We start from the raw sequence: 57,671 nt of genomic DNA on the forward strand, positions 1-57,671 counted from the left end.
TAGGTGGTGTCGGGCAGCACCAGGTCGGCAAACGCCACAGTCTCGGAATAGTAGGCGTCGGAATAGATGATGAAGGGGATCTTGTACGCGCCCGACTCGTCCTTGTCGGTAAGCATGGCGATGGTCTCGACCGTGTTCATGGACGAATTCCAGGCCATGTTCGACATGTACATCATCAGCGTGTCGATCGGATAAGGATCGCCGGCCCAGGCATTGCGGATGACGCTGTGCATCAGGCCGTGCGCGGCTAGCGGCGCTTCCCATGAATAGGCCTTGTCGATGCGGGTGGGCCGGCCGGCCTCGTCGACGAGCAGGTCGTCAGGCCCGCAGACGAAGCCGAGCGGCATGCCTTCCAGCGGCGTCATAGGCCGGATAGTCTTGCCGGCGGGCTTTGGTCCCGGCGGCGCGCAGCGGGGATAGGGCGGCTTGAAGCGGAAGCCGCCGGGAACGTCGATGGTTCCGAGCAGAACCTGCAGCAGGTGGATGGCGCGGCAAGTGTGAAAACCGTTGGAATGGGCCGAGATGCCGCGCATGGCATGCATCGAGACCGGCCGCCCCTTGATCGTCTCGTGCCGCCGGCCCGCCGGATCGGTCCAGGCGACGGGCAGTTCGATCGCCTGCTCAAAGGCGACATGCGCCAGCTCCGCCGCGATCCGGCGGATCGTCCCGGCGCTGACGCCGCAGCGGCCGGCGACTGCATCGGGCGAATAGCTCTCGTCCAGGTATCGGTCGGCGATCAGCTGGAACACCGGCTTGCAGCGCCGGCCGTTGACCACGTGGTTGCCAGTCAATGCTGGTTTGGCATCCGGGTCGGTCGCGTTGACAGGGACCTTCGCCACCCTGTCCCAAGCCAGCGGGTTGCCGGCATCGTCGCGCACGAACAGTCCGTCATCGGCGGACCCGGGCTCCTGCACGACAAGCACCGGCGCGTTGGTGTAGCGCAACAGATAGTCGAGATCGATGCGGCCGGCCTTGAGCAGTTCGTGGACGAGGGCGAGCACGAACAATCCGTCCGTGCCGGGCCGGATGCCGATCCAGTCGTCGGCAATGGCGTTGTAGCCGGTGCGGCACGGATTGATCGACACCACCTTGGCGCCGCGCGCCTTGAGCTTGCCGAGGCCGATCTTGATCGGGTTGGAATCATGGTCCTCGGCGACGCCGAACAGCATGAAGTATTTGGTGTTCTCCCAGTCGGGCTCGCCGAACTCCCAGAACGAGCCGCCGATCGTGTAAAGGCCGCCGGCCGCCATGTTGACCGAGCAGAAGCCGCCATGGGCGGCGAAATTCGGGGTGCCGAACTGGCTCGCCCACCAGCCGGTCAGCGATTGCGACTGGTCACGCCCTGTGAAGAAGGCGAGTTTCTTCGGATCGGTCCGCCGGATCGCCGACAGCCGCTCGCTGGCTATGGTGAGCGCTTCCTCCCATTCGATCTCGCGGAACTCGCCCGAGCCGCGCGGACCGGTGCGCTTGAGCGGCTTCCTCAGCCGCGCCGGGCTGTAGTGCTGCATGATGCCGGCGCTTCCCTTGCCGCAGATCACGCCGCGGTTCACCGGGTGATCCTTGTTGCCGTTGATGTAGCGCACCTTGCCGTCCTTGATGTGGACGTCGATACCGCAGCGGCAGGCGCACATATAGCAGGTGGTCTTGGCGATGCGGTCGGAAACGCTTGGCGAGGTGTCGACGCCGTCGCCTTCCTCCGGCGCGCGCGTGTCGGCCAGCGGCTGCTGCGAGGGTGCGGAATTGGCGCCGCGCGGCTCAGCCGAGCTCATGATCCGCGAACGCTCTTGTTGACCGCCATCTTGGCTTTCGTCTTCGGCCCCGGACCGCGCATATAGTGGAGCTCGGGATGGTAGCGCTCGCCGGCCAGCTGCCGTCTCAGCCGGCGGCCCCAATGCGCGAAAAGGGATTTGAAGCGCCCGATCATTTCCAACCTTGGCGGCGGAGCAGCTAATTTTTTCCAAGCCTGGGCAAAAAGTTAGAACAAAGCAATTGATCTGTCCAACAAGCGGCTCTTGTAATTCCGATCGATTTTGCTTCTTAGTTGGCCATGACCCTCGATCAGTTGCGCATCTTCGTCGCCGTCGCCGAGCACGGCCACATGACCAAGGCGGCCGAGCTTCTCGGCATCTCGCAATCCGCCGCCTCGGCCGCCATTCGCGCGCTCGAAAGCCAGCATGGCGTGCGCCTGTTCAACCGTGTCGGCCGCAACATCGAGCTCGCGCAGACAGGCCATCGCTTCCTGCCCGAGGCCAAGGCGGTGCTGGAGCGGGCAGCGGCCGCTCACGACGTGCTGGAACATGTCTCGCAGACCGTCACCGGCAGCCTGTCGATATCGGCGAGCCAGACCATCGCTAGCTATTGGCTGCCGCGGCGCCTGGCTTCGTTCCACGAAGCCTATCCGGCGGTGCGGCTCAGCGTGACGATCGGCAATACAAGGCAGGTGGAGACCAATGTGCTGGACGGCCGGGCCGATTTCGGACTCGTCGAAGGGCGCACCGAGTCCGACATTCTGCGGCGCGCCACGGTCGACGAGGATCGCCCCATGCTGGTGGTGGCGCGCTCGCATCCCGAAATTCCGATGACGCCAGCGGGAAACCTCGACATCCGGGCATTGCGCTGGATCATCAGGGAAGGCGGGTCTGGCACGCGCGAGGCGCTGGAGGATTTCGCGCGCAGCGAAGGCGTCTCGCCGGCGGAGCTGCAGATTTTCCTGGTCCTGCCCAGCAACGAGGCCGTGCGCCAGGCGGTGGAGGCCGGCGCCGGCGCCACCATCATCTCCGAACTCGTCGTAGCGCGCTCCCTGGCGGAGGGCAGCCTGAGGTCCGTGCCGGTCGATTTGCCGAAGCGCGATTTCGCCATGATCACCCACCGTGACCGGCAGGCGAGTCTCGCCCAGATGGCGCTTAAGGCGCACCTGACGGGCAAGGCGGATGCGACGCTGGCGGACAGAGGTTAGATAACAGAAGCCTCAGGCGAACTTACGCCGCGCATCCAGCGCCAGGCCGAGCCCTACCGAGCCGAACATGTCGCCCTCGATGACGGAGGCCTGCGGCACCAGCGAGAGGATCCGCCGCTTTGCCAGCGGGATCGCGGTCGAACCGCCGGTGAGGAACACGGCGGTGATGTCGGCGGCATTGATGCCCGCGTCGGCGATCGTCTGTCTGACCGTCGCGGTCACCCGTTCGATGTCTGCGCCGATCGTCTGTTCGAGGCCGGTGCGCGTGATCTCGGCCGCGAAGCGTGCGCCGGGCAGCGGCACCTTCACCTCGGCCGAAGACTGGTCGGTCAGCGCGATCTTGCCCCGTTCGACCAGGCCGGCCATCGCATGCCCGTATCGGTGCTCGACGATGTGGACGAAGCGGTCGACGAGGTCGGCGCGCTCGGCCTCGAAGCGGATCTGCTTAAGGTCCGACATCGCCTTGGCGGTGTAGACGAGGTTGATGCGCTGCCAGGTCGCGAGGTCGACGAAATAGCTCGCCGGCAGATTGCGCTTGCCGTCCTTGGTCGGCGTCAGATAGCCGAGCTCGGGCATGACATGGGCGATGCTGAGCAGCCGGTCGAAATCCGTGCCGCCGATATGGATGCCGCGATTGGCGAGGATGTCGCACTTGCGGTCATCCGAGCGGGCGCGCTCCGGCGACACGCGCACGACCGAGAAGTCGGAGGTGCCGCCGCCCATGTCGACGATCAGCGCCAGCTCTTCCCGGGCGACATTCTGTTCGTAATCGAGCGCCGCCGCGATCGGCTCGAACTGGAAGGCGATTTGCTTGAAGCCTTGCGCGCGCGCCGCCCTTTCGAGCTCGCTTTGCGCCTTCGCGTCGGCTTCGGCATCATCGTCGACGAACTGCACGGGACGGCCAAGCACGACGCGTTCGACCGGGCCGCCGGCATCCTCTTCCAGCCGCTTCTTCAGATGGCTGATGAAGAACCCGATGATGTCGGTAAAGCCGATCAGGCGCGCCTTGATGCGCGTCTTCTCGTTGGCGAGCGAGCTGCCGAGCACGCTTTTCAGCGAGCGCATCAGCCGACCCTCGACGCTGTCGGTGTAGTCGGCGATCGCACGACGGCCGAAATAGGTATGGCCGTCCTCGAAGTTGAAGAAGACGGCGCTTGGCAAAGTGGGCTGCTCGCCCTCCAACGCCACCAGTCGAGCGCGGCCGTTGCGGATCACGCCCACCGTGGAATTGGACGTGCCGAAATCGATGCCGCCGAATGCCGATTGCATCGCAGCCTCCTGTCATTGCTTTGCGGCAGCGGATCGCCGGCGTCGGAAAACGCGCCGTCATCCGGATGGCCGGACCGCTCTGCCGAAATGAATGTGTGTGCTTGCCCCTGAACTGGGAGGCGGCGATTTATCGCAAAACCGGGAAAAGGGAAACCCTCGTTCCGGGAAAAAAATCAATCCTTGCGGAAGACGATGCGTCCAAGCCAGCCGGTGAGCATGGCGAGCGACACGGCGAAGACGCCGTAGAGGAAGGAATAGTCGTGCGCGACGCGGAAGATCGACTGTTCGAAACCGGACTTGCGGATCTCGAGCTGGGCCGAGCTTTCCTTCACGAACATGCCGCTCTTGAACAGGAAGGCACGCGCCTTGTGCGTGCCGACCGGGATGTTGGGCGCGAGCCGGACGGTGGCGCGGAAAAGGTTCTGCGACAGGAACTGCACGCCGCCGACATTCTCGCTGTAGAGGCCGGTCGCCGCCTTGCGCGAGCGGAGTGCCGAGGTGAATTCCTCGATCGTCGCCAGGCTGTCGCTGGGCTCGGCCGGTTGCATGTAGAGGTTGGAAGCGCCGAGCGACAGTTGCTTGTAGCTGTTCGGCTCGGTGATGTCCTGCAGCGGGCGGGTCGTCGCCACCGAATAGGACACCGGCACGTTCTCGAACGTTTCCGATTCCAGATTGACCCAGACGCCGAGCACCCTGTCCTTGCGGCGCACGACGACGGGGCGAGCGGGACCCTCCAGCACGACGATGACATCGTAGCGTCCCTGGCGCGCAATCAGCGGATCGGGATTTTCCAACGAGCCGAAAATGGTGAGGTCAGCGCCGGAAAAACCGGCAGTGATCGAAATGGCGTCGGTCGACAGGCCGATCTGGATGCTTTCGGCCGCCGGCGTCTGTGCCGCCGCCGGCAGTGCAGCGGCAGCAAGCGACAGGAAGGAGGCGGCTGCGAGCGCTCTCAATCCCGCCATCAGGTCAGGCCCGCGAGCGAATAGCGATTGGGCGGGGTGACAAAAAGGTCGATGGCCAGGCGGATGGCGACGGCGAGCACCAGCAGCGCAAGCAGGGCCCGCAACTGCTCGCCGCGCAGCCTCTGGCCGGCCTTGGCGCCGTATTGCGCGCCGGCGACACCGCCGGCCATCAGCAGGAAGGCAAGGATCACGTCGACGGTCTGGTTGGTCGTGGCATGCACCAGCGTGGTGTAGGCCGACGTGAAGATGATCTGGAACAGCGAGGTGCCGATGACGACATTGGTCGGCACCTTGAGCAGGTAGATCAGGGCCGGCACCATGATGAAGCCGCCGCCGACGCCCATGATCGAGGATAGGAAGCCGATGGCAGCGCCGAGGCCGAGCACCGGGATGACGCTGACGAACAGCTTCGAGGCGCGGAAGCGCATCTTGAACGGCAGCCGATGGATCCAGTTGTGCTGGCCGGATTTCTTCAGCACCGGTGCCGCGCCGCTGCGGCTGGCGCGCAGCGCGTTGACGCTCTCGACCAGCATCAGCCCGCCGACGGTGCCGAGCAGCGCGACGTAGAGCAGCGAGATGAACAGGTCCAACTGGCCGAGCCGGCGCAGCAGCGCAAAGACATAGATGCCGGCGGTCGAGCCGACGATGCCGCCGGCCAGAAGCACGCCGCCCAGCTTGAAGTCGAGCGTGCCGCGCTTGAAGTGCGACAGCGCGCCGGAGAAGGAGGAGGCAATCACCTGGTTGGCCCCGGTGGCCACCGCGATTGCCGGCGGGATGTTGTAGAAGATCAAGAGCGGCGTGATCAGGAAGCCGCCGCCGACCCCGAACATGCCCGACAGGAAGCCCACCGCCGCGCCCATCGCCAGCAGCACGAAGACGTTGACGGAAATTTCCGCGATCGGGAGATAGATGCCCACCCGTCTGTCTCGATCAGTTTGCCAATCGGCGAATGCCGCCGTCCCCAGCAGTTTCGCACCGAAAAGCCAATTTTTTCTTGCGCCGACGCGGCGACGGGGGTCAAACCCCGCCGCCGCGCCGAAACAAAAACCATCTCAATCAGTTAACAGGCAAATCTGTGGCAAGCCGTCGCGGAAGCGACGCGCCTGCCGTTATTTGCGCGCCAGCAGTGCCTTGACGAGCGGCGCGTCGATCTCGCCGGTCGGCTTCATCTTGTTGTCGGTCTGGAAGGCCATGATGGCGTTCTTGGTCTTGTCGCCCATCACACCGTCGGCGCCGCCGGCGTCATAGCCGTTCTTGTTGAGGATCAGCTGGATGTTCTTCACCGCCTTCTTCATGTCGATGCTGGCGGTGGTCTGGGGCGTGCTGTCCTGCCAGGATTCCGGAATGTCGGCTGAGTTGGCGGTCGCGTTGAGCGGCTTTGGCTTCCACAGTTCCGTGGCGGCGCGGGCGCGCTCGAGCTGCTCGGGCCTGAGCGCATTGGCGATCTCGTCGCGCTTGGCCGCGGCGTCCTTGTCGCCGGTCTTGGCGACGAGGGCGAACCATTTGTAGGATTCCTCCAGGTTCTGCTTCATGCCGACGCCCTTGGCCGAAAGAATGCCGAGATTGAACTGGCTGTCCTTCACGCCGAGATCGGCCGCCTCCTGGAACCAGTGCGCCGCCGATTCATTGTCGGTCACCCCGTCCGCCGCCATGGCGAACAGCACCGCCAGATTGTGCATGGCGCTGGCGTTGCCCTGTTCCGCCGCGAGCTGGTAGTAGGTCTTGGCCTTCTTGACGTCGCGCGCGACGCCGATGCCCTTCTCGTAGAAATTGCCGATGCGGTATTCGGCCGGCGCGAAGCCCAGTTCGGCGGATTTCTCGTACCATTTGGCCGCCGCCGCCATGTCTTCCTTGACGCCGCGCGATTCCGCGTAGCGCGAGCCGATCTCGAACAGCGCCTTGACATCGCCGCCCGCGGCCGCGTCGCGCAGCGCCACCGGGCCGATGTCGGTCGGGATATCGATCTTGGCGACCGATGCTGCGGTCTGGCCGCCTGCCGGCGGGACGGCGCCCGTGGTGTCGGCGGACGTGGTTTCCGGCGTGCTGGCTGAAGAAGCGCCGGCGGCCGGGGTGCTGGCCGCCGGTGCGCTGGTCATGGGCTGCACATCCGCATCCGTGTCCATGGCCGGCGCGTTCACCGCCGGACCTGTCGGTTCGGACGGCATGGTTGAAGCCAGCGGGACCGGCGCCGGCTGGGCCGGCGCCGACAGAGCCGTCGGAGTAGGCGCCGATTCGGCTGGCGCGGCGGCGGCGGGAATCTCGGAACCGGACGGCTGAGCCGCGGCTTGTGGCGCCGGATCGTCCTTCACTGGCTCGGCCGACCTGACGACACGCTCCGGCGCGCTTTCGGGCTTCGCCGCGTTCGCGCCAGCCTTGGGCGCGCCGACCTTGGGCGCGCTTGCATTGAGCGATGCGGTATCGACCGTCTGCGTGGAGACTATCGGCGCGACGTCGTTGCTGGCGACCGGCGCCGGATCGGAGAAGAAGGCCTTGCCGAGTTGCAGGCCGGCCAGCGCCATCATGATCGCGGCGGCCGCCATCAGGATCGGCTTGCGCCGCGCCTTGAGCAGGTCGCCGATTCTGAGCGCCTTCACCGGACCGGTCATGGTCGACTGCCGCTTCAGCGCGTCGGCTTCCGCCGCGGCGGCCTGCGCCGCGCGGCGGGCGGCCGCGATGAAATCGGATTTGGCGGCGTCCGTCTCGCTGCGCTTGGCCGGCTGGCCACCGCGCTCGTCGCGCACGCGCTTCATGATGGCGTTGAGGTCCGGCGCGCCGGAGCCTGGCTCCAGCGGCCGGTTGGCCGCTCTGGGGTCGAGCGGTTCGTCGATATCGACGGTCGGAACGTCGCCGGCCGGCGCCGAGCTGGCAAGCGGTGGCGTGTCCTCGTTCTTCTTGCCCTTGAAGGCGCGCGCCAGCCCGCTGAACATCGACTTCTTGCCGCCGGTCTTCTCAGCCTTCTCGCCAATCGCGTCCGATCCGAGCGCGGCCATGGCGGCCGCCGCCGCGGCCTCGGCGGGCGTGCGAGAGGCAGGTTCGCCACGCGTAACAGGTTCGCCCGGTGCAGTCGGTTCGCTTCGCGTAGCCGGCTCGTTGCGCAGGATGGAGGCGGCCCGCGCGTCGAGATCGGCGATGTCTCCAGTCAGTGGCAGCGGCTGGTCGATATCCATCGACGGCGCGCCCTGCACAGCGATCTTGCCGGAGCGGGCGGCCCGTTTGCCGCCCGGCTGCGGGTCGAGCAGTTCGCTGATCGCTTCGCTTGGCTCGCTGGTCTCGAGCGAGCCCAGCCGGTCGACGATCTTGAGCAGCGTGTCGTGGATGGCCTCGAAGGTTCGCGAATTGCGCTCGTCGGAGCGGCGGGTGAGCGCTTCGAGGGTCTTCAGGTCCTGCGCCAGGCCGCTCACGGCGGCCGCGTTGGAAGCAGCCGTGTCGGAGCTCGACTCGGCCAGCGACCGGACGGCGTTCTCCGCCGCTTCGCGCGCGACGCTGAGGATGGAATCGCGCGTGCCGGCCAGCGACCTCTCGATCTCGTTGAGGCGCGGGCTGATGTCCTCGAAGTCGGGCAGCGGCGCGCTCGGCTTCGAAAGATGCGCCGAAAGGGCGGTCACCTGCGACTCCAGGCTGCGGATCAGCGCCGGATCGATGCCGGCGACTTGCGCCGCGGACGATTCCAGCCGGCTGGAAATGTCCTCGAGCCGGCTTTCCAGGCCGCGGATCGCCATCTCGTTGGCGGGATCGGGCGCGCGCGTCTCGATGCGTTTGGCAAGTGCGGTGAAGCGGGCGTCGATCGCCTCCATGATGCCGGCGCCGTCGTCCTGTCGCATGCGCTGGTCGAGCCTGTCTGCGACTTCGTCCAGCCGCCGCTCGAGGTCGCGGAACAGCATGTTGCCCTGCTCGATCGCATCGCCCTGGCGGCGCTCGAGCAGCGTGGACAGCGCGTCGAAACGCTGCTCCAGGCCTTGGAAGATATGGTCGGCGTCGGGCATCGCCGGCGCGCGGTCCATTCTGTCGGTGATTAAGGCGATCTGCTTGCCCAGACGCTCCATCGCCTGCTCCGGCAGGTTGGTGCGTCCGGCGAGCTCGTCCACCCGGCTGGACAGAAGGTTGAGGCGGTCGATGACCTCGGCGCCGGGGCGCGACTGCGCGACCTCCTCGATCTGCTGCGCTAGCGAGGCGATCCGCTTCTCGATGCGGCCGAAGGCTTCCGGATCGAAGGCATTGGCCTGCGCGGCCACCGTCGAGGCGACGATGGCGCGCGAGATCTCGTCCAGCCGCTCGTCGATCATGGCAAGCGTCTCGCCGCCGCGCATCGTCTGCTGGCCGGCGAAACGGTCGACCGCGCCGGCAAGGATGCGTACTTTTTCCTCCAATGAACTTAGCGACAGCGACTGCGGCAGGTTGTTGACCGCGCTGCTGATCTGTTCGAGCCGGTCGGTGAGCACCGAAAGGCTGGGACCTTCGGCGCGCTGGCGCTGGTCGGCGTCGACGCGATCCTCGAAGGCGCTCCAGCGACGGTCGAAATCGTCCCAGCGGCGGTCGACGGCCCGCACGCTTTTATCGACGGCTTGCACGCTTTCCTCGCGCGCCAGCGTGTCGAGCGCCGCCTTGACCTGCTCCAGCTCGAGCCGCAGCAGGTTGACGCTGCGGTCGTCGCTCTTTTCGGCAAGCGTGTGGATGGCGCCGGAAAGCCGTTCGAACTCGAGGCCGAGCTCGGCGCTGCTCTTGTCGGCGGGGATGCCATGCTGACTGCTCGCCTGCATGGCTCGATCGATATCCTGGCGCAGCGCGTCGAATTCGCGTTGCAGGCCGGCGGTCATCTGGTGGCGCAGCTCCTCGCGCAGGCCGCGCAGTTCGACAGCGATCTTGCCCACCATCGCGACGCCGTCTTCCTGTCCGCGCACCCGGTCGATGTCGCGGGCAATAGCCTGATAGTTGGGACCGAAGTCGGAAGCGGTAGGCGTCGGGTTTTGCGGCCCCCGGTTTTGCGGCCCTAAGTTTTGCGATCCCCGATTTTGCTCCCTCTGCGTGGTGTAGGGGTCCTCGTACCACCGGGGCGAACCGTAAGGCTGCGCGGCGGCATAGCGTGGCTCGGCGGCCGGTCGCCGCGGATCGGGGCGCTCGGGTGTGTCGACGCGGGTCCGTTCCAGCCGCTGCTCCAGCGTTTCGAGCGAGCGGTTCAGCTCCTCCAGCGAGGTGTGCGGCCGGCGTTGCCTGCCGGCGTTGAGTGTATCGAGATAGGACCGCTTGCTGTTCATCGATGCGCCCGTGTTCAGAATGACCGGCCGTGGCCGGTTTCCCAAAGTCCTGCCGGGAACGAAGACGTCCGCGCGGTTTTGCTGCGGAGGAAGACGGGCTTCCCGGGTTCTTCACCCACGCTTCGAAAAACCGTGAAAAATTCGCTACAGGATAAACACGGGTGACCGACATGCGCACATTTCGCCCAACGTGGTAAACAACGCGTTAACCAAGCTTAAGAAGTCGCGCATAAATCCTGAGCTGCTTGCAAGGTGCGGCATAAAGTTCGGTTCCGACAACGCCCTTGCGTCAGGTGCCGGCTGTCGGTATAGGATTGACGTAAACGTAAAAGGTGCGAAGCCGTGCCTCTTGCGATTGATTTGTCGAAACCACGATTGGAAGCACGCCCCCGCTTCCACTCAGGCGACGCTTGGTCCGTGACCGCGACGCCATTAGGGGAAAGCCAGTGACCATGAAACTTGTTTCGCCCGGCGAAGCCGCGGCCAATAGCAATGACATACCGGCCGAGGCCGGCGAAGAATTCGTCCGCATCGGCGAGATGGCCAAGAAATACGGCGTGACCTTGCGCACGCTGCGTTTCTATGAGGACAAGGGCCTGCTCAATCCCAAGCGCGACGGCTCGACCCGTCTCTACACGCGCCGCGACAAGGCCCGGCTCAAGCTGATCCTGCTCGGCCGCAAGGTCGGGTTCTCGCTGCGCGACGTCAAGCAGATGATGGATCTCTACGATCCGACCGGCTCCAATACCAAGCAGTTGCGGCTGGCGCTCGACAAGTCGGAGAAGCAGCTTGCCCGCCTGCAGAAGCAGCGGGCGCTGATCGAAGACGCCATCAATGAGCTGAGCAATTCGATGACGGTCGTTCGCCATATGCTGACCGAGCGGGCCGCGCCGCAGGCAAGCGCCGCCGGCTGATTGCCTCTCGCGCTTAAGGCGAGCCCAAGATAGAAAAAGCCGCGCGGCCATGGCCGCGCGGCTTTTTGTTGCCTTCCATTCCGCGCTCACCAAAAATTTTTTGGCTGCGACGAAGTTGACGTTTACGCAAACGTCAATATTTGCTATCGGGGCATCGACATTGGCTCGGCCTCCCATCCGGACCTGGATCGGGAACTTGCTGGCTGGCCAGGACCGCAAGGGTGGAGGAAGGCATGACGATCTACAGGGCGCCCGTCCAGGACACGCTGTTCGTGCTCAACGACGTGCTTGGCTATCAGCGCTATTCTAATCTTCCAGGCTTCTCGGACGCCACGCCCGACGTCGTCGAGGCGATCCTCGCCGAAGGCGCCAAGCTTGCCGAAAACGTTATGCATCCGCTGAACCGCGTCGGCGACATGGAAGGCTGCGTGCGCCATGACGACGGATCGGTGACCACGCCCAAGGGCTTCAGGGATGCCTTCGACCAGTATCGCGAAGGCGGCTGGATGGGGCTGGCCGCGCCCGCCGAGTTCGGCGGCCAAGGCCTGCCCTACACGGTCCACACCGCGGTCTCCGAATACATGGTCTCCGCCAACATGGCGCTGATGATGTATCCCGGCCTGACGCAAGGCGCGATCGCGGCAATCGTCAGCCATGGCACGGACGAGCAGAAGGCCACCTGGCTGCCCAGGCTGATCGAGGGTGCCTGGACCGGCACCATGAACCTCACCGAGCCGCATTGCGGCACGGACCTCGGCCTGCTGCGCACCAAGGCGGTGCCGAACGGCGACGGCTCCTACAAGATCTCCGGCCAGAAGATATTCATATCCGCCGGCGAGCACGACATGTCGGGCAACATCGTCCATCTGGTGCTGGCCCGCGTCGAGGGCGCGCCGGAAGGCGTGAAGGGCATCTCGCTGTTCATCGTGCCGAAGTTCAAGCTCGACGGCTCGGGCAATGTCGGCGAGCGCAACGCGCTCTCCTGCGGCTCGATCGAGGAGAAGATGGGCATCCACGGCAACTCGACCTGCGTCATGAATTACGACGAGGCCGAGGGCACTTTGCTCGGCGAGTTGAACGGCGGCCTGAAGGCCATGTTCACGATGATGAACGAGGCCCGCCTTGGCGTCGGGCTGCAAGGGCTTTCGGTCTCGGAGATCGCCTACCAGAACGCGGTCTCCTACGCCAAGGATCGCCTCCAGGGCCGTTCGCTGTCGGGCGTCAAGGCGCCGGACAAGAAGGCCGACCCGATCATCGTCCATCCCGATATCCGCCGCTCGCTGATGACCATGAGGGCGTTCAACGAGGGCGGCCGCGCGCTGGCACTGTGGACGGCGATGAAGTCCGACGTCGCGCATCGAGCCAGTGATGACAAGGATCGCCAGGCGGCCGACGACTACACCGGCCTGATGACGCCGGTAGTCAAGGGCGTGCTCACCGACAAGGGCTTCGACCACGCGGTGATGGCGCAGCAGGTGTTCGGCGGCCACGGCTATATCGAAGAGCATGGCATGAGCCAATTCGTGCGCGATGCCCGCATCGCCATGATCTATGAGGGCGCCAACGGCATCCAGGCGCTCGACCTCGTCGGCCGCAAGCTGGCGCAGAATGGCGGCCGCGCCGTGCAGGCCTTTTTCAAGGAAGTCGGCGAGTTCTGCGAGGAAAACCGCGCCGACGAGAAGATGGCGCCCTTCACCAAGGCGCTGAAGAAGGGCCTCAACGACCTGCAGGCGGCGACCATGTGGCTGGTGCAGAACGGCATGGCCAAGCCAGACAATGCCGGTGCTGCCTCGACCGACTATATGCATCTCTTCGGCCTGGTGGCGCTTGGCTACATGTGGGGCCAGATGGCCAAGGCCGCCCAAATCAAGCTCGCCGAAGGCGCCAATGGCGCCGCGCCGTTTTACGACAACAAGCTGGTGACCGCGCGCTTCTACATGGAGCGTATCATGCCGGAGACGGCGACGCGGCTCGCCCGCATTTCCAGTGGCGCGGACGCGCTAATGGCGCTGCCGGCGGAAGCGTTCTAGAAATGCTCGGCGTCACCCTCCCCCTCGAGGGGTAGGGTGTCCTGAAGGGCCGGGAGAGGTCGCCCGCGGCAGCGCGCCGACCTCGTTTCTGGCGACGTGCCTTGTGAGGAGAAGTGCATGACCAACCCAGCCGACGTCCTTGGTCTTCCAAAACCCGCCTGGGCGGCGGACGAAGTTGGCATGCTCTACGACATGGCGCAGCGCTTCATGTCGGAGGAGATCGCGCCGCGCTACGTTGAGTTCGAGAAGAACGAGATGTTCGACCGCGAGAGCTGGCTGAAGGCGGGCGCTGCCGGACTGCTCTGCGCCTCGATGCCGGAAAAATACGGCGGCTCCGGCGGCACCTTCGCGCATGAGAGCGCCATCATCGAGGCGATCGGCCATGTCGGCGTCGACGGCTTCGGCATCGGCCTGCACAATTCGATCGTCGCCCCTTACATCCTGCATTACAGCTCCGAGGAGCAGAAACAGAAGTGGCTGCCGAAGCTGGCGACCGGCGAGTTGATCGGCGCCATCGCCATGACCGAGCCTGGCGCTGGCTCCGACCTGCAGGGCGTCAAGACACGCGCCGAGAAGGACGGCAACCACTACAAGATCAGCGGCTCCAAGACCTTTATCACCAACGGCCAGCTTGCCAACCTGATCATCGTCGTCACCAAGACCGATCCGGACAAGGGCGCCAAGGGCACCTCGCTGATCGTCGTCGAGACCGACGAGGTCGAGGGCTTCGAGCGCGGCCGCAACCTCGACAAGATAGGGCTGAAGGCCAACGACACGTCCGAGCTGTTTTTCAACGACGTGCGCGTGCCGACCTCGAACCTGCTCGGCCACGAGGAAGGCAAGGGCTTCGTCCAGCTGATGCAGCAGTTGCCGCAGGAGCGGCTGCAGATCGGCACCGGCGCGATCGCCATGATCGAGCGGGCGCTGGCGATCACCATCGACTATGTCAAGGAGCGCAAGGCCTTCGGCAAGGCGATCATCGATTTCCAAAACACCCAGTTCAAGCTGGCCGAGCTGAAGACCGAGGCGACCATCGGCCGCGTCTTCTACAACGACTGCGTTGCCCGCCATATCGCTGGCGGCCTCGACCCGGTCACAGCCTCGATGGCCAAATACTGGCTGTCCGACCTGCAGGGCAAAGTCGTCGACGAATGCCTTCAACTGCATGGCGGCTATGGCTACATGAATGAATATCCGATCGCCCGCATGTACCGCGACGCTCGCGTCCAGCGCATCTATGGCGGCACCAACGAGATCATGAAATTGCTGATCGGGCGCTCTCTCTGAGCGCCGCGACCGGCAAACCCAAGGAGCAGAAAAATGGCCGAAGCTTACGTCTATGACGCCGTGCGCACGCCGCGCGGCAGGGGCAAGAAGGATGGCTCGCTGCATGAGGTGCCGGCGGTGCGGCTCGCCGCCAGGACCCTTGAGGCGCTGCGCGACCGCAACGGGCTCGACACCGGCAATGTCGATGACATCATCTTCGGCTGTGTCGACCCGGTCGGCGAGGCGGGCTCGGTCATTCCGCGCGCCGCCGCCTTCGAGGCCGGCTATGACACCAAGGCACCGGGCATGCAGATCTCGCGCTTCTGCGCCTCTGGTCTCGACGCCATCAATTTCGGCGCCGCCAAGATCGCTCAAGGCGCGGACGAGATCGTCATTGCCGGAGGCGTCGAATCTATGTCGCGCGTCGGCATGGGCATGTCCGGCGGTTCATGGTTCATGGATCCGTCCGTCGGCCTGCCCGGCTGGTTCGTGCCGCAAGGCATCTCGGCCGACCTAATCGCCACGAAATACGGCTTCAGCCGCGACGACGTCGATGCCTACGCGGTCGAGAGCCAGAAGCGTGCCGCCAAGGCCTGGGGCGAGGGCCGCTTCAAGAATTCGGTGATCCCGATTAAGGACCAGAACGGCCTCACCATCCTCGACCATGACGAGCACATGCGGCCCTCGACCGATATGCAGTCGCTGGCCTCGCTCAACCCGTCCTTCGTCATGCCCGGCGAGATGGGTGGCTTCGATGCCGTCGCCGTGCAGAAGCATCCGGAAGTCGAGGAGGTCAACCACGTCCACCATGCCGGCAACTCCTCCGGCATTGTCGACGGCGCCGCGGCTGTGCTGCTCGGTTCGAAGAAGGCCGGCAAGGCGATGGGCCTCAAGCCACGCGCGCGCATCCGCGCCTTTGCCAATATCGGCTCCGAGCCGGTGCTGATGCTGACCGGCCCGGTCGACGTCACCGAGAAGCTTTTGAAGCGCGCCAAGATGAAGCTGTCGGACATCGACCTGTTCGAGCTCAACGAGGCCTTCGCCTCGGTGGTGCTGCGCTATATGCAGGCCTTCGACATCCCGCACGACCGGATCAACGTCAACGGCGGGGCGATCGCCATGGGACATCCGCTCGGCGCTACCGGCGCGATGATCCTGGGCACGGTGCTGGACGAGCTGGAGCGCCGCGACCTGAACACCGCGCTGGTCACGCTCTGCATCGGCGCCGGCATGGGCACCGCCACCATCATCGAACGCGTCTGACGGGGAGAGAAAAGATGAGCTACACCAATTTCACCCTCGACATCGACGCCGACGGCATCGTGCTCATCACCTGGGACATGCCCGGACGCTCGATGAACGTCTTCACCGAAGAGGCGATGCGCGAGCTCAATGCCATCGTCGATCATGTGACCGGCGACGCCGCCATCAAGGGCGCAGTCATCACGTCCGGCAAGGACAGTTTCTCCGGCGGCGCCGACATCACCATGCTGCAGAAGATGCTCGCCACCTTCGCCGCGGAAAAGGAGAAGGACCTCGAAAGGGCGACCAAGGCACTGTTCGACAATGCCGGCTATATGACCGGCCTGTTCCGCAAGATCGAGACGTGCGGAAAGCCGTGGGTGTCGGCGATCAACGGCACCTGCATGGGCGGCGCCTTCGAGATGTCGCTCGCCTGCCACGGCCGCGTCGCTGCCGATTCCGACAAGGTGAGGATGGCGCTTCCCGAGGTGAAGATCGGCATCTTCCCGGGCGCCGGCGGTACCCAGCGCGTGCCGCGGCTGACCGACCAGCAGCAGGCGCTGCAGATGCTGACCACCGGCCAGAATCTCACGCCGCAGAAAGCGAAGTCGATGGGCCTGATCCACGACATCGCCGAACCGAAGAAGCTTGTCGAGACCGCCAAGGCGATGATCAGGAACGGCCTGAAGCCAGTGGCGCCCTGGGACGAGAAGGGCTTCAAGCTGCCCGGCGGCCCGATCTATTCGGCGGCTGGCGCCAATCTCTGGCCGCCGGCCATCGCCATCCTGCGCCGCGAGACCTATGGCAATTATCCGGCCGCTGCCGCGATCCTGAAATGCGTCTATGAAGGCCTGTTGGTGCCCTTCGACACGGCGCTCAGGATCGAGCAGCGCTACTTCACCGAAATCATGCAGACCAAGGAAGCGGCGGCGATGATCCGTTCGCTGTTCGTGTCGCTGCAGGAACTGAACAAGGGCGCGCGCCGCCCGGCCGGCGTGCCGGACACCAGGTTCAAGAAAATCGGCATCCTCGGCGCCGGCTTCATGGGCGCGGGCATTGCCTATGTCACGGCCAAGGCCGGCATTCCGGTGGTGCTGCTCGACCGCGACATGGAATCGGCCGAGAAGGGCAAGGCGCATTCCGACGGCCTGATGGCGGACCAGGTGAAGAAGGGCCGCGCCAAGCCCGACGAGAAGGACAAGCTCTTGTCGCTGATCACGCCGACGGCCGACTATGCCGACCTCGCCGGCTGCGACCTCGTCGTCGAGGCCGTCTTCGAGGATTCGGCGGTCAAGAAGCTCGCCACCGAGCAAGCGGAGGCGGTGCTGAAGTCCTCGGCGATCTTTGCCTCCAACACCTCGACCATCCCGATCACGTCGCTGGCGAAGAACTCGGCGCGGCCGAAGAATTTTGTCGGCATCCACTTCTTCTCGCCGGTCGACAAGATGATGCTGGTCGAGATCATCCTCGGCAAGAAGACCGGCGACAAGACGCTGGCAGTCGCGATCGACTTCGTGCGCGCCATCAAGAAGACGCCGATCGTGGTCAACGACACGCGCGGCTTCTACGTCAATCGCTGCGTGCTCCGCTATATGTCGGAAGCCTACAAGATGCTGATCGAAGGCGTGCCGGCGGCGATGATCGAGAACGCCGCCAAGGCCGCCGGCATGCCGGTCGGACCGCTGGCGCTGACCGACGAGACGGCGATCGATCTTGCCCAGAAGATCATGAAGCAGACCATCAAGGATCTCGGCGAGAAGGCCGTCGATCCGAAGCAGATGGCGCTGATCAACACCATGGTCGACACGCATGGCCGCTTCGGCCGCAAGAACGGCAAGGGCTTCTATGACTATCCCGCCAAGCCGGCGAAGAAGAAGCTTTGGCCGGGCCTCAATGATCTCTATCCGCAGCTCAAGCCGGAGAAGGTCGACTATGAGGAGTTGAAGGAGCGCCTGCTGGTCACCATCGCGCTTGAGGCGGTTCGCGTGATGGAAGAAGGGATCGTCACCGATCCGCGCGAGGCGGATGTCGGCTCGATCCTCGCCTTCGGCTTCGCCCCCTTCACCGGCGGCGCGCTCTCCTACATCGACGGCATCGGCGCCAAGCGCTTCGTCAAGATCGCCAAGGGCCTGCAGAAAAAATACGGTGCCGAGTTCAGGGCGCCCAAGCTTTTGCTCGACATGGCCGAGAAGGGCGAGACCTTCTACCAGCGCTTCGACCCTTACCAGAAGGGCGAGGTCAGGAAGGCAGCCTAACGCACCAGCCATGTACGTGTAGGCGCGCATGATGGCCGCGGCGGCTCGCCGTGGCCCTAAAGCATGTCTCCCGAAAGTGGGACCGGTTTCGGGAACATGCTTGAAATCAAGAACTTAAAGCATGTCGCCGGACGACAAGATTCAATGCGCAAGCCCGCGTTCAGCCGACCTTAAGCAAATCCAGCTAATCCAAAAATGCCGGGCTGGGCTCGCAAATCGGTCGCGCCCGCTCTCCGGCGTGGCTTAGGGGCAGGGGCGTGGGCAACATCGTCGATTTCATCACCGGCCTTTTCGAGGTCTGGCGCGGCCAGGGGAGCGATCCTGACAAGCAGTGCGTCTTTTCGTTCCTGCTCCTGCTCCTGGCAATCGATATCGCTCGCAAGGGTTGGCTGCTTTCCTGGTCGCGTCGCGCCGTCGAAAGCGCCGCGGCGACGCTGGCCATTTTCCACATCAACATCGTGCTCGTCCCCGCAGTCTGGCTGCTGTCGGAACGGCTCAAGGCACTTTACGACCTGCTCGGCATTCCGAGTGTGCCGAGCACGGTCTGGGCTGGTCTGCCAGTCTGGATGCTCGGTCTGCTCGCCATACTGGCGCACGACTTCGCCAACTATTGGAACCATCGCGTCATGCACATGAAATGGCTTTGGCCGGTGCATGCGATCCACCATTCCGATCCGGTGGTCAACGGGTTGACGACGTACCGTGTCCACGCGCTCGAAATGCTGGTAATGTGGGGTTCATACACAATCCTGCTGACCTGGCTTGGACTGCCCGCCGATGCCATGGGCATTGGCGCGGTGATCCTCGTGCTCCACAACGTCTATGTCCATGTCGATGTCGATTGGGGCCATGGCCCGCTGCGGATGCTCATCGCCTCGCCGCGCTTCCATCGCTGGCACCATGCCAATGAGCCGGCGGCGTACGGCAAAAACCTCGCTAACGTGTTCCCGTTCTTCGACTGGATATTCGGCACCTATCGTGTACCGGGGTCGTGCGGTGTCGCCATGGGAGCGGACGGGGTACCGTCCAACGACGTCGTGCGGCTGACGTTATGGCCGTTGCTGGAATGGGCGCGGCTGGGGAGGCAGCGGCTGAAAGTGCTGCGCACCTCGATCGGCGGGCTGGGGCAAGACACCGGCCTGGCCGAGCTCGGCACTCTCGACACCAACGCCGACTGACACGGAAAACGCCATTGGTCGGCGCGAAGGCGAGCCAGGCCGCCGGCCCATTCTGGCACGTTCGCGTATGGCCCGCTATCGAGGCCGGACCGGAGCAGAAAGTCGTTCTGCCGCCATGGTCAACCGGCCGACGCCGGGCCGAGAGGATCGAGCCTGATCAATCCTGCGGGAGTGGACGACTTTCTCTTCAATCTGCGGTTCGCGCCGATGGACAATCGGATGGCCGCGCGCTAGACAGCGCTGAGGCATTTTTTCCTGTTTCGAAGGAGAGCGGACTTGCTCTCGCACGATCGCGTATGGGCCGCAATCGACGCTCTTGCCGAGCGCTATTCGCTGTCGGCTTCCGGTCTCGCCAGGCGCGCGGGCCTCGATTCGACCGCCTTCAACAAGTCCAAGCGCCTGTCTTCCGACGGCCGGCCACGCTGGCCCTCGACCGAATCGCTGGCCAAGATCATCGAGGCCACCGGCGCCTCGCTGCAAGAATTCACCGTGCTGGTCGAAGGTCGCGGCGGCCCTGCCGCGCCGCAGCCGCGCATAGCCGTGCCGCTGCTTGGCTTTGCCCAGGCCGGCGCCGGCGGCTTCTTCGACGATGCCGGCTATCCCTCGGGACAGGGCTGGGATCTGGTCGAACTTCCGACGCGGGCGGCGGAAACCTCCTATGCGCTGAAGGTCCAGGGCGATTCCATGCTGCCGCTCTACCGCAACGGCGACGTGCTGATCGTCGAGCCGGGCGCGCCGACGCGCAAGGGCGACCGCGTCGTCGTCAAGACCACTGAAGGCGAGGTGATGGCCAAGGTGCTCGATCGACAGACCGCGAAGTCGATCGTGCTGGTCTCGCTCAATCCCGCTCACCCGGACCGCGACATCCCGATGCGTGATGTCGAATGGGTGGCGCGGATCGTCTGGGCAAGCCAGTAGGTCCGGGCTGGTGCGGGTTCTCTATCTTGCCCTCGCGCTTCTCGCGGTTCCGGCGATGGCGGCGCTGGTTATCGCCGGAGGCCGCTCGCTGAAAGGCAGCGAAAGCGTCGTCACGGTCGACCAGATCGACCCCACCGCCGATATGATTCCGGGGCAAGACGCCGGCGCGGCGCCTCAGGAACCGACGACTGCGGAGCCGGCGACCTCCGCCATTCTGGAGCCGGCTGCTCCTCAGCCACCGAGGCCGGCGGCTCATTCGCGGGCGATCGATCCCGAAGTGGTGGCGCCGCCCGAGCTTTCCGAGGAACTACTGGAACGGGTCGAACCGCGCGCGCCGCTCAGCGATCTGGCGCTGGCCGGCCCGCTTAAGCCGCCCAAACTGAAAATGCCCGACGACTGGAACGGCACCAAGCTGTTCCAGCCGGTAGCCACCGCCGCCGGCTTCATCGAGGCGAAAGGCTACGCGGTTGCCATCACCGGCATCGACGTCGTCAAAGCGGACGAAACCTGCAGCGACGAAGGCAAATCCTGGGCTTGCGGCGCGCGCGCCAGGACGGCGTTCCGCGCCTTCCTGCGCGGGCGCACCGTGGTCTGCACGGTGCCGCCGGAGGGCAGTCGCGACACCATCTCGGCCGAATGCCGCGTCGGCAACAAGGATATCGGTGAGTGGCTGGTGGAAAACGGCTGGGCGCGCGCCGCGCGGGGCGGCCCCTATGTCGAGGCGGGCTCCAAGGCGCGCACGGCGAAGAAGGGTATCTTCGGGCCGGCGCCGGACGTTTCCGGCCTGCCGCCGGTTCCGGCAGCCTCTCGCCCGGCGCCTGCCGCACCGAGCTCAATCCTCGAAGAGGTCGATGGCGTGCTCAGGCCGCCAGCTGACCAGCCAGCGCCCGCTCAATGAGCGCGCGCGTCTCCGTGATGCCGTAGAGCGCCGCGAAGGAGCCGAAGCGCGGCCCGCGTTCCTGCCCGATCAGCACCTGGTAGATCATTTGGAAGAAGGCGACCGACACGCCGGGGCCGCCTTCCGGGCTCTGCTTGGAATGGTCCTGGTAGCGCTCGATCCGCCGCGCAACGTTGAGCGCCGCGTTCTGGATCGCCTCGCCGTCGGCGCCTTGATGCAAAGAGCCGAGCGCTTCCGAGAGCTTCGCCAGCGCCTCGCGCTCCACCTCGTCGGCGGCGCGATAGACCTTGGTGGGCTTCACGAAATCGTCGAAATAGCGGATCGCATAGCCGGTCAGCCGGTCGAGCTCGGGATGCGTCTTCGGCGTCACGCCCGGCGCATGACGCGAGATGAAGCCCCACAGCACCGCCTTGTCATGCGCGTTGGAAGCGCTGACCAGATTGAGCAGCAGCGCGAACGGCACCGGCAGGTCGATCGCCGGCGGATTGCCGTCATGCATGTGCCAGACCGGGTTGCCGAGCCGCTCCTTCAAGTCCTGCCGGAGATAGGCTGAGAGGAAAGCGTAGTATTCGTCGACCGCCTTCGGGATGACGTCGAAATAAAGCTTCTTGGCCTGCCGCGGCCGCTGGTACATGTAGAGGCCGAGGCTCTCGGTCGGTGCATAGGTCAGCCACTCGTCGATGGTGAGGCCATTGCCCTTCGACTTCGAGATCTTCTGGCCGTTCTCGTCGAGGAACAGCTCGTAGACGAAATGCTCCGGCGCGCGGCCGCCAAGGATGTTGCAGATGCGGTCGTAGATCGCCGCATTGGTCTGGTGGTCCTTGCCGAACATCTCGAAATCGACGCCGAGCGCTGCCCAGCGCATTCCGAAATCCGGCTTCCACTGCAGCTTCACCTTGCCGCCGGTGACGGGCAGCGTGGTCTCGGTGCCTTCGTCGTCGAAGGTGATGGTGCCGGCCTTGGCGTCGACATGCTTCATCGGCACGTAGAGCACGCGGCCGCTCTTCGGCGAGATCGGCAGGAACGGACTGTAGGTCGCCTGGCGCTCCTCGCCGAGGGTCGGCAGCATCACCGCCATGATCTCGTCGTAGCGCTCGGCGGCGCGCAGCAGCACTTCGTCGAAGCGGCCCGACTTATAGTACTGGGTCGCGCTGGCGAACTCGTAGTCGAAGCCGAACGTGTCGAGGAAGCGGCAGAGCATCGCGTTGTTGTGGTCGGCAAAGCTCGCATAGTCGCCGTCGAAGGGATTGGGCACCGCCGTTAGTGGCTTGTGCAGATAGGGCTCGAGTGCCGCGCGATCCGGCACGTTGTCCGGAATCTTGCGCATGCCGTCCATGTCGTCGGAAAAGCACAGCAGCTTCGTCTTGACCTTGTCCCCGGTCAGCACCCGGAAGGCGTGCCGCACCATCGTGGTGCGCGCCACCTCGCCGAAGGTGCCGATATGCGGCAGGCCGGACGGGCCATAGCCGGTCTCGAACAGGACGGTCTCGGGAAAATCCTTGTCCTTGTAGCGGGCAATGATCTTCTTGGCTTCCTCGAACGGCCATGCCTTGCTTTCGGCTGCCGCCGCAAGCATCTCGGGATTGAGATCGATGATGTTTGATCCCGTCATGTCACTTTCCAGGGCATGTGCCGGCCAAGTCATGTGTCGGCTTGGCGGCAGGCGAAGATTTTTCACCCGGTCTCTAGGCGCGACTGGCCGGAGCGTCAACGATTTGCGGCGGTTTTCCTTGCGGCGCCACAATGACGCTCTTACGTTGGGCGCCAACTTCGGTGCATGTCGCCAAAAAGTATGCAGCAGTTTTTTGCGAAGACGACATGCAGTTTCAAGGAGTTTTGAATGCCTTCACTGACGCCGCACGAAGCCCTGATCTACCTGATGGTCATCACGTCGGCCTCCGATCGCGACATGACCGATGTCGAGCTGGCGCGGATCGGGGACGTCGTCCGCTCCTGGCCGGTGTTCGTCGATTTCAACCAGAACAGGCTGGTTGCGGTGTCGCAGGAGTGCCAGAAGGCGCTGCATGACAAGGACGGGCTGGAAGGCGTCCTTGCGCATGTCGCGGCGGCGCTGCCGGAGCGGTTGCGCGACACCGCCTATGCCGCTGCTTTCGAGGTTGCGGCCGTCGATCTCGAAATGCGCATGGAGGAGGTGCGGGTGCTGCAGCTCATCCGCCTCAAGCTCGATCTCGACACGCTGACCGTCGCCGCGATCGCCCGCGCGGCGAAGGCGCGCCTGCGCACGCTGACCTAGGCTTTGTCGATATTCAGGTGATGCCGGCCTGCGAATGGCGGCTTCCTGCGCTTCCGGCCTTCGCCGGCCGAAGCACTCATAAGTGGCGTGGCAGTTAAATTAAGGCTACGGCCGGCGCAGGCCGGTGCTCACGTACGTTAAGTACGCTCCGCTCCGGTTCTCGGAATCCACCATTTTCGGCTCGGCCTGACCTGAAGCCCGACAAGCCTTGGCCTGTCGCTTCGGTATCAGAAGAAACTCACCGGGAAGTAGCGTAGGTAGAACTCGGCGAACGTGCCCTTGATCGAGATTTCCTGCAGCGCGTAGTCGAAGGCGGCCGCCAGCGCCGGGTCGCGCGCCCTGGTCGCGATCGCCATGCCCGAGCCCAGATATTCGGGCGCCAGATACGGGCCGCCGGCGAAGCGGCAGCAGCTGGCGGCATCCGAGCCGCCGAGCCAGAAGGCAAAACGCATGCCGTCGCCGAAGGCGACATCGATCTTGCCGGCCTTGAGGTCGGCGTAGAGGTCCTCGGGCTTGTCGAAGGGCACGACCTGCACCGTGCTGAAATAATCGCGCAGCATCTTCTCATGCGCCGAGCCGGCGATGACGCCCACCCTTTTGCTGCGCAGCTTGTCGAGGATCGGCTCGGTGAAGGCCTTGGCCTTCGGCATGATGAAGCGCGCCGGGAACTGCAGGTAGGAACGCGAGAAGGCGTATTTCTCGCGGCTTTCCGGCGTCGCCGCGATGCCGGCGATGATCGCCTCGCCTTCGCCTTTCTGCAGCGCGTCGTCGAGCTCGTTCCAGGGCAGCGCCTGGATCTGGCATTTCTCGACGATGCCGAGTTCGGCGCAGATCGCCCGCGCCAGGTCGATGTGGAAACCCGACAGCCGGCCTGAGCCGTCGAGGAAGTTGAAAGGCGGAAAATCGGTGGTGGTGAGGAACCTCAACCTCGGCAGCGCGGAAAGATCGGGCTTCGGCAGCCGCTCCTTGGCATCCCACAGCACCGGAACCTGCGGCTCCGCGGCCTGAGTCGCGCCGGCAAGCAGCAACGCCCCGATCAGCGCCGACAGCAGGGCCAGAAATATCCACCGGAAAGTCACGATAAGGCTCCGCCCAGTCATGTTCTAGGCTTTTCGTATGAAAATGGCGCAGGGACAACGGTTTTTGATTCCAAACGGGCGAATTAGGCGTATGGTTTAGCACATCTGCAAGTGGTAGCGCGCGCCGGCAACGGGGGAGGTCACCGGCGTCACGAAGAAGCTTGCGATGCGGGGGTTGATGGCGAATGGTGGTTCGGGCATCTACCATCGGTGATCAAAGCAGAAGCAACATGGGGTAGATGTTGCGATGAGCATGTTCGATAGAACTCTGGAATACATAGATCAATTGCAGCACGCCAACACTGCTGCGGCGGTGTGCGAGCGCCTGCTTGGCGTCACCTCGAATTTCGGGCTGACGGCGCTGATGGCCGGAACCGTGCCGCAACCCGGCACGCCGCGCGGCCGGCAGAAGGACCATGTGCTGCTCTGCGACTGGCCGGGCGAGTGGCTGGAGCGCTACGTGGCGCGCAATTATGTCGACCATGATCCGGTCGTCAGCCACATGAAGCAATTGCAGGCCCCGTTCCAGTGGCGCGAGGCCTCGCAGGCCATCGTCATCGACAAGAGCAGCGACGAGGTCATGGGCGATGCCCGCGAGTTCAAGCTGCGCGACGGCCTCGCCTTTCCGCTGGTCACGCTCGACGGCCAGATCGTCATGGTCTCGCTGGGCGGCGAGTCCGTCGAACTGTCGGACGTCGAATTCGGAATGGTCTCGTTGGTATCCACCTACGCCATCGGCCGCGCCATGCAGCTCCACACGATGGCCGGCAAGGTCGTCGATCACATTGAGTTGACGCCGCGCGAGCGCGAATGCCTGCAATGGGCGGCTGTCGGCAAATCCGAGTGGGAGATTTCGCAGATTCTCGGCATCTCGGAGCACACCTCCGAGAAACACCTTCTTAACGCCAAGAGCAAACTGGGCGCCGCCAATCGGGTGCAAGCTGTCGCGGAAGCGATTAGACGCGGCTATATTAGCTAGGTCGGGCGTGCCGACCTAGAAATTCTTGCCCACGCGATCGTGCAAATTTTCGGAAAATCCGCCTTATCTTCTTAGGCATTCGAGACGGCTAATGCTTTCTTAACGCCAAAAGCAAACTGGGCGTTGCCAACCATGTGCAGCAGTCGCGGAGCCGATTAGGCGTCGCTATATTAGCGAGGTCGGCCGTGCTGGCCTAGAAATTCTTGCCTACGCGATCGCGTAATATTTTCGGGAAAGCCCGGCCGTATCTTCCTCTTAAGCCCAGGAGACGGCTAATGCTTTTTTCCCTCACCACCCAAGAATTGATGGAGCGCCCCGACCTCTGGGAAGCGGTTCATCGTCTGCGCTACAAGATCTTCGTCGAGGAGATGGGGTGGACCGATCTCGAACGCCCGGACGGCCTCGAGATCGATCAGTTCGATCATGAGGAGGCCGAACATCATCTCGTCATCCGCAACGGCGAGCTCGCCGGCTATCAGCGCATGCTGCCGACGACGCGGGCGCACCTTCTGACCGATGTGCTGACGGACCTTTACGAGGGGACGCCTCCCTCGGGGCCGCATGTCTGGGAGCTGACCCGCTATGCGGTGGCGCCGGGCTTCCGTGACGGCAAGCGCGGCGTCTCGACGGTCGGCACCGAGCTGATTGCCGGTTTCGTCGAATGGGGCCTCAAGCGCAACGTCAACCAGGTCATCATCGAGTTCGAACCGATGTGGGTGCTGCGGGCGCTGCAGCTGCACTTCCTGGCGACGCCGCTCGGTTACCAGCGCACCTATGGCAACCAGCAGGTCGTGGCGACGCTGCTCACCTTTACCGAGCACACGCTGAATGTGGTGCGCCAGCGCCGCAATCACTTCCTGCCGGTGCTTAACCGGGGTTATCCCGGTCAGCTCGGTCTGAGGCAGGCTTCGTGATGGAGGTGGTCATGAGCTTCCATCCCGAACCGGAACTGCGCGGCCACACGCTGGTCGTCACGGTGTCCTCGCATGACGGCCGGCCTGTGCTGGACAGGCACGCCTATGCGAGCCTCGCCAGAACCTTCCACGAGGCCGCCGTCAATGACGACGTCCGCGTGATCGTGCTGCGCGGCCTCGCCGGCTGCTTCTGCCTCGGCGGCGACTTCTCGGAGTTCCTCGACGCCACCAAGCACCAGCAGCTGATCGCCGCTGTCACCGATATGTTCCGCATGCTTGCGACCTTCCCCAAGCCGGTCCTTGCCTGCGTGGACGGGGATGCCGTCGGCGTCGGCTGCACCATCCTGTTCCACTGCGACATGGTGATCGCTTCCAGAGGGAGCACCTTCAGGGTGCCGTTCGTCGATTTCGGTCTGGTGCCGGACGCCGCGACCAGCATCCTGGCACCACAGAAGCTCGGCTATGCCGGCGCCTTCCGCTTCTTCTGCCTCGGTGACACGCTGGGCGTCGACGACGCCAAGGCGCTCGGCCTGGTCGGCGAGATCGTGGAAGGCAGCGCCGAGGAGACAGCCTTGGCGCGGGCAAGGCAGCTCGCCAAGAAGCCGGTTGCCGCGCTGCTGCAGACACGTGGTCTGCTCAAGGGCGATACGGACGTTCTGTGCGACCGCATCGACCATGAGATATCGCTGTTCCAGCAGGCGCTTCAGGACGACGCCACGCTGAAGCGGCTGCAGCGGATCGCCCGCTTGGCCGCTTGAACCTGAAAGTCTCAGCGCCGCGCGCCTTGTTGGGCGCGCGGCGCTGTAACGTCGGTTTCCGGAAATACTATGTCTCCAGGAACGAGGGCCCTTCGCCGATGATCTTCTTGTCCTGTTTGCCGATGGCGTCGAGATCGCGCCCGTCATAGGGCAGCGACAACAGGATCCGCTGCATCACGGCGAGCCGCGCGCGGCGCTTGTCGTTGGCGCGCACGATGATCCAGGGCGCGAACTCCTTGTGGGTGCGCTCGACCATCAGATCCCGCGCCTTGGTGTAGTCGTCCCATTTGTTGATGCCGGCGATGTCGATCGGCGAGAACTTCCAGTTCCTCAACGGCGACCAGCGGCGGTCGTGGAACCGTTCGAGCTGCGTCTCGCGGCCGATGTTCAGCCAGAATTTGAAGAAGTGGATACCCTCGTTGCAGATCATGCGCTCGAAATGCGGCGTCTCGTCGAGGAATTTCTCGTGCTGCTCCGGCGTGCAGAAACCCATGACCGGCTCGACGCCGGCGCGGTTGTACCAGGAGCGGTCGAAGGTGACGAACTCGCCCGAGGTCGGGAAATGGTCGACATAGCGCTGATAGTACCATTGCCCATGCTCAGTCGGCGTCGGCTTGGTCAGCGCCACGTTGCGCGCCGTGCGCGGGTTCATGTACTGCCGCAGCACGAAGATCGTGCCGCCCTTGCCGGCCGCGTCGCGCCCCTCGAACAGCGCCATCACCCGCTTGCCGGTCGCCTGCAGCCAGGCCTGTGCCTTGACCAGCTCGATCTGCAGCCGCTCGAGCTCCTTGTCGTACTCTTCACCCTTCATCTTCTTGTTATAAGGATAGCCGCCGGCGGCCAGCTTGTTGTCCTCGATCCAGTCCGGAAGCACCGGGTTGTCGATGTCGAACTCGCGTTCCTTGCCGCCGATCCTGATCTTGATCGGTCCTGCGGCAGGCGCCGTTTCGGCTTCTTCCTTGGCTTTTTTCATCGAGACGAACCTTTCCAGCTTACGGACTCGTGCTATGGGAGCCTCTAAGGCGTTGCGTCCGTCTGGACGCGCCGTAGCACTTTGATTTTGCGCATGAACATTCCAGAAAATCGATTCCGATTTTTGTGGGGTCATGCGCCGGTCCGGTCGGGTGAATTTCACCGCGGAGATACGGGGCAGCGCATGGTCGATAAGGGCGCGGACCAGAAAGGCGCAACGCAAGCAGCCGTGGCCCGGCTGCGGCGCAGTCGGTGGTTGCTGGCCGCGGCCGTCGCCGCGGTCCTCGCCGTCTACGCTTTCGGCGGCTTTTCGATCTATGTGCCGCTGCTGGGCCTGGCGTTGCTGGTCGCAGCCGCAATGCTGCCCGCCGACGTCGAGCGGCAGTCCGCCGACGACGCGGCGGCGATCGAGGCCGGCGGTCTGCAGCGGCTGTCCGGCGAATATCTCGCCGCCGCCGTTGCCGATCCGCTGATCATCTTCGACCGGACAGCAGCAATCGTCCACGCCAACGCGGCCGCCTTTGCCGCCTTCGGCGGACTGGCGCCCGGCATGTCGCTGTCGCTCAAATTCCGCGCGCCGGAAATGCAGGCCTTGCTTGACGGCATCGTCTCGGGAGCCGTGGCGTCCGATGTCGTCGACTACACGGAAAAGCTGCCGGTCGAGCGCACATACCGGGTGAGCGCGTCCTCGGTCGGCCATGCCACCGATCTCTACGTGCTGGTGTTCAAGGATCAGAGCGAGGCGCGCCGCATCGACCGCATGCGCGCCGACTTCATCGCCAATGCCAGCCACGAGCTGCGCACCCCGCTCGCCTCGATCGCCGGCTTCATCGAGACGTTGCGCGGCCCGGCGCGCGGCGATCCTGCGGCGCGCGACCAGTTTCTGCAGATCATGCAGAACCAGACGGGCCGCATGGCGCGCCTGATCGACGACCTGTTGTCGCTGTCGCGGCTGGAGATGAAACCCTATCTGCGGCCGGGAACCGAGGTCGATCTTCGCCAGACCATCGATAGCGTCATCGATTCCCTCGAGCCGCTGGCCAGCGAGAACGGCGTCGTCATCGAGCGGGACTTCATCGATGGCCCGCTTTCCGTGCCCGGCGACCGCGACGAGCTCTTCCAGGTTTTCGAGAATCTGCTGGAGAATGCCTGTAAGTACGGGCAGTCAGGCGGGCGCGTCACCGTATCCATCGCAGGCAGCGAGGATGGCCAGGAAGCGGGCATCGACGTCACCATAAGAGACTATGGCCCCGGCATAGCCGAGGAACACATTCCCCGCATCACGGAGCGCTTCTACCGCGTCGATGTCGAAAACAGCCGGACCCAGAAAGGCACCGGCCTTGGCCTTTCCATCGTCAAGCATATATTGACTCGTCATAATGCAAGGCTGTCGATCAAGTCGGAAGTCGGCAAGGGCGCGGCGTTCACGGTTCATTTGCCGGCTAGCTGATCCTGTACTGGTTGCCAACCGGCAATTTCGTCTTTCTGTCATCCGGTTCGCGTATCAGCGACAGATTGAGGGAACGCACCAGCCGGCAGAAACCGGGAAGGCATATCCATGCAATCCGTCCACATAATGAGTGCCTATGACGAAGAACTGAAATTCCTGTCGAAGCGGATCGCCGCCATGGGCGGGCATGCCGAGCGTATGGTCGAGCAGGCGGTGGCGGCCCTCGTGAACGCTGATCCGGGCCTGGCACAGAAGGTCATCCAGGACGATCTTGTCCTCGACGAGGGGCAGCGCGAGATCGACGACAAGGCGATCGTCATCATCGCCAGGCGCCAGCCGATGGCGACGGACCTGCGCGAGATCGTCGGCGCCATCCGCATCTCGGCCGACATCGAGCGCGTCGGCGATCTCGGCAAGAACGTCGCCAAGCGCGTCGCGGCGGTTATCGACGGCCGCCAGCCGAGCAGTCTCTTCCGCGGTCTCGAGGCGCTGGCCAATCTGGCGCTGACGCAGCTTAAGGAAGTGCTCGACGTCTATGCCTCGCGCTCGGTCGAGAAGATCGGCTTCGTGCGCGACCGCGACGACCAGATCGACGCCATGTACACCTCGCTGTTTCGCGAGCTCTTGACCTATATGATGGAAGATCCGCGCAACATCACGCCCTGCACACATCTGCTCTTCTGCGCCAAGAACATTGAGCGGATCGGCGACCACGCCACCAACATCGCCGAAACCATCTATTACATCGTCACCGGCGACCAGATGCCGGCCGACCGGCCGAAGGGCGACAAGACCGACCAAGTGGTGTTTCCTGGCCCGGTATCGGCCAAATGACCCGATATCGGCTAAGTGAACGGCGGCCTCTCGAACGGCTTTCTGATTTAGGCTAAGCTCCTCCAGGTGCAGCGATTTTGTCAGTCACTGTCTCGGGAGGTTTGCGATGGAACAAGTTCGAAACCTGACCCCGGCCCCGCAGCCGACATCCGGCATCATTGCGTCCAGCGTCTATTCCGCCGGCAAGCGCGTGGCCGACATTACGATCGAAGAGGCAGGTGTGTGGGCGGCAAAGTCCGGCCATGTCGTCTGGATCGGCCTGCTCGAGCCTGACCGCAACCTGCTGCTCAGGGTGCAGGCGCAGTTTCACCTGCATGATCTGGCGATCGAGGATGCCGAACATCCGCATCAGCGGCCGAAGATCGAGCAATATGGCGATGCCTTGTTCATCGTCGCCCGCACGGCGCAACTGATCGATGGCCGTGTCACCTTCGGCGAGACGCATCTCTTCGTCGGCACCGGCTATATCGTCAGCGTCAGGCACGGCCCGTCGACCTCCTACGCTGCGGTGCGCCAGCACTGGGAAAGCTGCCCGTCTTCGCTCGCCAAGGGTGAGGATTTCGTCCTCTATGCCATTCTCGACTTCATCGTCGACAACTACATGCCTGTGCTCGAGCAGATCGAGGACGAGGTCGAGCAGATCGAGGACAAGGTGCTACTGAAGCCGATGACCGGCGCCGACATCGAACGGCTCTACATGCTGCGCCGCGATCTCCTGCGCCTGCGCAACGCGGCGCTGCCGCTGGTCGAGGTCTGCCGGCGGCTCACCAGCGCCGAGCTGCCGCAGATCCATGGCGCCATGCACCCGCTGTTCCGCGACGTGACCGATCACATCCGCACCGTGCAGGAAAAGATCGACAGCCTGCGCGAGGTCCTGGCCTTCGCCTTCGAGGCCAGCCTTCTGGTAGGACAGAGCCAGGAAACGGCGATCTCCAAGAAACTCGCCTCATGGGCCGCTATCCTGGCGGTGCCGACGGCCTTCGCCGGCATCTACGGCATGAACTTCGCCGACATGCCTGAACTGAAAATGGAATACGGCTACCCGACCGTGCTGATGGCGATCGCGCTGATCTGCGCGGTGCTGTATTGGCGGTTCAGGAAGAATGGATGGCTGTGAAGGAAGTGAATAGTGAATAGTGAAAGAAACTGCTTCACGCGCATGAAAATTCAGCGCACGACCATTCACCATTCACCATTCACCATTCACCATTCACCATTCACCATTCACCATTCACCATTCACCATTCACCATTCACCATTCACCATTCACCATTCACCATTCACCATTCACCATTCACCATTCACCATTCACCATTCACCATTCACCATTCACCATTCACCATTCACCATTCACCATTCACCATTCACCATTCACCATTCACCATTCACCATTCACCATTCACCATTCACCATTCACCATTCACCATTCACCATTCACCATTCACCATTCACCATTCACCATTCACCATTCACCATTCACCATTCACCATTCACCATTCACCATTCACCATTCACCATTCACCATTCACCATTCACCATTCACCATTCACCATTCACCATTCACCATTCACCATTCACCATTCACCATTCACCATTCACCATTCACCATTCACCATTCACCATTCACCATTCACCATTCACCATTCACCATTCACCATTCACCATTCACCATTCACCATTCACCATTCACCATTCACCATTCACCATTCACCATTCACCATTCACCATTCACCATTCACCATTCACCATTCACCATTCACCATTCACCATTCACCATTCACCATTCACCATTCACCATTCACCATTCACCATTCACCGATTCCGCCGCCTTTCCGCCGCCGGCTGGAACGCCACCCTTGCGTGATATTTGCAGTACGGCCCGGTCTCGCCCGCGTCGTTGCCGCAGAAGCTGAAGTCTTCCGACAGCGGATCGCCGTTCGGCCACTTGCAGGTGCGCTCGGTCAGCTCGACGAGCTGCAGGTGCCGCGAGATCGGCACCACGACGTTCTCGACCGGGCGGATGTAGTGGCGCGCCACCGGCTCTGCGTCGAACTGCACCTGCAGCGCGGTCGCGCCGATGGAAGCCGTCACATGACGTGCAGCGCTTGCGGCGCGGGCCACCGATTTCTGCATCGAGGCTCCCTGCGTCGCCTTCTTCTGGCGAGCCGGCGCGGCGGTCGCGCGGCCGCGGCCCGAGAGTTTCAGGCGATGCACCTTGCCGATGACGGCATTGCGGCTCACTCCGCCGAGCTGCGCGGCGATCTGGCTGGCGCTGAGACCCTCCGACCACAATTTCCTGAGAAGTTCGACCCGCTCGTCAGTCCAGTTCATGAGACCGCGCTCCTGCTGAGGCGTACGGCAGTCAGAATCCTTTCCCGCCCCGGCTCCCGCCGGGCAAACAACACCACATGTACCGGGTGATTAGATCCGCCGCACGAAATCTAGTTATTTCTCGACTACAATTACCTCATGCGCTGACTCGGTGACAAGAGTCCCCAGGGCAACACGATTCGGTTTTTTCGGTTTTCCCCAACTTGCCTGGCCTCTGATGAGCCGGTGTGCCGTTGGAGGCTTGCCGCGCGCTTCTGCACGACGTTTTCGTTGACTTCATGGCCGAAAAACATGATAAGCCGCAAAGGCCGCCGCATTGGCGGCTTTTTTGATTTCCGGTTCCGGAGACGCATATAATGAGCGGTTCGGCGCTTTACGAGACCTTTGCTCGCGCACCCCTGGCCTTCGATCATGGGGAGGGGACCTGGCTGGTCACCGACAAGGGCGAGCGATATCTCGATTTCGCCGGCGGCATCGCTGTGAACTCGCTGGGCCACAGCCATCCGCATCTGGTGGACGCTCTCACCGGGCAGGCCGCCAAGCTCTGGCACGTCTCCAACCTCTACGAGATCCCCGAGCAGCGCCGGCTGGGCGAGCGGCTGGTCGATGCGACCTTCGCGGACAAGGTGTTCTTCACCAATTCGGGCGCCGAGGCGCTGGAATGCGCCATCAAGACGGCGCGGCGCTACCAGTTCGTCAAGGGCCATCCGGAGCGTTTCCGCATCATCACCTTCGAGGGCGCCTTTCACGGCCGCACGCTGGCGACGATCGCCGCCGGGGGGCAGTACAAATATCTCGAGGGTTTCGGTCCGAAGGTCGAGGGCTTCGACCAGGTCGCATTCGACGACATCGACGCCGCCGAGAAGGCAATCACGCCGGAGACCGCGGCGATCCTGATCGAGCCGGTGCAGGGCGAGGGCGGCATCCGCCCGGTGCCGACGCAGTCGTTGAAGCGCCTGCGGCAGCTCTGCGACCAGCACGGCCTGCTTTTGATCTTCGACGAGGTCCAGTGCGGCATCGGTCGCACCGGCAAGCTGTTCGCGCATGAATGGGCGGGCGTCACGCCTGACCTGATGGCGATCGCCAAGGGCATAGGCGGCGGCTTCCCGATGGGCGCCTGCCTCGCCACCGACGAGGCCGCGACCGGCATGACGGCCGGCGTGCACGGCACCACTTTCGGCGGCAATCCGCTGGCAATGGCGGTGGGCAATGCCGTGCTCGACGTCGTGCTGGCCGACGGCTTTCTCGAGGATGTCCAGCGCAAGGCGCTGCTGCTCAAGCAGGGCCTTGCCGCGGTCGTCGACGAATATCCCGAGATCATCGAGGGCATCCGGGGAACCGGCCTGATGCTCGGGCTGAAATGCGCCATGCCCAACACCAAGGTGAACATGGCGCTGCGCGACCAGCATCTGCTTGCCGTGCCGGCCGGCGACAACGTCATCCGCCTCCTGCCGCCGCTCACCGTCACCGACGAGGAGATCGGCGAGGCGCTGAAGCGCATCCGCGCCGGCGCCAAGGGCCTGACCGATGCGACTGCGGCCGAAGCCGCGAAGTAATTCTGGAATTTGCCGATGAGCGTTCGCCACTTCACCGACCTGTCCGCCGTTTCCGCGGGCGACCTGCGCTCGATGCTGGACGATGCGGTGGCGCGAAAGACCAGGCTCAAGGCCGGCGAGCGTTCGAAGCCGCTCGAAGGCAAGGTGCTGGCGATGATCTTCGACAAGCCGTCGACGCGCACGCGCGTTTCCTTCGACGTCGGCATGCGCCAGCTCGGCGGCGAGACCATCATGCTGACCGGCACCGAGATGCAGCTCGGCCGCTCCGAGACCATCGCCGACACCGCCAAGGTGCTGTCGCGCTATGTCGACGCCATCATGATCCGCACCACCTCGCATGACCGGCTGCTGGAGCTGACCCAGAACGCCACCGTGCCGGTGATCAACGGGCTGACCGACGATACCCATCCCTGCCAGCTGATGGCCGATATCATGACCTACGAGGAGCATCGCGGTCCGGTGGCCGGCAAGACCTTCGCCTGGACCGGCGACGGCAACAATGTGCTGCACTCGTTGCTCGAAGCCTCGGCGCGGTTCCGCTTCAATCTCAATGTCGCGGTGCCGGAGGGCAGCGAGCCTTTCGAGAAATATGTCGACTGGTCGAAGGCCAACGGCGGCAAGGTCAGGTTTGCCCGCTCGGCCGAGGAGGCCGTCGACCAGGCCGATTGCGTCGTCACCGACAGCTGGGTGTCGATGGGCCAGGAGCATCGCGCCCGCGGCCACAACGTCTTCCTGCCCTACCAGGTCAATGCCGCGCTGATGGCCAGGGCGAAGTCGGACGCGCTCTTCATGCACTGCCTGCCGGCGCATCGCGGCGAGGAGGTTACCGACGAGGTTATCGACGGACCGCATTCGGTGGTGTTCGACGAGGCCGAGAACCGGCTGCACGCCCAGAAGGCGGTGCTGGCCTGGTGCCTGGGCGCTTGATTGGGGCCGACTTGATCCGGGGTGAGGTGATGCCTATTTGCGAGCCATCACTGAAATCGAACGCGCTTCGACCCATACCGCCTGGAAAGCGGGATGGACGCGCCCCGGAGCTTTGTCATGTTGGAAACCCGTCCATTGGCTGAACATCAACCCAAACTCGGTGAATTCGGCTTCGCCGGCGACGACCATGTCGTGCCTTACGAAGTGGCGCCGCTCGACGTGCGTGGCCGCACCGTGCAGCTCGGGCCGATGCTCGACGCCGTCCTCAGCCGTCACGACTATCCCGAACCGGTAGCGCGGCTGCTGGCGGAAGCCTGCGTGCTTACCGTGCTGCTCGGCACGTCGCTGAAGTTCGAGGGCAAGTTCATCTTGCAGACCCGCACCGACGGGCCGGTCGACATGCTGGTGGCGGACTTCAGCACGCCGCACGCGCTGCGCGCCTATGCGCGCTTCGACGCCGACCGGCTGCAAGCGCTGGTTGCCTCGGGCGAGACCTCGCAGCAGAAGCTGCTCGGCGCCGGCGTGCTGGCGCTGACCATCGATCAGGGCGCGCACACGCAGCGTTATCAGGGCATCGTCCAGCTCGACGGCACCTCGCTCGAAGAGGCCGCGCGCACCTATTTCCGCCAGTCGGAGCAGATCCCGACCGATCTCAGGATGTCGGTCGCCAAGCTGGTGACGCCGGGTCCGGGCGGCGCCCGCGAGCAATGGCGCGCCGGCGGCATCCTGGCGCAGTTCCTGCCGCAGGCGCCCGAACGCATGCGCGTGCCCGACATTTCGGGTGGCGACGGCGATCCGCGAGACGTGGCGCACGAGCCGGCCGACAATTCCTGGCGGGAACTCCTGGCGCTGCTCGGAACCATCGAGCCGACCGAGCTCATTGATCCGACGGTGGGCGCCGAGCGACTGCTCTACCGGTTGTTCCACGAGCACGGCGTGCGCGTCTTCCGCAGCGTGCCGGTTGCCGACCAGTGCTCCTGCTCGCGCGAGAAGATCCGCGGCATCCTCGAAGGTTTTTCGGCTGAGGAGATCAAGGACAGCACCGAGGGCGGCGGCATCCATGTCGCCTGCGAGTTCTGCTCGACGCAGTACGACTTCGATCCGGCTGAGTTTTCGGCGAGCGAGTGAAGAGCTTCCTTCTCCCCGTTCACGGGGGAGAAGGTGCCCGAAGGGCGGATGAGGGGCGGCGCGAACGTTTGTGGAGGTTGCGCCGGCACCCCAACGCTGTCGTCTGCCTTAAGGAGAATCTCAGAAGTTTGGCGCCGCCCCTCATTGCCCTGCCCGTCCTCCGCAGCAGCTGCGGAGGGTGGACCGGGCATTTCTCGCCGTATAGAGACGGGAGAAAGACGCTAATTCACAGTCCGCCGTGTACCCGGCATGTCGAGAGAGAAGGCGGGGATGGCGACGTCGAACGTCTCGCCGCGCCCGTTGCGCATTGTGTAGTGGCCGACCATGATGCCGGAGGGCGTCGATAGCGGGCATCCCGACGTGTACTGATAGCTGTCGCCGGGATTGAGTTCCGGCTGATCGCCGACGACGCCCGCGCCGCGCACCTCCTCGACGCGGCCGCGGCCGTCGGTGATGTGCCAATAGCGCGACAGAAGCTGCACGAACTCGTCCGACCGGTTGTCGATCGTCACCTGGTAGCCCCAAACATACCGGTTCTCGGACGGATCGGAACGATCCTCCAGATAGAACGGCCTGACCTGCACTTCGATGTTGCGCGTGACGGCGCGATACATGGGGGCACTCCGGTTGTTGCGGCAGGCAAGATTTGCCGGACTTCGTGGTTGTTACGCCAAGCGCGGCCCATCCTGCCGACCTCAAAGCGCACGTGCCGATAAACAATGTCATTTAAGTGACACATGACAATGTTGGTGTGCGCAAAACCGTGCCGGGCGACTCGGGGCGCGCTCTGTCGACTGATGAAACGGCCGCCGGCGGCCTTCCGGAGTGACCAGATCTCGATGGAACTGACTCTCGCAGCCGCCTTTGCCTCGTCAGCCCTTCTTCTTTCCAATCTCGCCGGCATCCTGCTCGCTTCGTCGCGGCTGAAGGCGCATCGCGTCATTCCTCCGCCCGCCGGCAAGCAGCCGCCGGTCTCGATCGTCGTTCCGTCGCGGGGCGTGGAGCCGTTCACCGAGGAGACGCTGAACCGCGCCTTCTCGCTCGACTGGCCGCGCTATGAGCTGATCTTCTGCGCCGCCCATGCCGAAGACCCCGTGGTTAGGCTCATCAATGCCGCGATCGCGCGCTTTCCCAAGGTTCCGGCGCGGCTGCTCGTCGGCGATGACAGGATCGGCGCCAACCCCAAGCTGAACAACTGCGTCAAGGGTTGGCAGGCAGCCCGGCACGATTGGGTGATCCTCGCCGATTCCAACGTGCTGATGCCCAACGACTATGTCCAGCATCTGATGGCGGCCTGGCGGCCGGATACCGGCCTCGTCTGCTCGACACCGATCGGCTCGCGGCCGGACGGTTTCTGGGCCGAAGTCGAATGCGCCTTCCTCAACACGCTGCAGGCGCGCTGGCAATATACCGGCGAGGCGCTCGGCCTTGGCTTCGCTCAGGGCAAGAGCATGTTGTGGAACAAGCCGATGCTCGACGCCCAAGGCGGCATCCAGGCTTTAGCCGCCGAGATCGCCGAGGATGCGGCGGCGACCAAGCTGATCAACAGCCTGGGCCTCCGGGTCAATCTCGTGGCCTCGCCCTTCGAGCAGCCGCTCGGCCAGCGCACGCTCGCCGAAATCTGGTCGCGCCAGGCGCGCTGGGCGCGGCTGCGCCGCGTCACCTTCCCGCTGTTCTTCGCGCCCGAGATTCTGACCGGTGTGGTTATGCCGCTGATTTTCGCGCTGATCGCGGCGGCAGGCGCCGGCGTCAGCCTGCCTACGACTGCGCTTTGCGTGCTGGCGATCGCCTATGTCCCGGAATGCCTGCTCGCCCGGTCCAAGGGCTGGTATCTGTCGCCGTGGAGCGTGACCGCGATGATCGTGCGCGACACGATGCTCCCCGCCATCTGGGCGCGCGGCTGGTTGGGTGGCGCCGTCGAATGGCGCGGCAACGCCATGACCATCCGCACCAAGGCAATGACCGAGCTGGAGGAGGGTATCTGAGCACGCCCAAGAGACACGAGCGCCCCGTCCGCCGTCAGCGACCGAGCTCAAGGCGCATGACTATATCCTGGTCATAGTTGCCAAAGCCGCGCCCAAATATGTTGACGCCCCCAGGATGCTTCGCCTTCGCGTCGATGCCGATTCTCATCCGGATCGAGCGATGCTCGGTGATGCCAAGGTCGTCCATGGTGACGTCGGAGATTCTGACGCCGTCGATGAAAGACCCCGACTGGCCGATCCGCCAGCTCTTCAACTTGCCATATTGTGAGCCTGCCAGCTTCCACCAGCTTGGCGTATAGACACCGCGCTTGTCGCCATAGTCGCCCGGCGACGTCCAGGTGCCGACCGCCACATCGTTTACCCAGAGCGTGAGGTCGGAAGGCCAGTCCATATTGGTGCCGGGCACCTCCGACGAGAGCTCCATCGAGAACTCGATCGACTCTATCCGGGCATTGAGCAACTTGGCGTTGTTCGGAAATTTGTACTCGACGCTGCCCATTCCGAACCAGATGAGCGCCGCCTGGACACGCGCAGGATCGAGGAAGGAATCAGGGACGTCCAGGAGGCCGATCACGCCATCCGTTGAGCAGAGACCGCAAGGCGGACTGACTTCGACGGAGGTGAACAGGCCGAGCGGCATCGCGACTTCGATGATGTTCGCGTCGCGTTGAAGTTCCTCTTCAGCCTCGAACCGCACGATGATCTCGTCGAAGCGGGCCGAACAGATCTTTTGATGGCCCTTCCTGGCCTTAACGGCCTCGGTCACGATCAGGCCGGTTTCCTCAAGTGTCTGTACGTTGATGGCGACCGTCGATTGCGGCAGCTCCAGCCGACGGGTGATGTCGTTGACGTTGAGCGGGCCTTCGCTGCGCAGGAGCTTGAGGATGCGTACGCGGATCGTTGACGCCAGTCCCTTCAAGACCTCGATGTCGTCCTCCGGATCGATGGTGAGGAAGTTGGGTTTCATGGACGACGGCGACCTAAGCGGGAAAGGAGGCAGTGTGTATATCATAATTGCTGATAGTCAAACTGATGGTCAGCCTTTGATGCCGGCCGAGAGCGTTATCGCCTGGGTCACGCGGCGCTGGAAAATCAGATAGGCCAGAGCAACGGGAAGTCCTGCCAGCACGGCGCCCGCCAGCTCGCGCGCATACTGGACACCGAAGGCGGAGTGCACCTGCGTGACGCCGACCGTGATGTTCATCGTCTCTTCGGAACTCTGCGCCAGGAACGGCCAGAGGAAAGCGTTCCATGCGCCGATGAAGGTGATTATGGCCAGCGCCGTTGTCACCCCCCAGTTCATAGGCAGGTAAATCCTGAACAGAAGCTGCAAATCGTTGGCGCCGTCCATGATCGCCGCCTCACGGAAGTCGCGCGGGATCGAATCGAAGAACTGCTTGTAGACGATGACGACGACCGGAACGATGAGTTGGGGAAGGATGATGCCGAGCCAGGTGTTGAGGGTGCCGAAATTCGACATCAGCACGAAGTGGGTGACTATCAGCGCCTGGATGGGCACCATGAAGCTCGCCATGATCGTCAGATAGAGCAAACGGCGGCCCGGGAAGCGCAATTGCGATATCGCATAGCCGCAGGTCGCCGCCGTGAAGATGACGATTATGGTGACCGCTGCGGAGGTCACCAGCGAATTCAGGTACCAAAGTCCGATCTTCGTGTTCAGAAGAATGTAGGTGTATGCCTCGAGCGTGAAGGTCTCGGGCCACAAGCGGACTCCGGGTTGAACGACCTCGTATTCCGGCTTGAGCGTGGTCACCATGGCCCAGTAGAGCGGAAAGGCCCAGATGATTGCGAATGCGAATGTCGCCAGCGTCAGAAACAGTCCCGCGATGTCGAAGGCCCGCAGCTTGCGATACGCGCCTTCGGCGCCGACGGTTGGCAGCTTGATGCGGCCGGTTTCGACGCTCATCACTCGGCGCTCCTGGCGCGCAGCACCTGGTATTGCAGAACCGAGAGCGCCGCGATCAGCACGAACAGCGCGGTGGCAACCGTTGCGGCATAGCCGCCACGATTACGCTGGAAGGCCTCTTGGTAGATGTACTGCACCAACACCATTGTCGGCTCGGAACGGCCGCCGACCGAAAACAGGTAGACCTGATCGAATATCTTGAGCTGCAGGATGAGCTGTATCGTCGCCACAAGCGCCGTGACTGGCCAGATCAGCGGCCAGGTGATCTTCCAGAACAGCTGCCAGCGACTGGCGCCGTCGAGTGCCGCGGCGTCATATATTTCCGGGGATATGTTTCTCAACCCCGCAATGAAGAGCAAGACATTGAAGCCGTTGGTCCACCAGATCGTGATCAGCCCTACCATGGGAAGGAACCACGGTATCGTGCGGAAGACAGGCACGCGCTCGCCGTAGAAGAACTCGATCGGGTACTGCGCAATCCCGAACTGAAGGTCGAGGATCCAGCGCCACATCAGGAAGACCACTGAGACCGGCAGGATGTAGGGCAGGAAAAAGGCGGCAAGAACGACGCTTTGCGTCCATCCCTTCAGTCGGTCCACCATCAGTGCGATGAGGAGGCCGGTCGCCACGTTCGGCACCACGGTGAGCACGACGAAATAGCCGGTATTCCAGACTGCAGTCTTGAACAGCCTGTCGCCGAAGAGCCGAACATAGTTCTTGAAGTAGATCCAATCGCCCTCGCCGATCAGCGGCGCGTTCGTGAAAGAGAGCTCGAGCATCTTCAGGGTCGGATATATGAAGAGCACCAAATAGATGAGCAGGAAGGGCGCAATCAGAATGAAAGCGCTGCGGCGTTCGGCGCGTCTCGTGCTCGCTAGCATCGCACCGGGTCTCCTGTTTGATCCAATCCGTCTCCGAAGGCCCGCCGACGGCCGCAGCCGTCGGCGGGCTCCTCGGGAGGTTTACTCGGTCTGACCGTCCAGATCGTCGCGCATCTGCTCCATCGCCCCCTGCGGATCGAGTTCGCCGTTGATCGCTGGCATCAGGAAGTTTCCTGCCGCATCATAGACCGGCGAGGCCACACCGGCGAGCTTGGAGCTCGGATCGAACACCGCCGTTTTCGCCAGTGTTGAATAGGTGGCGTTCGGTTGCATCTTCTTGAAATCGTCGCTCGAAGTGACCGGTGAAAAGGCGGGGATGTGCCCAGCGGTTGCCCAAAACAGCGAATGCTCGTTCATCCATTTCACGACCTCCAGCACTGCCTTCAGCTTCTCCGGCGAGATCTCCTTGCCCTTGCGGTTCGGGATTGCGAAGGAGTGCGAGTCGGCCCAGGTTGCCGGCTGGTCGAAAAAAGTCGGAAGCTGGATAGCCCCCCACTCGAAGCCGAGCTTGTTCTGCTTGCCCAGGTCGGTGAAGGTGGGCACTTCCCAGACACCGTTGATGTGCATGGCGGCCTTGCCCGACGTGAAGAGCGCGATCGAGGCCGGATAATCGGTCGACTTCGGCGCCAGCCCGTCGGCGACCCATTTGGCGACGACGCTCGTGGCCTTGACTGCCTTGTCGAGATTGTCACCTTCCAGAAACTTGCCATTGTCGGAGAGGAACTTGCCGCCCTGCTGACTGAACAGCGAGTAGAAGATGCGCCACTGCGAGTCGCCGGCAGCGCTGTGGATGGAGACGCCATATTCCGAGCCGCCGGCCTTCAGTTTCTCGAGAGCCGCGTGGAAATTGTCGACGCCGTCGAGGCCCTTCGGCAGGCCGTCTTGGCCGAGGAGACCGGCTGCAGCGAGCTTGTCCTTGTTATAGTAGAGAACGACCGAATGGATATCGAAGGGAACAGCGTATTGCTTTCCGTCCACCTGGGCAGCTTTCCAGTTGGCGGGCGCATAGTTGTCGGCTGAGAAGCCGGCGGCCTTCAACTCCTCGGGCGTGATTTCGCGCAGCGTCCCCGTAGCGACGCCGAGCGGCAGACGCGACAGGTGGTAGGTCATGACATCCGGCCCTTCGCCGACGGCGGCCGAGGTCTGGACCTTCGTGTAGAACGGCACGCCCCATTCAAGCGTCGTCGCCTGGATTTCGATCGAATCCGCGTGTTCCTTGTTGAACTGATCGATCAGCGACTTCATGCGCACGCCGTCGCCGCCGCTCAGGAAATCCCACCAGACGACCGTCTCTTTCGCTTGCGCGCCGGCAGCGAATGCGATCAGTGCCGCCGTGGCCAGCGCCTTCTTCAGTATTCTCCTCATCATGATCCTCCCTTTTCGGCTATTTTTCGCTTGCTTCGAGAAGTCGCCGCAGCGCTCGAATTCCTCCAGACTGTTTGGCAGCAGCAACCGATCCTGCGTGCCGTGCCCACTGCTGTTGCATCAAGACCGGCAGGGCGGAGTCCGGACGCTCCTCACGCCCGCTACTCCTTCACGGCATGGCACAACAAACGTGGATCGAGATTCTGTCTAGTTCCCTTACCTCAACGATACCTTTGGCTTGTAGGGCGGTCAACCAATCTTATGGTATGTATCATATTCTATGGTACATACGTGCGGGCTCTCCTACCCAAGGTCTCAGACGCTCACGCGCACCAGGTGATAGGATCTCGGCGGCAAACTACCCTTGACTCTGCCGTCAGCGATCGAAATCCCGTCGCCGATGCGGGGAGACACGTGGTCCGGCTTGGCGGCCGTGTTCGTGGCCTTGAGGTCAGGATGGGCAATCAACACGTGCTCGGCTATGCCCGTCGGCGCGAAGCCGGCCATATCGATGTCGATAGCCAAAGCCTCGTCCGGGTGGCGGTTGACCATGAAGAATGCCACGGTCCCGCCATCCCGGCTCCGCACTGCGGCAACGTCGAGATAGGGAACATCATCCGCCACCTTGGCATCGTAGGTCGGCACGTCCACGGCCACGTTCAAGGCGTCGCCGCGGCCATAGAGGGAGGCGTAGTAGTAGGGATAGTAGATGGTCTGCTTCCAGGCCGGCCCGCCGGTTTGCGTCATGATGGGCGCGATCACGTTCACGAGCTGCGCGATGCAAGCGATCCTCACACGATCCGACCGGCGGATGAATGTGTTGAGCGCGCAGCCGACAAGCAGGACGTCCTCGAAATTGTAGGCGTCCTCCAATAAGCTGGGCGCCTTGGCCCAATTGACCCCGTCGCCGTCGCTGACACCTTTCTTTCGGGTGTGATACCAGACGTTCCACTCGTCGAAGGAGATGTAGACGTTGTGCTTGGAGCGCTTCTTCGCCTTCACGTAGTCGATCACGCCGCCGATTGTCTGGATGTAGCGGTCGACCGTAACGGACTTGGCGAGGAAGTTCAGGTAGTCATCGTCCCAGTTGTCCCAGTATTGATGCAGCGAGATGTAGTCTACATTCTCGTAGGCGAGATCGAGGACCTCGGCTTCCCAGGCGGGGTAGGTGGGCATGTTATGGTTGGAGGAGCCGCAGGCGACGAGCTCGAGGGTCGGGTCGAAGACCTTCATGGCGCGACCGACCTCGTTTGCCACGCGACCATATTCATGGGCCGTGCGATGGTTCATTTGCCACGGCCCGTCCATTTCGTTGCCGAGGCACCAGACCCGAACATTGTGTGGTTCGGCTGAGCCATTCTTCCTGCGCAGGTCGCTCCAGTAGCTGCCACCCGGATGGTTGCAGTATTCGAGCATGGCGAGCGCCTCGGTGAACCCTTTCGAGCCCAGATTGACCGCAAGCATGGGCTCGGTCCCGGCCTTGCGGCACCAACGAATGAACTCATCCGTCCCTACCTCGTTGGTTTCGGTCGTCTTCCAGGCGTAGTCGAGCCGTACGGGCCGCTCATTCTTCGGTCCGATCCCGTCCAGCCAGTCGTAGTTGGAAACGAAATTACCGCCGGGGTAGCGAACCAGCGGCGCGTTCAGGCCACGCACCAGTTCCAGCACATCGCCACGGACCCCGTCCTCGTCGGCGGTCTCGTGGCCCGGCTCGTAGATGCCGCCATAGATGGCGCGTCCAAGATGCTCCAGAAAGGCGCTGTAGATGCGATCGTCGATGGTCCCGATCTTGAAATCCCGGTGGACCGCTATACGCGCCTTCATGTCCGTCGCCTACCCTTTATATCATTTAAGTTGATATGTACCAGGGCATTTGAACATCGGCTGCGAACAGTGTCAACCGCAGCTTGAGGCGACTTTGGCGCTTGGAGGTGCGTTCGGTCAGGGCTGTCGAAACGCTGCCCGCAGCATTGTCGCGTCAAACCGGAGAAGTTGCCGGTCTGAGCGCAGCTATCTGGCGGCCTTCAGCGCCTGTTCGATGTCGGCTAGCAGGTCGTCGGCGTCCTCAAGCCCCACAGAAAGACGCAGCGTGCCTGGCCCGATGCCGAGCTCGGCACGCGCCTCGTCGCTCAGGTTCTTGTGCGTCGTCGTCGCCGGGTGCGTGATCAGGCTCTTGGCGTCGCCTAGATTGTTGGAGATCAGCACGATGTCGAGCGCGTTCTGGAAGGCGAAGGCCGCCTGCTTGCCGCCCTTGACGTCGAGGCAGATCAGCGTCGAGCCGCCCGACATCTGCTTCCTGACGACATCCGCCTGCGGATGGTCGGCACGGCCCGGATAGATGACGCGGGCGATCTCCGGGCGTCCGGCCAGGAAGTCCGCGATCTTGCCGGCGCTCTCGGTCTGCTGGCGCACGCGCAGCGGCAGCGTCTCTAGGCCCTTGAGCAGCGTCCAGGCGTTGAAGGGCGACAGGCTCGGGCCGGTGTGGCGGAAATAGTCGTGCAGGTTCTCGTCGATCCACTTCTTGTCCGACAGGATGACGCCGCCGAGGCAGCGGCCCTGTCCGTCGATATGCTTGGTCGCCGAATAGACCACGATATGGGCGCCGAGCTGCAAGGGCTTCTGCTGCAGCGGCGTGGCGAACACATTGTCGACGATCACGCGCGCGCCGATCGTGTTGGCGAGCGCGGCGACGGCGGCGATGTCGACCACTTCCAGCGTCGGGTTGGTCGGGCTTTCCAGGAAGAACAGCTTGGTGTTCGGCCTGACCGCTTTTTCCCAGTTGGCGATGTCGGTGCCGTCGACCAGCGTCGCCTCGATGCCGTAGCGCGGCGCCAGCGTCTCGACCACCCAGCGGCAGGAGCCGAACAGCGCCCGCGCCGCGACGATATGGTCGCCGGCCTTGACGCTGCAGAGCAGCGCGGCGCTGACCGCGGCCATGCCGGAAGCGGTGGCGCGGGCGTCTTCCGCGCCTTCCAGCGCGCACATGCGCTTCTCGAACATGTCGACCGTCGGGTTGGCGTAGCGCGAATAGATGAAGCCCGGCTCCTCGCCCTTGAAACGGGCCTCCGCCGCTTGCGCCGTTTCGTAAACATAGCCTTGGGTGAGATACATTGCCTCGGCGGTCTCGCCGAAGCCGGAACGCAGTGTTCCGCTATGCACGAGTGCCGTCTGAGCCTTCCAGTTGCGCGTCTTGGTCATCGCCCTACTTCCAAACACAAAAAAACCGGCCGCGATGTCGCAACCGGTCCCATACGGCCTTGCGGCCAGCGGTCCTTTAGCGACTTGTTTAACGTGGCTGCAAGCCGACCGGCCAAATCACCACGGGATAACGACCCTTTAGACCTCGCCCGCGCTTGCGTCAATTGCCGGCTTGATTAAGAGGTTTGTACCAGGCAGGAGCCTGCGACTATGCGTTTGCCCGGCCTTAGAGCAATTCCAGGAAAAGTGTGAAACGGTTTTCCGTCCGGAATTGCGTCAAAACAAAAAGGTAGAGCGGTTCGCCGTTTCCGTGAAACGGTGAATTGCTCTAGCGGAGCCAGACCTTGCGGCAGACAGGCATTCTTCCCGATCAGGACATCGCGGCGCTGTTCGAGGCGGGCGCGCTGAAATCGCCGCGCGCGCTCGACACCAACCAGATCCAGCCGGCCAGCCTCGATCTGAGACTGGGCGACACGGCCTTCCGCGTGCGCGCCTCCTTCCTGCCCGGCCCCGATCACCTTGTGGCCGATAAGCTCGAACGGCTGAAGCTGCACGAGATCAGCCTTACCGAAGGCGCGGTGCTGGAGACGGGCTGCGTCTACATCGTGCCGCTGCTCGAAAGCCTGGCGCTGCCGGCGGAAGTCTCGGCCTCGGCCAACCCGAAGAGTTCGACCGGGCGGCTGGACATCTTCACGCGTGTCATGACCGACCGCGGCCACGAGTTCGACAAGATCGCCGCCGGCTATCGTGGCCCGCTCTACCTCGAGGTCAGCCCGCGCACCTTCCCGATCATCGTGCGTGCCGGCTCGCGGTTGTCGCAGATACGCTTCCGCACCGGCAACGCGCTGCTGTCGGAGCGCGAATTGCGCGACCTCCATCGCGCCGAGATGCTGGTCGCCACCGAGCCCCCCAACATCTCCGGCGGCGGCATAGCGCTCTCCATCGATCTCGACGGCGACAAGGACGGTCTTGTCGGCTATCGCGGCAAGCACCACACCGGCCTCGTCGACGTCGACAAGCGCGCCGCGCAGGATGTCGTCGACTTCTGGGAGCCGCTCTACAAGAGCGGCGCCGGCGAACTGGTGCTCGACCCGGACGAGTTCTACATCCTGGTCTCTCGCGAAGCCGTGCACGTGCCGCCGCTCTATGCCGCCGAGATGACGCCCTTCGACCCGCTGGTCGGCGAGTTCCGCGTCCACTATGCCGGCTTCTTCGATCCAGGCTTCGGCCACTCCGCCGCCGGCGGCAGCGGCAGCCGCGCGGTGCTCGAGGTGCGCAGCCACGAGGTGCCATTCATCCTCGACCACGGCCAGATCGTCGGGCGCCTGGTCTACGAGCATATGCTCAAGCGCCCTCAGGCGCTCTACGGCAGCGATCTCGGCTCCAACTATCAGGCGCAGGGACTGAAGCTCTCCAAGCATTTCCGCGCCGCGCGCTGAGGTCGAAGCTGCCGATCTCCCCCGGGGGAGATCACCCCCTCACAGCGCCTTCACCGCCACCTTCACCGGCTTTTCGATCTCCAGCGGGTTGCGCAGCGGCAGGCCGAAATCCTTCGCCTCGATCTCGAAGGTATCGCCTTCTTCGGTCCTGACGCCGTCGGCGAAGGAGAGTGTGGCGGTGCCGAACATGTGCACATGCACGTCGCCGGGCTGGCGGAACGCCGAATATTTGAAATGGTGATGCTCGAGATTGGCAATGGTGTGCGACATGTTCGCTTCGCCCGACAGGAACGGCTTTTCCCAAAGCACCTTGCCGTCGCGATAAATCCGCGATGAGCCCCTGATGTCGGCGGGCAGGTCGCCGATCAGGATCTCCGGCCCGAACGAGGCGTTGCGCAGCTTGGAGTGGGCGAGGAACAGATAGTTCACCCGTTCGGTCACGTGGTCGGAGAATTCGTTGGACAGCGTAAAGCCGACACGGAACGGCGCGCCGTCGTCGCCGATGACATAGATGCCGGCGATCTCCGGCTCCTCGCCGGCGTCCTGCGCGAAGGCTGGCGACATAAGTGCTGCACCCGGCGCCACCGCCATGGTGCCGTTGCCCTTGTAGAACCATTCCGGCTGCACGCCGATCTGGCCCTTCGCCGGCTTGCCGCCTTCCAGCCCCATGCGGAACATCTTCATGGAATCGGTGAGCTGCTCTTCGCCGTCGCTGAGCTTCTTGTGCATGGAATCGCGCGTCGCCGCAGAGCCGAGATGCGTCAATCCCGTGCCGGTAAGGTGCAGATGCGCCGGGTCCGGATGGTTGATCGGCGACACCAGCCGCCCCTTCTTGTAGGCGGCATCGAGATCGACCGTCTCGCCATAGCCCTTGCGCTCGATCAGGGCTTCGAGGCCGGTGCCGGTGCGGGCCGCCTCCATCGCCAGCGAATAGACGCTGCGCGCGCCGTTGATGATCCGGGTCTTGCCGCCGCTGCGGGCAACGACGCGGATCGTCTCGGCGTCGTCGAGGATCTGGGAAATCAGCATGATGAAACCCTCTCTCTTTTGCCTTGGCCCGGCTGCCGATGGCAAACCCTGACCGGCGCGGCCCGGAACCGATCCGTGCCACGGTTGAAACTCTTGCTCCGGATTGCGCTCGCGAGCCTGGTCCTTCCGGGACTTCTTCGCGCCAACGGGTTGCCGGCAGCTCCGCGATCTAGAACCCGTATGCCTCCTTAGTCCTTGCCTCCGGCCGTTAAGCCTTGTTCTTGTTGTAGACGTCGAAGATCACGGCACCGAGCAGCACCAGGCCCTTGACCACCTGCTGCCAGTCGACATTGACGCCCATGATCGACATGCCGTTGTTCATGACGCCCATGATGAAGCCGCCGACCACGGCGCCGATGACCTGCCCGACGCCGCCCATCGCCGAAGCGCCGCCGATGAAGACGGCGGCGATCACGTCGAGCTCGCTGCCGAGACCGGCCGCCGGCACCGCCTGGCCGAGGCGGGCCGCGATGATCAGGCCGCCGAGCGCCGACAGCACGCCCATGTTGATGAAGACGAGCAGCGTCAGCCTTTCGGTGTTGATGCCCGACAGCTGCGCCGCCTTGGCGTTGCCGCCCATCGCATAGATACGGCGGCCGATGGTCATGCGCTTGGTGACGAAGACGAACAGCGAGATCAGCACGCCCATCACCAGAAGCACCACCGGCAGGCCGCGGTAGCTGGCGAACTGGAACACTAGGAACAGGGCCAGCGCGCTGCCGACCAGCGTCTTGATGACGAACAGGGGGAAAGGCTCGGCCTCATAGCCATGGCGCTCGCGCTTGCGGCGTGCCCTCAGGCCGAAATAGGCATAGGCGAGCACCGCCACCACGCCCAGCACCACCGTCGTCATGTGCAGCGTGAGGCCGCTGCCGACGATGGTCTTGCCGGCGGCATTCACCGTCGGCGGGATCAGCGTCAGCGGGCCGATGACGTCCGGGATGAAGCCGGAGCTCAACGCCTTGAAGCTGTCGGGAAGCGGACCCACCGAGGAGCCGCCGCCAAGCAGCGCCTGGCAGATGCCGCGGAAGATCAGCATGCCCGCCAGCGTCACGATGAAGCTCGGTATCCGGTGATAGGCGATCCAGTAGCCTTGCGCCGCGCCGATGAGCGCGCCGACGATCAGGCAGACGATGGAGACGACCAGCGGATTGCTGAATATCCCGAGCGGCCAGATGACCATCATCATCGCGGCAAGAGCGCCGATGAAGCCGGCGACGGACCCCACGCTGAGATCGATGTAGCCTGCAACGATCACCAGCAGCATGCCAAGCGCCATCACGATGATGAACGAGTTCTGCTGCACCAGGTTGCTGAGGTTGACCGGTTTGAACAACGTTCCCGACGTGGTGTACTGGAAGAACAGCATGATGACGATCAGCGCGATGATCAGACCGTATTCGCGCAGGTTGGTCGTCAAGGCCGAGACGGCGACGCGCGGACCCTGCTTGACGTCCTCGGCGATGCCGCTCTGCGGCGCGGGAGCGCTATCTGTGCTCATGATGCTTTTTTCCTTCTCCCCGAACGATGGCGCGCATGATTTTTTCCTGGCTGGCGTCGCTTGCCGCCATTTCGCCGACGATACGCCCTTCGTTCATGACATAGATACGGTCGGTGATGCCGAGCAGCTCCGGCATTTCCGACGAGATGACGATGATCGCCTTACCCTCGGCGGCGAGGCGGGCGATGATCGTATAGATTTCGTACTTGGCGCCGACGTCAATGCCGCGCGTCGGTTCGTCGAGGATCAAGACTTCCGGATCGGCGAACAGCCATTTCGACAGCACCACCTTCTGCTGGTTGCCGCCCGAAAGATTGCCGGTCAGCTGATAGACGCTGGAGGCGCGGATGTTGGTCTTCTTGCGATAGTCGTTGGCGACGCTCATCTCGCGCATGTCGTCGATGACGCCGCGGCTGGAGACGCCTCCCAGATTGGCCAGCGTCACATTGTGCTTGATGTGGTCGATGAGGTTGAGGCCGTAGGTCTTGCGGTCCTCGGTGACATAGGCAATGCCGCTCGCCACCGCCTTGCTTACCGATGAGAGGTCGATCGGCTTGCCGCGGAGCAAAACCTCGCCGGTGATGTGCCGGCCGTAGGAGCGGCCGAACAGGCTCATCGCGAATTCGGTGCGGCCGGCGCCCATCAGCCCGGCGATGCCGACCACCTCGCCCTTGCGCACATTGAGGCTGATGTTCTTGATGACCTGCCGCTCGGCATGGATCGGATGGTACACCGACCAATCCTTGACCTCGAAGATGACGTCGCCGATCCGCGGCTCGCGCGGCGGATAGCGGTCGTCGAGCGAGCGGCCGACCATCGAGGTGATGATGCGGTCCTCGCTGATGTCCTTCCTGGGCAGGGTCTCGATGGTGCGCCCGTCGCGGATCACCGTCACCTTGTCGGCAACGCGGTTCACCTCGTTGAGCTTGTGCGAGATCAGGATCGAGGTCATGCCCTGGCGCTTGAACTCGAGCAGGAGATCGAGCAGCGCCTGGCTGTCCTTTTCGCTGAGCGAGGCGGTCGGCTCGTCGAGGATTAGGAGCTTGACTTCCTTGCTCAGCGCCTTGGCGATCTCGACCAGCTGCTGCTTGCCGACGCCGATATTGGTGATCAGCGTCTTGGGGTCTTCCTTCAAGCCGACTTTGTCGAGCAGCGCCTTGGTGCGCTTCTCGTTGGCGTTCCAGTCGATGACGCCGTAGGCAGCGTGCTCGTTGCCGAGGAAGATGTTTTCCGCGATCGACAGCATCGGCACCAGGGCAAGTTCCTGGTGAATGATGACGATGCCGATATGCTCGCTGTCGTGGATGCCCTTGAAGTGGCATTCCTGGCCGCGAAAGACGATTTCGCCTTCATAGGTGCCGGACGGATAGACGCCCGACAGCACCTTCATGAGCGTCGATTTGCCGGCGCCGTTCTCGCCGACGACGGCGTGGATTTCGCCTTCCTCGACGCTGAGGTTGACGTTCGACAGCGCCTTGACGCCGGGAAACGTCTTGGTGATGTCGCGCATCTCCAAAATCGTCGAGGTCATCAGGAATTCCGCTCCCTGGCGCATGCCTTCCATTTCCGGAAAGTGTCATGCGCGAAATCAACATACTGCAGTCTTGCCCGCGCAGCGTCGGCGCATGGGCGCTGCAGAGGCCGGCAAAAACAATACCGGGCTCGCTTCTGAACGAAAAGGGGCCCTGCGTCGCGCAGGACCCCTTCCTTTGAGGCAAGATTACTTCAGCTCGTCGGCCTTGATGTAGCCGGAGTCGACGACCTGCGCCTGGTAGTTCGACTTGTCGACCTCATGCGGCGTCAAGAGGATCGAGGGAACGACCTTGACGTCGTTGTTGTAGGTCTTGTCGTCGAGGCCGTCGGGCTTGCCGCCGGAGAGCACCTTGTCGACCAGCTGCACGGTGGCCTTGGCCAATTCGCGAGTGTCCTTGAACACGGTCGAATACTGCTCGCCCGAGATGATCAGCTTGACCGAGGCGGTCTCGGCGTCCTGGCCGGTCACGATCGGCCAGGGCTGAGCGTCCGTGCCGTAACCGACGGCGCGCAGTGAGGCGGTGATGCCGCGCGACAGGCCGTCATAGGGCGACAGAACGCCATCGACGCGGCTGCCGTCCGAATAGTTGGCCGAGAGCAGGTTGTCCATGCGCGCCTGGGCGGTGGCGGCCAGCCAGCGCAGCGTGCCGACCTTGTCCATGCCCATCTGGCCGGACTTGATCTTGATCGAGCCGTCGTCGATCAGCGGCTGCAGGACCGACATCGCGCCGTTGTAGAAGAAGAAGGCGTTGTTATCGTCCGGCGAGCCGCCGAACAATTCGACGTTCCACGGCTTGGTGTTCGCGAAGCGCTCCTTGAGGCCCTTGACCAGGGAATTCGCCTGGATGACGCCGACGCCGAAATTATCGAAGGTGGTGTAGTAGTCAACGTTCGGGGTCTTCTTGATCAGGCGGTCATAGGCGACGGTGACGACGCCGGCATCGTTGGCCTTCTGCAGCGCATCGGCCATGGTGGTGCCGTCGATCGAGGCGATGATCAGCGCCTTCGGGCCCTTGGTGATTTCGTTTTCCAGCTGGCTGAGCTGGTTCGGGATATCGTCCTGCGCATATTGCAGGTCGACCGTGTAGCCGAGCGCTTCGAGCTGGGACTTGACGGCGTCGCCGTCGTTGATCCAGCGCTGCGAGGTCTTGGTCGGCATCAGCACGCCGACGAGACCCTTGTCGGCTGCGTGCGCCGAATAGGTCGTGGCGGCAATGCCAAGGGCCGCGACAGCGGCCAGCGTCTTGATGATTTTCACATTACTCTCCCTGGTTGATGGACGCGACACCTCGGGGCTTCGCGGGCCGCGCAGTCGAGCAGAAGCGCAATCGCGCCTCTGTCGGCTTTATCGATCTCCGGTATCCTCCCAATCGGCCCCGCGACGCAGTTTCAATCGATACGATTTTGCTCGTTGCCGATCGTTGCGCCTCGGAACGCGCGAAGGGTGTGTTCCTTTGACATAACTGTCAAATGCGATCTTTGGTGGTTGCTATACCGAAACTGGTATGGTTTAGCGTGCGGCAGAGAACTGGCGGAGAGGCTCGGAAATCATGGCGGCGTTGCGCGATCCTGATGCGATTTCAGTAAGTTACGAGAAGCTCCCGGGCGACGGGGAAACACTCTTGCGCAGCGGTTTGAGCCTGCGCCATATGCGCATGATCGCCGCCCTCGACGATCACGGACGGGTGAGCGCCGCCGCCCAGGTGATGAACATCTCCCAGCCGGCCGCCTCGCGCATGATCGCCGAGATGGAAGCGGTGCTCGACGTGAAGTTGTGCGAGCGGCTGCCGCGCGGCGTAACCCTCACCCCTTACGGCCAGGCGCTCGCCAGGCGCGCCCGCTCGATCCTGCTCGAGATGCGCGAAGCCGACCGCGAGATTTCGGAGCTCAAGGCCGGCAAAGGCGGCTCGGTGTTCCTCGGCGCCGTGACCGCGCCGGCGATCGAGTTGGCCGTGCCGGCGATTCGCGAGATCCGCCGCATCTACCCGCGCATCGAGATCACGATGCAGGTGGAGACGTCGAATGTGCTTGCCCGCGAGCTGATCGCCTCCCGCCACGACTTCATCATCGCCCGCATTCCCGACGACCTCAATCCGCGGCTGTTCGAATCGCGTGTCATCGGCATCGAGAAGGCCTGCCTGATCGTGCGCCGCGGCCATCCGCTTGCCAGCGGCAGGATGGTCGGTCTGGAGGAGACGGCCGCCTATGACTGGGTCTTCCAGTCCGGCGGCTCGCCGCTGCGCCAGGCGATGGAAAGCAATTTCCTGAACCGCAACATCCCGCTTCCCGACCGCATCCTCAACACCTCTTCGCTGCTCTTGACGCTGGTGATGGTGGCGCAATCCGACGCCATCGCCCCCGTTTCGGTCCAGGTGGCCAAGTTCATCCAGAGCGCCGACGGGCTGGCGGGAGCGATCGACGTGGTGCAGACCGAATTCGACATCGAAGTCAGGCCTTACAGCCTGATTACGGTCAAGAACCGCGTGCTCTCGCCCGCCGCCAAGATGCTGCACGACTTCATTTTGCGTGAAGTGGGGTAATGGAACGAGAATGCTACTTGCACGTTCAAACCGAGCGGCGGCTCGCTGAGCCTGTTTCCGGGTGACGGACGAGTTGTCGATGCTCAACAGCTCGGGAGGTTTCGATGGAACGTCGGTTGTTTCTGACTGGAATGCTTGGCGTTGCGGGGGCAGCGGCACTTGCAGGCCTGGCCGGACCGGGCAAGGCGGTTGCCGGCGTCCCCAAAGGCAACGGAATTCTCGATGAATTGGATAAGCCGGATCCGGGCATCTACGAGGAGGATGAGCAGGCCGATCTGCTGCAGCCGGCTCAGTACTATTACCGCCGCCGTCGCTACTACCGCGATCGGTACTACCGCCGTCGTCGCCGCCGGCGGGTCTGGAGAAGGGTCTGCCGCCGCTACTGGCGCTATGGTCGGCGTCATGTCCGCTGCTGGCGCCGCCGTGTCTGGATCGGGTTCTGGCTCTAGGACGATAGCAACCACGCACCGGCGCCTGCCAGGGTGAATTGCAGACCGGGGTCTTGCATTGGTGTGCAAGACCCAAAGCTTTGCTTGCAAACCACCGACTTCACCATTGCGCATACCGCTTGGCCTGAGTGTCGAACCAGACCGGCTGGGAATCGGTCGCGTAGAACCCAATGTAAAACTGCGCAATGGCCGCTGGCGAAGTCTGGCTCAAACCCTTGCGTTGCAAGGTGGAGCGGGTAGCGGGAATCGAACCCGCGCGTTCAGCTTGGGAAGCTGACAGGCTACCATTACATCATACCCGCGCAGCAGCCTCGTTACCATGATGGCAGTGCCTCAAGCAATCGGCTCTCGTCGCGAACCTTGGATATGTTTCGACGCCCCGTCAGGTTCATACGCGCTATCTGGCCGACAATGGCGCGCCTGCTTGATGCCGAACAGCCGAGTGCGTATTTCTGAAGTCGCGCTGCCGAATCGGGGCAGCTCGAACCGGAGAACGGCCTTGTCCGCACTGACACGCTTCCTCGGCGATACGCCACTCAGGGTGCTCGTGAAGCTGCTGGTGGTTTCCTTCCTCGTCGGCCTCGTCATGCACGCCTTCGGCTGGAGCCCGATGGATGTGTTCTATGGCATCCGCCAGTTCTTCGTCGATTTGTGGAATCTCGGCTTCCACGCCATCGACCGCTTCCTGGGCTATATCCTGCTCGGTGCCGCGATCGTCGTGCCGGCCTTTATCCTGCTCAGGATCGCCAGTTACAGGAAGTAGCCTGTCGAGCCGTCAGGCATAGGCAGCTGCCGTTTCGAACAGGATGGCGTGGCGCGCGGCAAGTGCCGGCACGTCGGTCGAATAGCCGCCGCCGATGACGCCGCACAGCGGGATGCCGCGGGCGCGGAAATGGCTGATCACCGTCCTGTCGCGGGCGCGCAGGCCGTCATCGGTCAACGATAGCCGGCCGAGCCGGTCCTCGGCGTGGACATCGACGCCGGCATTGTAGAAGACGATGTCCCAGCGCCGTCTTGCGGAAAGCTCCGGAAGAATGGCGCGGAGCCGGTCGACATAGGCGGTATCGCCGGTGCCGTCGGGCAAGGCGATATCGAGATCGGAGGCGATCTTGCGCGCCGGATAGTTGCGCTCGCCATGCATGGAAAAGGTGAAGGCGCGGGGTTCGTCCTTCAGGATGTCCGCCGTGCCGTCGCCCTGATGGACATCGAGATCGACGACCAGGATGTTTTCGACGGCGCGCTCCGCAAGCAGCGCCAGCGACGCTACCGCCACGTCGTTGAAGGTGCAGAAGCCCGCGCCGTGCTCGCGCCTGGCGTGATGGCTGCCGCCGGCAGCGTTGCAGGCGATGCCGTGCTTCAGCGCCAGCCGCGCCGCCAGAACCGTACCTGCGGTGGCAAGCTGAGCCCTCAGCGACACGCGCTGGCCGACCGGAAAACCGATCTCGCGCTCGATCTTCGCTGGCACCTCGCAGGCCAGCACCTGGTCGACATAGTCGGCCGCATGCGCGAGCTTCAGCCATGCGGCCGGCGCCGGTCCCGGCATCGAAAGCGCCTCCGAAACGGCCAAGCCGCGGGCGCGCAAGGCCTCCATCAGCAACGGATATTTGCTCATCGGAAAGCGGTGGTTGACGGCGAAGCCGGCGTCGTAGTCGGGGTGGTGGACGATCTGCAAGGGCATGATGGGGCAGCCTGCGCCAGAGCTGGAATTCAGTTGGCCGCCACGGGTTGGCGATTGCGCGGCAGCGGCAAACTGGGGCACATCGGCTGTTCGATCAAGCCGCAACGAGCAAGGCAGCAATCCTTGGATAAGGGTGCGACCCAGATAAACGCCAGATCCTTCAACGTCAGCAACCGCTCGGTGCTGGCGATTGCCGTGCCGATGACGCTTGCCTATCTGACGACGCCACTGCTCGGCATCGTCGACACGGCGGTTGTCGGACAGTTCGGCGACGCGGCCCTGCTCGGCGGCCTGGCCGCAGGCGCGCTGGTGTTCGACGTCGTCTTCACCACATTCAACTTCCTGCGCTCCGGCACCACCGGCCTCGTCGCCCAGGCTTTCGGGCGCGGCGATCCGTTGGAGGAACAGGCCGTTCTCTGGCGGGCCGTGCTGATCGCGGTCGTCGCCGGCGTCGTGCTTGCCGCACTTGCCCCGCTCTTTGCCGTGGCCGGCCAGTGGTTCATGGGCGCCGAGCCGCGCGTCAGCGCGGCAATGTCGGTCTATATCCGCATCAGGCTGCTCGCCGCGCCCTTCTCGCTCACCAACTACGCCATATTGGGCTACGTGCTGGGGCGCGGCGAGGGCGGGCTCGGGCTGATGCTGCAGGCGGTGCTCAACGGCATCAACATCCTGCTCTGTTTCCTGCTCGGCCTCGAGCTCGGCTGGGGTGTCGCCGGCGTGGCCTCGGCGACCGTCACCGGTGAATTCCTGGCGATGCTGCTCGGCTTTGCCATCGTGCTCAGCCGCTTCCGCAAGCTGGAGCGGCCGTCGCGCCGGCGCATCCTCGACCTGCCGGCCTACCGGCGCATGCTGTCGCTCAACCGCGACATCATGATCCGCTCCTTCTCGCTGCTTGCCGCTTTCGCGCTGTTCACCAGGCAGGGCGCGCAGTTCGGCACGGTGACGCTCGCCGCCAACGCCGTGCTGATGAACTTCTTCCTCATCGCCGGCTACTTCCTCGACGGCTTTGCGACCGCCGCCGAGCAACTCGTCGGCCGCGCTATCGGCGCGCATGCGGCAACACCGTTCCGGCAGGCCGTGCGGCTGACGCTGATCTGGGGTTTCGGTCTCGCCGGCGTTGCGACGCTGGTGCTGCTGACGGCCGGCACCAGTCTGGTGGCGCTGGTGACGACCTCGGCGGATGTCCGCCAGGCCGCCGACGCCTACCTGCCGTGGGCCGCCTTCACGGCGCTGAGCGGCGTGCTCGCTTTCCAGATGGACGGCGTCTTCATCGGCGCCACCTGGTCGCGCGACATGCGCAACATGATGCTTGTGTCGTTCCTCGCCTTCAGCGGCGCGCTCATCACGCTGGCGCCCGCCTTCGGCAACAACGGCCTGTGGGCGGCGCTGCACGTCTTTCTGCTGGTGCGGGGTTTGAGCCTAGTTGCGGTGCTGCGGCTCAGGGTGCGAACGGCTTTTTAGCGCCTTCGTCGCGGGCAGGGCTGGCAGTGTTGATTCTTTAGCTCCAGAGGTCGGTCGACAGGTACTTCAGTCCGGAGTCGCAAATGACGACGGCTATCGTCTTGCCTGATTGATCGCCGTCTAGAAGTCGCAACGCCGCAGCCACATTCGCTCCGGAGGAGAAGCCGCCGAAGATGCCTTCGCTGCGCGCGAGCAGGCGCGTGGCCTGGCGTGCCTCATCGCCGGAAACCTGAAGATAACCATCGACGGGCACGTTGTTCAGGAACGCCAGGTCCGGCATGGCATAGCCGCCGCCTTGAATGGGATGTTCGGATTGGGTGATGGGCTCTCCCGCGAGGGCGGCGGCGCCCTTGGGCTCGA

The 57,671-nt window shown here is 63.6% G+C and carries 49 protein-coding genes, 1 tRNA gene and 1 riboswitch (2 of these 51 only partly in view); of the genes, 26 read left to right on the plus strand and 24 right to left on the minus strand.

Translation table 11 applies throughout. The features are described 5' to 3' along the window. Both AU465_RS17410 and AU465_RS17415 read right to left on the minus strand, forming a co-directional pair. Positions 1–1,769: the 5' portion of a molybdopterin oxidoreductase family protein gene (locus AU465_RS17410; protein WP_192250164.1), read on the minus strand. It extends 1,162 nt beyond the left edge of the window; the window shows 1,769 of its 2,931 coding nt (coding positions 1–1,769); its start codon is at positions 1,767–1,769; the stop codon falls past the left edge of the window. Next, positions 1,766–1,924, minus strand: a complete 159-nt coding sequence (locus AU465_RS17415; protein ID WP_192250167.1) for a hypothetical protein — start codon at positions 1,922–1,924, stop codon at positions 1,766–1,768. The genes AU465_RS17410 and AU465_RS17415 overlap by 4 nt, the downstream gene beginning before the upstream one ends. A gap of 123 nt (positions 1,925–2,047) precedes the next feature. Between AU465_RS17415 and AU465_RS17420 the strand changes: the two genes are divergently transcribed. Then, positions 2,048–2,956, plus strand: a complete 909-nt coding sequence (locus AU465_RS17420; RefSeq protein ID WP_192250345.1) for a LysR substrate-binding domain-containing protein — start codon at positions 2,048–2,050, stop codon at positions 2,954–2,956. A 12-nt stretch (positions 2,957–2,968) separates the two neighbouring features. On the opposite strand, the gene AU465_RS17425 is transcribed toward AU465_RS17420, so the two are convergent. From AU465_RS17425 to AU465_RS17440, 4 genes are all read right to left on the minus strand, one after another. Next, complete coding sequence (locus AU465_RS17425; RefSeq protein WP_192250170.1) at positions 2,969–4,225, minus strand: Hsp70 family protein; 1,257 nt, start codon at positions 4,223–4,225, stop codon at positions 2,969–2,971. A gap of 173 nt (positions 4,226–4,398) precedes the next feature. Beyond that, on the minus strand, positions 4,399–5,190 hold the full coding sequence (locus AU465_RS17430; RefSeq protein ID WP_192250173.1) for a TIGR02186 family protein: 792 nt from the start codon (positions 5,188–5,190) through the stop codon (positions 4,399–4,401). Next, the gene (locus AU465_RS17435) at positions 5,190–6,107 is read right to left on the minus strand and encodes a sulfite exporter TauE/SafE family protein (RefSeq protein WP_095814174.1); all 918 of its coding nucleotides are present in this window, start codon (positions 6,105–6,107) and stop codon (positions 5,190–5,192) included. Before AU465_RS17435 ends, AU465_RS17430 begins: the two co-directional genes overlap by 1 nt. A 192-nt stretch (positions 6,108–6,299) precedes the next feature. Then, complete coding sequence (locus AU465_RS17440; protein ID WP_192250176.1) at positions 6,300–10,442, minus strand: peptidoglycan-binding protein; 4,143 nt, start codon at positions 10,440–10,442, stop codon at positions 6,300–6,302. A 452-nt stretch (positions 10,443–10,894) separates the two neighbouring features. Here AU465_RS17440 and AU465_RS17445 point away from each other — a divergent pair, with 452 nt between their 5' ends. The 8 genes from AU465_RS17445 (at position 10,895) to AU465_RS17480 (ending at position 21,143) form a co-directional block, all read left to right on the plus strand. After that, complete coding sequence (locus tag AU465_RS17445; RefSeq protein ID WP_192250348.1) at positions 10,895–11,356, plus strand: MerR family transcriptional regulator; 462 nt, start codon at positions 10,895–10,897, stop codon at positions 11,354–11,356. 233 nt (positions 11,357–11,589) lie between these two features. Then, on the plus strand, positions 11,590–13,386 hold the full coding sequence (locus tag AU465_RS17450; RefSeq protein ID WP_192250179.1) for an acyl-CoA dehydrogenase: 1,797 nt from the start codon (positions 11,590–11,592) through the stop codon (positions 13,384–13,386). Positions 13,387–13,503: 117 nt separating this feature from the next. Beyond that, a complete protein-coding gene (locus tag AU465_RS17455) occupies positions 13,504–14,673 on the plus strand; it encodes an acyl-CoA dehydrogenase family protein (protein WP_192250183.1) in 1,170 nt (389 codons plus the stop codon). 33 nt (positions 14,674–14,706) lie between these two features. After that, on the plus strand, positions 14,707–15,915 hold the full coding sequence (locus AU465_RS17460; protein ID WP_192250187.1) for an acetyl-CoA C-acetyltransferase: 1,209 nt from the start codon (positions 14,707–14,709) through the stop codon (positions 15,913–15,915). Between the two features lie 14 nt (positions 15,916–15,929). Further along, entirely contained in the window at positions 15,930–18,149 is a 2,220-nt protein-coding gene (locus tag AU465_RS17465; protein ID WP_192250190.1) for a 3-hydroxyacyl-CoA dehydrogenase NAD-binding domain-containing protein, read from the plus strand. A gap of 257 nt (positions 18,150–18,406) precedes the next feature. Then, positions 18,407–19,327: a sterol desaturase family protein gene (locus AU465_RS36615; protein ID WP_192250193.1), complete on the plus strand. Its 921-nt coding sequence runs from the start codon at positions 18,407–18,409 to the stop codon at positions 19,325–19,327. Between the two features lie 276 nt (positions 19,328–19,603). Further along, entirely contained in the window at positions 19,604–20,245 is a 642-nt protein-coding gene (locus AU465_RS17475) for a S24 family peptidase (protein ID WP_192250196.1), read from the plus strand. Between the two features lie 10 nt (positions 20,246–20,255). Beyond that, positions 20,256–21,143: a thermonuclease family protein gene (locus tag AU465_RS17480; RefSeq protein WP_312891274.1), complete on the plus strand. Its 888-nt coding sequence runs from the start codon at positions 20,256–20,258 to the stop codon at positions 21,141–21,143. Here AU465_RS17480 and AU465_RS17485 read toward each other — a convergent pair. After that, positions 21,106–22,755, minus strand: coding sequence for a lysine--tRNA ligase (locus AU465_RS17485; RefSeq protein ID WP_192250199.1), 1,650 nt, complete (start codon positions 22,753–22,755; stop codon positions 21,106–21,108). The two genes, AU465_RS17480 and AU465_RS17485, sit on opposite strands and share 38 nt — an antisense overlap. A 228-nt stretch (positions 22,756–22,983) precedes the next feature. Here AU465_RS17485 and AU465_RS17490 point away from each other — a divergent pair, with 228 nt between their 5' ends. After that, positions 22,984–23,397 carry a tellurite resistance TerB family protein gene (locus AU465_RS17490; RefSeq protein WP_192250202.1) on the plus strand — a complete coding sequence of 138 codons (414 nt, stop codon included), beginning with the start codon at positions 22,984–22,986 and terminating at the stop codon, positions 23,395–23,397. A gap of 227 nt (positions 23,398–23,624) precedes the next feature. On the opposite strand, the gene AU465_RS17495 is transcribed toward AU465_RS17490, so the two are convergent. Further along, positions 23,625–24,476, minus strand: a complete 852-nt coding sequence (locus AU465_RS17495) for an ABC transporter substrate-binding protein (RefSeq protein WP_376774862.1) — start codon at positions 24,474–24,476, stop codon at positions 23,625–23,627. 247 nt (positions 24,477–24,723) lie between these two features. On the opposite strand from AU465_RS17495, the gene AU465_RS17500 reads away from it, so the two are divergent. The 3 genes from AU465_RS17500 (at position 24,724) to AU465_RS17510 (ending at position 27,127) form a co-directional block, all read left to right on the plus strand. Beyond that, positions 24,724–25,455: a helix-turn-helix transcriptional regulator gene (locus AU465_RS17500; protein WP_192250208.1), complete on the plus strand. Its 732-nt coding sequence runs from the start codon at positions 24,724–24,726 to the stop codon at positions 25,453–25,455. Between the two features lie 275 nt (positions 25,456–25,730). Then, a complete protein-coding gene (locus AU465_RS17505; RefSeq protein ID WP_192250211.1) occupies positions 25,731–26,369 on the plus strand; it encodes an acyl-homoserine-lactone synthase in 639 nt (212 codons plus the stop codon). Positions 26,370–26,380: 11 nt separating this feature from the next. Then, the gene (locus AU465_RS17510; protein ID WP_192250214.1) at positions 26,381–27,127 is read left to right on the plus strand and encodes an enoyl-CoA hydratase-related protein; all 747 of its coding nucleotides are present in this window, start codon (positions 26,381–26,383) and stop codon (positions 27,125–27,127) included. 67 nt (positions 27,128–27,194) lie between these two features. On the opposite strand, the gene ppk2 is transcribed toward AU465_RS17510, so the two are convergent. Next, positions 27,195–28,100, minus strand: coding sequence for a polyphosphate kinase 2 (gene ppk2, locus AU465_RS17515; protein WP_192250217.1), 906 nt, complete (start codon positions 28,098–28,100; stop codon positions 27,195–27,197). Positions 28,101–28,283: 183 nt separating this feature from the next. Here ppk2 and AU465_RS17520 point away from each other — a divergent pair, with 183 nt between their 5' ends. The 4 genes from AU465_RS17520 (at position 28,284) to AU465_RS17535 (ending at position 32,247) form a co-directional block, all read left to right on the plus strand. Next, complete coding sequence (locus AU465_RS17520) at positions 28,284–29,549, plus strand: ATP-binding protein (RefSeq protein WP_192250220.1); 1,266 nt, start codon at positions 28,284–28,286, stop codon at positions 29,547–29,549. Positions 29,550–29,657: 108 nt separating this feature from the next. Next, on the plus strand, positions 29,658–30,383 hold the full coding sequence (gene phoU / locus AU465_RS17525) for a phosphate signaling complex protein PhoU (protein WP_192250223.1): 726 nt from the start codon (positions 29,658–29,660) through the stop codon (positions 30,381–30,383). A 106-nt stretch (positions 30,384–30,489) separates the two neighbouring features. Continuing rightward, on the plus strand, positions 30,490–31,500 hold the full coding sequence (locus tag AU465_RS17530) for a magnesium and cobalt transport protein CorA (RefSeq protein ID WP_192250226.1): 1,011 nt from the start codon (positions 30,490–30,492) through the stop codon (positions 31,498–31,500). Positions 31,501–31,512: 12 nt separating this feature from the next. Continuing rightward, a complete protein-coding gene (locus AU465_RS17535; RefSeq protein WP_192250229.1) occupies positions 31,513–32,247 on the plus strand; it encodes a hypothetical protein in 735 nt (244 codons plus the stop codon). Here the strand turns inward: AU465_RS17535 and AU465_RS17540 are convergent. After that, positions 32,196–32,714 (minus strand): GcrA family cell cycle regulator, encoded by a 519-nt coding sequence (locus AU465_RS17540; protein ID WP_192250232.1) that lies wholly within the window; start codon positions 32,712–32,714, stop codon positions 32,196–32,198. The genes AU465_RS17535 and AU465_RS17540 overlap by 52 nt on opposite strands. Positions 32,715–33,070: 356 nt before the next feature. Between AU465_RS17540 and AU465_RS17545 the strand changes: the two genes are divergently transcribed. The 3 genes from AU465_RS17545 to AU465_RS17555 all read left to right on the plus strand — a co-directional run bounded on the left by AU465_RS17545 (position 33,071) and on the right by AU465_RS17555 (position 36,325). Next, on the plus strand, positions 33,071–34,270 hold the full coding sequence (locus AU465_RS17545) for an aspartate aminotransferase family protein (protein ID WP_192250235.1): 1,200 nt from the start codon (positions 33,071–33,073) through the stop codon (positions 34,268–34,270). A 15-nt stretch (positions 34,271–34,285) separates the two neighbouring features. Next, positions 34,286–35,197: an ornithine carbamoyltransferase gene (argF, locus tag AU465_RS17550; RefSeq protein WP_192250238.1), complete on the plus strand. Its 912-nt coding sequence runs from the start codon at positions 34,286–34,288 to the stop codon at positions 35,195–35,197. 93 nt (positions 35,198–35,290) lie between these two features. Continuing rightward, complete coding sequence (locus tag AU465_RS17555) at positions 35,291–36,325, plus strand: Hsp33 family molecular chaperone (protein WP_192250241.1); 1,035 nt, start codon at positions 35,291–35,293, stop codon at positions 36,323–36,325. 221 nt (positions 36,326–36,546) lie between these two features. Here the strand turns inward: AU465_RS17555 and apaG are convergent, their stop codons facing one another. Beyond that, the gene (apaG, locus tag AU465_RS17560; RefSeq protein WP_124996092.1) at positions 36,547–36,939 is read right to left on the minus strand and encodes a Co2+/Mg2+ efflux facilitator ApaG/CorD; all 393 of its coding nucleotides are present in this window, start codon (positions 36,937–36,939) and stop codon (positions 36,547–36,549) included. Positions 36,940–37,164: 225 nt separating this feature from the next. Here apaG and AU465_RS17565 point away from each other — a divergent pair, with 225 nt between their 5' ends. Continuing rightward, positions 37,165–38,310 carry a ceramide glucosyltransferase gene (locus AU465_RS17565; protein ID WP_192250244.1) on the plus strand — a complete coding sequence of 382 codons (1,146 nt, stop codon included), beginning with the start codon at positions 37,165–37,167 and terminating at the stop codon, positions 38,308–38,310. 34 nt (positions 38,311–38,344) lie between these two features. On the opposite strand, the gene AU465_RS17570 is transcribed toward AU465_RS17565, so the two are convergent. The 6 genes from AU465_RS17570 to AU465_RS17595 all read right to left on the minus strand — a co-directional run bounded on the left by AU465_RS17570 (position 38,345) and on the right by AU465_RS17595 (position 45,681). Then, on the minus strand, positions 38,345–39,277 hold the full coding sequence (locus AU465_RS17570; protein WP_192250247.1) for an ArsR/SmtB family transcription factor: 933 nt from the start codon (positions 39,275–39,277) through the stop codon (positions 38,345–38,347). Between the two features lie 69 nt (positions 39,278–39,346). Next, the gene (locus AU465_RS17575) at positions 39,347–40,237 is read right to left on the minus strand and encodes a carbohydrate ABC transporter permease (protein ID WP_192250250.1); all 891 of its coding nucleotides are present in this window, start codon (positions 40,235–40,237) and stop codon (positions 39,347–39,349) included. Beyond that, the gene (locus tag AU465_RS17580; protein ID WP_192250254.1) at positions 40,237–41,118 is read right to left on the minus strand and encodes a carbohydrate ABC transporter permease; all 882 of its coding nucleotides are present in this window, start codon (positions 41,116–41,118) and stop codon (positions 40,237–40,239) included. The genes AU465_RS17575 and AU465_RS17580 overlap by 1 nt, the downstream gene beginning before the upstream one ends. Positions 41,119–41,199: 81 nt before the next feature. Next, positions 41,200–42,483, minus strand: coding sequence for an ABC transporter substrate-binding protein (locus AU465_RS17585; RefSeq protein ID WP_192250257.1), 1,284 nt, complete (start codon positions 42,481–42,483; stop codon positions 41,200–41,202). A 315-nt stretch (positions 42,484–42,798) separates the two neighbouring features. Continuing rightward, entirely contained in the window at positions 42,799–44,307 is a 1,509-nt protein-coding gene (gene arfA / locus AU465_RS17590; RefSeq protein ID WP_192250260.1) for an arabinosylfuranosidase ArfA, read from the minus strand. A 186-nt stretch (positions 44,308–44,493) separates the two neighbouring features. Further along, the gene (locus AU465_RS17595; protein ID WP_192250263.1) at positions 44,494–45,681 is read right to left on the minus strand and encodes an O-succinylhomoserine sulfhydrylase; all 1,188 of its coding nucleotides are present in this window, start codon (positions 45,679–45,681) and stop codon (positions 44,494–44,496) included. Between the two features lie 56 nt (positions 45,682–45,737). Next, a riboswitch (SAM riboswitch) is annotated at positions 45,738–45,815 on the minus strand. 210 nt (positions 45,816–46,025) lie between these two features. Between AU465_RS17595 and AU465_RS17600 the strand changes: the two genes are divergently transcribed. Then, the gene (locus tag AU465_RS17600; RefSeq protein ID WP_192250266.1) at positions 46,026–47,120 is read left to right on the plus strand and encodes a 2'-deoxycytidine 5'-triphosphate deaminase; all 1,095 of its coding nucleotides are present in this window, start codon (positions 46,026–46,028) and stop codon (positions 47,118–47,120) included. A gap of 39 nt (positions 47,121–47,159) precedes the next feature. On the opposite strand, the gene araD1 is transcribed toward AU465_RS17600, so the two are convergent. The 4 genes from araD1 to chvE form a co-directional block, all read right to left on the minus strand. Next, complete coding sequence (araD1, locus tag AU465_RS17605; protein ID WP_192250269.1) at positions 47,160–48,149, minus strand: AraD1 family protein; 990 nt, start codon at positions 48,147–48,149, stop codon at positions 47,160–47,162. 208 nt (positions 48,150–48,357) lie between these two features. Further along, positions 48,358–49,650 (minus strand): multiple monosaccharide ABC transporter permease, encoded by a 1,293-nt coding sequence (gene mmsB, locus AU465_RS17610; RefSeq protein ID WP_192250272.1) that lies wholly within the window; start codon positions 49,648–49,650, stop codon positions 48,358–48,360. Then, complete coding sequence (gene mmsA, locus AU465_RS17615; protein WP_192250354.1) at positions 49,637–51,181, minus strand: multiple monosaccharide ABC transporter ATP-binding protein; 1,545 nt, start codon at positions 51,179–51,181, stop codon at positions 49,637–49,639. Before mmsA ends, mmsB begins: the two co-directional genes overlap by 14 nt. Before the next feature lie 189 nt (positions 51,182–51,370). Next, a complete protein-coding gene (chvE, locus tag AU465_RS17620; protein WP_192250275.1) occupies positions 51,371–52,441 on the minus strand; it encodes a multiple monosaccharide ABC transporter substrate-binding protein in 1,071 nt (356 codons plus the stop codon). Positions 52,442–52,733: 292 nt separating this feature from the next. Between chvE and AU465_RS17625 the strand changes: the two genes are divergently transcribed. Together AU465_RS17625 and AU465_RS17630 are read left to right on the plus strand one after the other, a co-directional pair. Then, entirely contained in the window at positions 52,734–53,723 is a 990-nt protein-coding gene (locus tag AU465_RS17625) for a LysR family transcriptional regulator (protein WP_192250278.1), read from the plus strand. A 104-nt stretch (positions 53,724–53,827) separates the two neighbouring features. Then, entirely contained in the window at positions 53,828–54,172 is a 345-nt protein-coding gene (locus AU465_RS17630) for a protamine-2 (modular protein) (protein WP_192250281.1), read from the plus strand. Positions 54,173–54,400: 228 nt separating this feature from the next. Here AU465_RS17630 and AU465_RS17635 read toward each other — a convergent pair. Next, positions 54,401–54,474 (minus strand) — tRNA-Gly (locus AU465_RS17635). 197 nt (positions 54,475–54,671) lie between these two features. Between AU465_RS17635 and AU465_RS17640 the strand changes: the two genes are divergently transcribed. Next, positions 54,672–54,935, plus strand: coding sequence for a DUF6460 domain-containing protein (locus AU465_RS17640; RefSeq protein WP_127857647.1), 264 nt, complete (start codon positions 54,672–54,674; stop codon positions 54,933–54,935). A gap of 12 nt (positions 54,936–54,947) precedes the next feature. On the opposite strand, the gene AU465_RS17645 is transcribed toward AU465_RS17640, so the two are convergent. After that, positions 54,948–55,850, minus strand: coding sequence for a histone deacetylase family protein (locus AU465_RS17645; RefSeq protein ID WP_192250284.1), 903 nt, complete (start codon positions 55,848–55,850; stop codon positions 54,948–54,950). A gap of 123 nt (positions 55,851–55,973) precedes the next feature. Here AU465_RS17645 and AU465_RS17650 point away from each other — a divergent pair, with 123 nt between their 5' ends. Beyond that, entirely contained in the window at positions 55,974–57,311 is a 1,338-nt protein-coding gene (locus tag AU465_RS17650) for an MATE family efflux transporter (RefSeq protein WP_192250287.1), read from the plus strand. A gap of 37 nt (positions 57,312–57,348) precedes the next feature. Here the strand turns inward: AU465_RS17650 and AU465_RS17655 are convergent, their stop codons facing one another. Beyond that, positions 57,349–57,671, minus strand: partial view of a PLP-dependent cysteine synthase family protein gene (locus tag AU465_RS17655; RefSeq protein ID WP_192250290.1) — the final stretch only. Its footprint extends 640 nt past the window's final position; only the last 323 of its 963 coding nucleotides appear in the window; its start codon lies beyond the right edge, outside the window — the gene reads right to left on this strand; its stop codon occupies positions 57,349–57,351.

Source organism: Mesorhizobium silamurunense, assembly GCF_014843905.1.
Taxonomy (GTDB): Bacteria; Pseudomonadota; Alphaproteobacteria; order Rhizobiales; family Rhizobiaceae; genus Mesorhizobium; species Mesorhizobium silamurunense.

Bases quoted from the DNA above. Each gene is read 5' to 3' on its own strand.
- AU465_RS17415 (WP_192250167.1), bottom strand. From the start codon at position 1,924: ATGATCGGGCGCTTCAAATCCCTTTTCGCGCATTGGGGCCGCCGGCTG.
- AU465_RS17420 (WP_192250345.1), top strand. From the start codon at position 2,048: ATGACCCTCGATCAGTTGCGCATCTTCGTCGCCGTCGCCGAGCACGGC.
- AU465_RS17425 (WP_192250170.1), bottom strand. From the start codon at position 4,225: ATGCAATCGGCATTCGGCGGCATCGATTTCGGCACGTCCAATTCCACG.
- AU465_RS17430 (WP_192250173.1), bottom strand. From the start codon at position 5,190: ATGGCGGGATTGAGAGCGCTCGCAGCCGCCTCCTTCCTGTCGCTTGCT.
- AU465_RS17440 (WP_192250176.1), bottom strand. From the start codon at position 10,442: ATGAACAGCAAGCGGTCCTATCTCGATACACTCAACGCCGGCAGGCAA.
- AU465_RS17445 (WP_192250348.1), top strand. From the start codon at position 10,895: ATGAAACTTGTTTCGCCCGGCGAAGCCGCGGCCAATAGCAATGACATA.
- AU465_RS17450 (WP_192250179.1), top strand. From the start codon at position 11,590: ATGACGATCTACAGGGCGCCCGTCCAGGACACGCTGTTCGTGCTCAAC.
- AU465_RS17455 (WP_192250183.1), top strand. From the start codon at position 13,504: ATGACCAACCCAGCCGACGTCCTTGGTCTTCCAAAACCCGCCTGGGCG.
- AU465_RS17460 (WP_192250187.1), top strand. From the start codon at position 14,707: ATGGCCGAAGCTTACGTCTATGACGCCGTGCGCACGCCGCGCGGCAGG.
- AU465_RS17465 (WP_192250190.1), top strand. From the start codon at position 15,930: ATGAGCTACACCAATTTCACCCTCGACATCGACGCCGACGGCATCGTG.
- AU465_RS17485 (WP_192250199.1), bottom strand. From the start codon at position 22,755: ATGACGGGATCAAACATCATCGATCTCAATCCCGAGATGCTTGCGGCG.
- AU465_RS17490 (WP_192250202.1), top strand. From the start codon at position 22,984: ATGCCTTCACTGACGCCGCACGAAGCCCTGATCTACCTGATGGTCATC.
- AU465_RS17500 (WP_192250208.1), top strand. From the start codon at position 24,724: ATGAGCATGTTCGATAGAACTCTGGAATACATAGATCAATTGCAGCAC.
- AU465_RS17505 (WP_192250211.1), top strand. From the start codon at position 25,731: ATGCTTTTTTCCCTCACCACCCAAGAATTGATGGAGCGCCCCGACCTC.
- AU465_RS17510 (WP_192250214.1), top strand. From the start codon at position 26,381: ATGAGCTTCCATCCCGAACCGGAACTGCGCGGCCACACGCTGGTCGTC.
- ppk2 (WP_192250217.1), bottom strand. From the start codon at position 28,100: ATGAAAAAAGCCAAGGAAGAAGCCGAAACGGCGCCTGCCGCAGGACCG.
- AU465_RS17520 (WP_192250220.1), top strand. From the start codon at position 28,284: ATGGTCGATAAGGGCGCGGACCAGAAAGGCGCAACGCAAGCAGCCGTG.
- phoU (WP_192250223.1), top strand. From the start codon at position 29,658: ATGCAATCCGTCCACATAATGAGTGCCTATGACGAAGAACTGAAATTC.
- AU465_RS17530 (WP_192250226.1), top strand. From the start codon at position 30,490: ATGGAACAAGTTCGAAACCTGACCCCGGCCCCGCAGCCGACATCCGGC.
- AU465_RS17540 (WP_192250232.1), bottom strand. From the start codon at position 32,714: ATGAACTGGACTGACGAGCGGGTCGAACTTCTCAGGAAATTGTGGTCG.
- AU465_RS17545 (WP_192250235.1), top strand. From the start codon at position 33,071: ATGAGCGGTTCGGCGCTTTACGAGACCTTTGCTCGCGCACCCCTGGCC.
- argF (WP_192250238.1), top strand. From the start codon at position 34,286: ATGAGCGTTCGCCACTTCACCGACCTGTCCGCCGTTTCCGCGGGCGAC.
- AU465_RS17555 (WP_192250241.1), top strand. From the start codon at position 35,291: ATGGACGCGCCCCGGAGCTTTGTCATGTTGGAAACCCGTCCATTGGCT.
- apaG (WP_124996092.1), bottom strand. From the start codon at position 36,939: ATGTATCGCGCCGTCACGCGCAACATCGAAGTGCAGGTCAGGCCGTTC.
- AU465_RS17565 (WP_192250244.1), top strand. From the start codon at position 37,165: ATGGAACTGACTCTCGCAGCCGCCTTTGCCTCGTCAGCCCTTCTTCTT.
- AU465_RS17570 (WP_192250247.1), bottom strand. From the start codon at position 39,277: ATGAAACCCAACTTCCTCACCATCGATCCGGAGGACGACATCGAGGTC.
- AU465_RS17575 (WP_192250250.1), bottom strand. From the start codon at position 40,237: ATGAGCGTCGAAACCGGCCGCATCAAGCTGCCAACCGTCGGCGCCGAA.
- AU465_RS17580 (WP_192250254.1), bottom strand. From the start codon at position 41,118: ATGCTAGCGAGCACGAGACGCGCCGAACGCCGCAGCGCTTTCATTCTG.
- AU465_RS17585 (WP_192250257.1), bottom strand. From the start codon at position 42,483: ATGAGGAGAATACTGAAGAAGGCGCTGGCCACGGCGGCACTGATCGCA.
- arfA (WP_192250260.1), bottom strand. From the start codon at position 44,307: ATGAAGGCGCGTATAGCGGTCCACCGGGATTTCAAGATCGGGACCATC.
- AU465_RS17595 (WP_192250263.1), bottom strand. From the start codon at position 45,681: ATGACCAAGACGCGCAACTGGAAGGCTCAGACGGCACTCGTGCATAGC.
- araD1 (WP_192250269.1), bottom strand. From the start codon at position 48,149: ATGCTGATTTCCCAGATCCTCGACGACGCCGAGACGATCCGCGTCGTT.
- mmsB (WP_192250272.1), bottom strand. From the start codon at position 49,650: ATGAGCACAGATAGCGCTCCCGCGCCGCAGAGCGGCATCGCCGAGGAC.
- mmsA (WP_192250354.1), bottom strand. From the start codon at position 51,181: ATGACCTCGACGATTTTGGAGATGCGCGACATCACCAAGACGTTTCCC.
- AU465_RS17625 (WP_192250278.1), top strand. From the start codon at position 52,734: ATGGCGGCGTTGCGCGATCCTGATGCGATTTCAGTAAGTTACGAGAAG.
- AU465_RS17630 (WP_192250281.1), top strand. From the start codon at position 53,828: ATGGAACGTCGGTTGTTTCTGACTGGAATGCTTGGCGTTGCGGGGGCA.
- AU465_RS17645 (WP_192250284.1), bottom strand. From the start codon at position 55,850: ATGCCCTTGCAGATCGTCCACCACCCCGACTACGACGCCGGCTTCGCC.